Source organism: Mesorhizobium sp. LEGMi-168a (assembly GCF_058312955.1).
In genome coordinates this window covers 1-55,712 of the sequence record NZ_JBZEGV010000016.1, presented here as the reverse complement: position 1 = coordinate 55,712, position 55,712 = coordinate 1, and the positions used below count along the sequence as shown (strand labels likewise).

Genomic DNA, 55,712 nt, shown 5'->3' with positions numbered 1-55,712 from the left:
ACGTGGTACTGACCGTAAGGAACATGGCGCAGACCATAGATTTCTACCAGCGCGTTCTCGGCATGCGCCATGTGGTGTTCGACGGCAGCTACAACGCTCTCCATTTCGGCAACCAGAAGATCAACCTTCACCCATATCGCGCCGAATACACGCCTCATGCGGACATCCCTGCGCCGGGAACGGGCGATCTATGCTTCATCGCAGGGGGTGGCATCGACGACATCGTCCAGGAACTCGAGGCGCTCAACGTTCCGGTCGAGCTGGGCCCTGTCGGCCAGACTGGCGCATGCGGCGCGATGCGCTCCGTCTACTTCCGCGATCCCGACAGAAACCTTATCGAAGTCGCATGCTACGCACCCTGACATTGCGCATAATGGTCAACAGATTCCCTCCAAGGCTCGCTTCATGGCCCGCCCGAAACTGAACCGCAAACCCGCTCCTCAAATGGAGGTGACCCGCCGCAGCCTCGATACGCAGGCTGCGGACAAACTACGCGATGCGATCCTGACGGGCGTGTTCGCGCCAGGCGAGAAACTGACTGAGGAAGTGATTGCCGAATCGTTTGGGCTCAGCCGCGGAACGATCCGAGCATCGCTGCGGGTTCTGGTGCATGAGGGGCTCATCATCCAGGAGCCTTATCGCGGCTATAGTGTCAGGTCGCTGACGTCGCGCAATGCCTGGGAGTTGTTTACGCTGCGCAACACGCTCGAGGCCTTCGCCGCGCGGCTGCTCGCCGAAACGATTACCGACGCCAAGCGGGATCGGCTCGACCAGGCCTACGACAAGGTCGTCAAGGCCGTCGCGTCCGGCGTAAGGGCGCGCGCCTTGGAGGCGGACTTCCAGCTTCATCAGGTGATCGCCGAACTGACGGAACACTCTGCCCTGCAGGCCCACTATGCGCTGATCGCCAGCCAGGTTCGACTCTATCAGTCACTGGTCAGCAAGTTCCTTTCGATGCAGGATTATATCGTCACGCACGAGCCGCTTATCGCGGCGATGCGGGAGGGCCGCTCCATCGACGCCGAGCGGCTGGCCGCAGAACACAACACCGCCGACGGCGAGCGCCTGGTCGAATGGCTCCGCGAGGCGGAAGACAGATCCACGGGTCGCGTCGACGGCCGGCCCATCGAACCCACAGCCGCTTAGACAACCATCGAAAGGAGGACACGTTTCGTAGTCGCATAAATTGCTAACAATAAACAATCAATCAAAACAAGGGGAAATTGTCATGACACTCAAATGGTGTCTTCTGATCACCGCGTCGCTTTGCGCGGCTATGGCCTCATCGGCCGCAAGTGCCGCAGACGACTCGCTCAGCCGCATCCAGGCGGCCAAGAAGGTCGTTGTCTGCTCATCCAACGACGTTCCATACGCCTACAAGAATCCGTCCAGCGGCAAGGTGGAAGGGACCGACATCGATATGGTCCGGGCCATCTTCGAGCCGCTGGGCGTGACCGAAATCGAGCTTTACGAAGTTCCGATCTCCGGCATCATTTCAGCGCTGAACACCAGTCGCTGCGACCTGATCTCGGACAACATCGCCATCACCGTCAAACGCTCCGAGCAGATTGCCTTTTCGGCGCCGATGTATCGCGCGGGGCAGGCGCTCGTGGTGCCCAAGGGCAATCCCGCCAAGATCAACAGCGAGGGCGACTTTCCGCATCATACGGTCGGTTCTTATCTCGGAACCATCCAGCTCGACTGGCTGAACAAGATGGCGGCCGCCGACTCCTCGATAACGGTCAAGGCCTACAAGAACATTCCGCAGATCCTTGCCGAGCTGCGGGCTGGGCGGTTGGACGCCGGCGCATTTGACGACATGGTCGCCTCCGACGCTTTGAAGAACGATCCGACGCTGCCCATCGAGATTCTCAACTACAAGATGCCCATCGGCGATTATGCCGTCGGGGCAGGCTTCCGCAAGGGAGACGTCGCGCTCAGGCAGGCTTTCGACGAGCAGAACCGGCAGCTCCAGCTTTCAGGGGGACTGCGCAAAATTCTCGAAAAATGGGGACTTCTGCCAGTCGAGCGGTATTTTCCGTTCCCGAACTGTTGCGGCTGATATTGACGGGAGATCGCCATGAACGATGTGCTTGGGTTCCTGCCGGCGCTGACCAGGGGTGCCATATTGACGGTCGGGATCACGGTCGCGTCGATGGCGATTGCCCTTGTGCTGGGCCTTCTCATCGCGCTGGCACGCATGTCGCCCATCGGAGCCATCCGATGGGCGATGGCAGTCTATGTCGACTTCATCAGGGGAACGCCGCTGCTGCTCCAGCTATTCTACATCTACTATGTGCTTCCTTATGTCGGCATCTACATACCGGCTCTGATCGCCGGGATCCTGGGCCTGTCGCTCAACTACGCGGCCTATCTCTCCGAAGTCTATCGCAGCGCCATATCTGCGATCGGCAAGGGACAGGTCGAGGCGGCGCGCTCGCTCGGCATGCGCCCGGCGCCCATCTTCCTGCTGGTCGTGCTGCCGCAGGCGATGCGGATCGCCATTCCGCCGATTGGAAACTACCTCATCGCCATGTTCAAGGACACCGCGCTGGTGGCGGTGATCTCGGTGAACGAGCTGATGTTTACCGCCGACCAGATAGCGTCGACCACATACAAATATCTAGAGGTCTACACAGCGGCCTTCGTCATCTACTTCCTCGTCAGCTATCCGGCTTCGATGGTCGTCCTCAGGATCGAAGACCGTATGAAACGTGCCCCCACAGGCTGAGACGCTTCGAAGCGTCGCCGTCGGCGTCCCCGCACCCCATGCGACCGTCATGAAAGAGATATGAAATGAACAGGTCACTCAACTTGCATCCCGAGGGCATCGCCTTCCTCGATGATCGCTACGTTCCGATCGCGGAAGCCTCGATCCCCTTGATGGATTGGGGCTTCACCCGCGGCGACGCCTGCCAGGACACGGTTTCCGTTCGCAAGGGCGCCTTCTTCAGACTGCAGGACCATTTGGACCGTTTCGAGGAATCCTGCGCCCGGCTCCGCTACAGAATGCCCTTTGCGCGCAAGGAAATCGGAAAGATCTTGAAGTCCTGCGTGGAGATGACGGGGCTGACCGATGCGACCGTCCAGATGATCATGACACGCGGAACGGGCCCCTCCGGATCGCGGGATCCGCGCCTGTGCAAGAACAGGTTCATGGCCTTTTGCGTGCCCTTCGTCGTGGTGGCCAACGAAGAGCAGCGCAAGCGCGGGCTCTCCGTCAGGATCTCCAGCCGCTGGCGCTTACCTCCGGATTCGGTTCCCTCGCATATCAAGAACTACAACTGGATCGATTTCGTGCTCAGCCTCTTCGACGCTTACGATGCTGGATGTGAAACTTCGCTGTTGAGGAACCATCTGGGCACCATCAGCGAAGGTCCAGGTTTCAATGTCTTCGCTCTGACGGGGGACGTGCTTGCAACCCCGGGATACAATGTCCTCGACGGCATAACCCGCCGATGCATCATCGAAATCTGCCGCGAGATCGGACAACCCGTCGAGGTGAAATCGATCTCCGAAAGCGACCTGACTGGCGCGAACGAGGTGTTCGCCACGAGCACCGCCGGTGGGATCATCCCGATCACCAGCGTCAACGGCAAACTGATAGGCGGTGGGAAGCCGGGAGCCCTTACCATGCGGCTGGAGCAAATCTACTGGACCAAACGGGACCAAGGCTGGCACGCGACGTCGCTCGACGAGCTCTGATTCCTATGTGACAAAGCAGCTTAAGGCTGTCATACCACTGCCCAGCCGCCTCAACGGCTTGCGCCCTTGCCCGGCTTCCGCTATAGAGCCGCCACCCGCGTAGACACCCTTGGAGGCAACGCGGAGGAAGGCCGGCCAGGCCTGTATGATCCCCAAAGCGTTTGGACAGCCAAAAGCATTGGATCGACCATGCAAGCTGCGACGGCTTTCGACGTTTACGGATGGGCTTGCCCGCCGCGAACGCTCCACAACACGCGAAAGGAAATGCCATGAGCCACGACGCTTACGAGCTCAAGGCCGAAGCGCGCGAACAGGTCGGTAAGGGGTCCGCCCGTGCAGTTCGCCGCAACGGTAAAGTGCCTGCAGTTATTTACGGCGACAAGCAGCCCCCCCTGGCGATTGCGCTCAACTACAAGGACCTCTTCTACAAGATCCACGGCGGCGGGTTCCTGACCACGATCGCCACGATCGATGTCGACGGCAAGAAGATCCAGGTCCTGCCGAAGGATTTTCAGCTCGATCCGGTCAAGGACTTCCCGGTGCATGTCGACTTCCTGCGCATCGGCAAGGACACCGAGGTCAATGTTGACGTGCCCGTCCACTTCATCAACGAGGAGAAGTCGCCCGGCATCAAGCGCGGCGGCGTGCTCAACATCGTTCGCCACGAAGTCGAGTTCCACTGCCCGGCCAACGCGATCCCGGAATTCATCACCGTCGATCTCACCGGCACCGAAATCGGCGACTCGATCCACATTTCGGCGGTTGTCCTGCCGGCCGGCGTCAAGCCGGTGATCTCCGATCGCGACTTCACCATCGCGACCATTGCCGGTTCCGCGGCGATGAAGCCGGAGACGGAAGAAACCACCGAGGCGGAGGCGCCGGAAGCGGCGGCCCCTGCCGAGGAAGAGAAGTAATCTCTTCCGCGCCCGGAGGCGACGATGCTTGTCTTTGCAGGCCTCGGCAATCCGGGCGCGAAATATCAGAACAACCGGCACAATGTCGGCTTCATGGCGGCGGACGCGATTGCCCGCCGCCATTCCTTTTCGCCCTGGTCGAAGAAGTTCCAGGGGCTGATTTCCGAAGGCACGCTCGGCGGCGAGAAGGTCCTGCTGATCAAGCCGCAGACCTTCATGAACCTGTCTGGACAGTCGGTCGGCGAAGCGCTGCGCTTCTACAAGCTCGACGCCGCCGCTCTCACCGTCTTCTACGACGAGATCGACCTTGCCGCCGGCAAGGTCCGGGTCAAGCTTGGCGGCGGTTCAGGCGGCCACAATGGCATCCGTTCGCTCGACCAGCATGTCGGCAATGCCTATCGTCGCGTGCGCATCGGCGTCGGCCATCCGGGCGTCAAGGAGATGGTGCACGGCCATGTGCTCGGCGACTTCGCCAAGGCCGACCGCGAATGGCTTGAGGTCTTGCTCGACGCGATCGCCGATGATGCAGGCTTGCTGGCCAAGGGCGACGACAGTTCCTTCATGAACCGCATCACGCTGGCGCTCCGCGACAAGCTCGTGCCGACCGGCGATGACGACCGGCCGCCACCCAAGGCGCCCAAGGCAAAAAGCCACATCCGCCAGGCGCGCCCGCAGCAGCCGGCTGTAAAGGCTCCCGAGAGCGGGCCGATGGCCGCGATGCTGAAGAAGCTGTTCGGCGGCAAGGACTGAGCGTCGAAACGATCGCGCCTGGGGCTTGACGTTCGTCACCCCTATCGCCCATAGCCCTCACCAAATCTCGAATTCCCGATAGGACCGGACGAACATGGGTTTCAAATGTGGCATCGTTGGCTTGCCCAACGTCGGCAAGTCGACGCTGTTCAATGCGTTGACCAGGACGGCCGCCGCGCAGGCCGCCAACTATCCTTTCTGCACCATCGAGCCGAACACCGGCGAGGTGGCGGTGCCGGACCCGCGCCTGCAGAAGATCGCTGCCATCGGCAAGTCGAAGGAGATCATCCCGACCCGCATCTCCTTCGTCGACATCGCCGGCCTCGTGCGCGGCGCCTCCAAGGGCGAAGGGCTTGGCAACCAGTTCCTCGCCAACATCCGCGAGGTCGACGCCATCGTCCATGTGCTGCGCTGCTTCGAGGATGACGACATCACCCATGTCGAGGGTCGCATCGATCCGGTCGCCGACGCCGAGACCGTCGAGACCGAGCTGATGCTTGCGGACCTCGAAAGCCTGGAGCGCCGCATCGTCCAGTTCCGCAAGCGCGCCGCCGGCAAGGACAAGGAAGCAATGGCTGTGCTGCCGATGATGGAGGCAGCGCTCGAACTGCTGCAGGCCGGCAAGCCGACGCGCTTCCTGCTCAACGGCATCGCCGCGGAGGATCTGCGCATCCTGCAGGGGCTGAACCTGCTCACCTCGCATCCCGTTCTCTATGTCTGCAACGTCGCCGAGGCGGACGCCGCCACCGGCAACGAGCATACCAAGGCGGTGGAGAAGATGGCGTCCGCGCAGGGCGCCGGCACGGTGGTGATCTCGGCGGCGATAGAGGCGGAAGTCGCCCAGCTTTCCGACGAGGAGGAAATGGAGTTCCTCGCCTCGATCGGTCTCGATGAACCGGGCCTCAACAAGGTGATCCGAGCCGGCTACGCGCTCTTGCACCTGATCACCTATTTCACCGTCGGGCCGAAGGAGACGCGCGCCTGGACGATCCACAAAGGCGATAAGGCGCCGCAAGCGGCCGGCGTCATCCACACCGACTTCGAACGCGGCTTCATCCGCGCCCAGACGATTTCGTACAACGACTTCATCACGCTGGGCGGCGAAATGGCCGCCAAGGAAGCGGGCAAGGCGCGCGACGAAGGCAAGGAGTATGTCGTCCAGGACGGCGACATCATGCTGTTCAAGTTCAACACCTGATCTTGGCGACCGCATAGGGAGAGGAGCGCCGACTGGTCTTGATATGAAAAAATTCCTAAGGTAAACTTGTTAGGGTGTTTGCGATCTTAATGCGATCTCGGAACCGTCGAAGAGAAGCGCGAAAATGGCCGAAACATCCATCGAATGGACTGACGCAACGTGGAATCCGGTCGCAGGATGCACAATCCTTACGGCAGGGTGCACAAATTGCTACGCCATGCGCATGGCCTCCCGCCTCGAAGCGATGGGGCTGAGAAATATGCAGGGCTAACTCGGAAAAGCGGTGGAAGGGCGAAATGGACAGGCAGGATCAAGCTTGACCATTCATCTCTCGGCATTCCGGCCTCATGGAAGAAACCACGACGCGTTTTCGTCAATTCGATGTCGGACCTTTTCCATCCAGATGTGCCTGTAGACTTCATCCGTGAGGTTTGGCGCGTCATGGAGACAACTCCGCACCACACCTATCAGGTACTTACCAAGCGGCCAGATAGGATGGCTGAAATCCTCTCGACAGACAGTTTCAAAGTGCTGCCAAACGTCTGGCTCGGAACAAGTGTAGAGGATAGTCGCGTGCTTTACAGGTTAGATGAACTTCGATCTGTTCCGGCGGTGATCAGATTTGTCTCCTATGAGCCGTTGATAGGCTCCGTAGCGGGTGGAAGCCTAACAGGTATTCATTGGGCGATTGTTGGTGGAGAGAGCGGCCCCAACGCCCGCCCAATGGACCCAATCTGGATCGATGAGATTTTCGATCAATGTACTGATGCCGACGCCGCCTTCTTTTTCAAACAATGGGGCGGGAAGAATAAGAAAGCGACGGGGCGAACCTATCGCGAGCGCTTGTGGGATGATCTACCAGAACTGAGAATGTGAGATGCCATTCTGGTCGCCAGCTTCACAGCTGCCGGACTAGTGTTCGAGACGGCAAAGAAAAGCGACGCAAGCGGCGCACCGTTTTTGTGATGAAGCCGCACCGGATCAAGGACAGCACCTTTGAAAGCGGTTTCGAGGCGTTCTTTCACATAAGCCTCAATTGCGTTTACGTCGGCTCGACGCACCGCCTGCCCTTGCGTTTCGAAAATGTCTTCAGGCGCAATTTCGTGATTGTACCAACGAGAGCGCCAATCACTGGCACCCAGGACCCGATCTAGACTGGCTTGCTTGCCAAGATCGAGTTTTGCCGGATCGTGCGGAGCGTTCCTATACAGGCCGGACAGCGGGAAGAAATACCAGCAATCCAGTGCCTCGGTCTTGGCAATTGCTTCCACCGTCTGCCAAGAGACCTCCATGCCGTATGGATCAAGAAAAACAACACCACGTATTCCACGGCCAACAATTTCAGAACCTCGCCAAGGGGTATTCGTACACAAACGCTGCACGAGTTTATTAGCGTCACCGTTTCGCGCGATGATTTTGCGATCTGGATACTCATCAATCAGAGTTTGAAGTTCTGAAAACCGAGACGCGTCTTGCTCAATGAGGACAATTGAGTGCATTGGTGGATCGATCTCGATCGCGATCCGCGCCGATCCTGGCGTCGTTATTTCCTCCGGCTCTGCAAAATCCGGTCCGAACAGCGGCAAGCCGGGACGTACTTCCGTGCGAGTACCAGAACTGGCAAATGCATCGATGTAGATGCAAGCGAACTGCTGATTTTGAAGCGCGATCGAAAACGCCCTCAAATACTCTTGCAGGCATCTAAGCTTTCTCGACGTATCAGGTCCGCCAAAGACATGCTTTGCCAATTTGAACATCCCCACCCGAGAACATTATCCAATCCGGAAAATAAACAGGTGTCTAGATGCTTTAGCATACACGGGAGCAAATAACGCCAAGGCTGGGAAACGCCCTTCACCTCTATCGCAAAATTATCCAGAAAAAGCGTTGGCGCACTCGGCGCAGGCAGCTATTCGCCTGCCTTGACCTTGTCAGACTAGGGGTCTAATCGGCTGCAGGACGCGGTCGGAGCTCTCATCGAAAGTGCTCTCTCCGTGTAATCCGAAATAACGCGCCTGTCCTGAACACACCTTTGACTCCAGCAAGGGAGACCCGGCGATGATCAAGGCCTTCGTCGTGGACAATGATCGCCTGCGCGTCACCGACGATCTTGCGCGAGACGGCGACCGGGTCGTCTGGGCCGACCTGTTCAATCCGACCAAGGAGGAAGAGGCCATCATCGAGGGCTGGCTGGGCATTGCCATCCCAACCCGAGAGGAGATGGAAGAGATCGAGATCTCGAGCCGCCTCTATGTCGAGGACGGCGGCTACTTCATGACCGCCGTGCTGCCTGCGCAGACCGAGGTCGACGATCCGTTGATGTCGCCGGTGACCTTTGCGCTCGCCGGCAATCGGCTGATCACCATCCGCTACCACGAGCCCAAGGCCTTCAAGACTTTCCCGCTGCGCGCCGAAAAAGTGGCGACCGGCTGCACCAGCGGCGACACCATCCTGATCGGCCTCTTGGAAGCGATCGTCGATCGGCTCGCCGACATCCTCGAGCGCGCCGGCCGCGACGTGGAAGTGATCTCGCGCGACATCTTCGAGGCGCGCTCGACCAAGGCTTCGAAGCGCAACCGCGATTTCCAGGAGCTCTTGAAAGGCATCGGCCGCAAGGAGGATCTCGCCTCTTCCGTTCGCGACAGCCTGATCTCGCTGCAGCGCCTGGCCGGCTTTCTCGCCCATGTCGCGGCCCAGACAAAGATGAGCAAGGATGTGCGGGCCCGCATCAAGACCCTGTCGCGCGACGTGCTGTCGCTTGCCGACCACGCCACCTTCCTGTCGCAGAAGATCTCCTTCCTGCTCGACGCCACGCTCGGCATGATCTCGATCGAGCAGAACGCCATCATCAAGATCTTCTCGGTTGCCGCGGTCATCTTCCTGCCGCCGACGCTGGTCGCCTCGATCTACGGCATGAACTTCGACATCATCCCCGAGCTCAAATGGGAGTTCGGCTATCCCTTCGCCATTGGCCTGATGGTGATCTCGGCGATCCTGCCTTTCTGGTATTTCCGCCGCCGCGGCTGGCTCTGACCGCGCGGCGCGTCGCCGACAGCCCTTTGGCTGGCTCACCAGAAAGGACTTGACCAAATCCCCTTCGGCCGTCATCCGGGATGCCGACCTTGGGGATCACGCATTCGTCAACTGGATTGCCGACATGACCGGAAAGACCTGGGCCTATGAGGACTTCGTCGAGGGCGTCTCGCTCGATCTCGGCAGCAAGAATGTCAGCGCGGCCGAGATCATCGAGTTCGCCAGCGAATTCGATGCTCAGCCGATGCATCTCGACGAGGAGGCCGGCAAGGCCAGCATCCTGGGCGGCCTTTCGGCTTCGGGCTGGCATACCTGCGCGATGTTCATGCGCATGCTTTGCGACGCCTTCCTGCTCGATTCGACCTCGCAAGGCTCGCCGGGCATCGAGCATGTCAAATGGAAGAAGCCGGTTCTGGCCGGTGATCGCCTTACCGGCAAGGTCACCGTGCTTGCCAAGCGCCAGTCCAAATCCAGGCCTCAGTTCGGACTCGTCAGCATGCGCAGCGAGTTGTTCAACCAGCGCGGCGAATGCGTCTTCGAGCTCGAGAACACGGGCATGTTCCTGACCCGAGAGGCCATCGCGTGACCCTGGACGAGTATTTCCTGATCGGTGAAACCGTCACCCTCGGCTCGCATAAGTTCGGCGCCGAAGAGATCAAGGCCTTCGCCAAGAAATACGATCCGCAGGTCTTCCATGTCGACGAGGAGGCGGCGAAGAAGAGCGTGCTCGGCGGACTCTGCGCCTCTGGCTGGCACACCGCCGCCACCTGGATGAAATACAACCTCGAAAAGCGCATGGAGACCGAGGGCGTGCGCTGGACAGGTCCCGGCCCGCAGCCCGAATTTGGCCCGTCGCCTGGCTTTCGCAATCTCAAATGGCTGAAGCCGGTCTATGCCGGCGAGACCGTGACCTTCACGCGCACCGCGCTTGCCCATCGTCCCCTTGCCGGGCGCCCTGGCTGGAGCCTGCTCACGCTGCGCTCGGAAGGCTTTGACTCGACCGGCGACAAGGTCATCGAGTTCGACAGCGCGGTGCTGGTGAAGGTGGAATAATTTCCTTCTCCCGTTCACGGGGAGAAGGTGCCCGAAGGGCGGATGAGGGGCGGCGCCAGCGATGGCGTCTCAAACTCGACCGTCGCGCTTACCCCTCACCCTGCTCCGCTCGCGATGCTCGCTCCGCTTCCCTCTCCCCGTAAACGGGGCGAGGGAGAAGTGCTAATGCCCCTCGAATCCGATCAGCGTCCTTACCGGCACGCCGAGCGCTTCCAGCTTCTGGCGTCCGCCGAGATCCGGCAGGTCGACGACGAAGCAGGCGGCGACGATGTCGGCGCCGATCTGGCGCAGGAGCTTCACTGCCGCTTCCGCCGTGCCGCCGGTGGCGATCAGGTCGTCGACCACGATCACCTTCTCGCCGGGCGAAACGCCGTCCTTGTGCATCTCCATCTCGTCCAGCCCGTATTCGAGGCTGTAGGCGACGCGAACCGTCTCGTAAGGCAGCTTGCCCTTCTTGCGGATCGGCACGAAGCCAGCCGAAAGCTGGTGCGCCACGGCGCCGCCAAGGATGAAGCCGCGCGCCTCGATGCCGGCGATCTTGTCGATCTTCAGTCCGGCATAAGGATGCACCAACTCGTCGATGGCCCGGCGGAAAGCGCGCGCATCGCCGAGCAGCGTGGTGATGTCGCGGAACAGGATGCCGGGTTTCGGATAGTCGGGGATGGTGCGGATCGCGGCAAGCAGCGTGTCTTCGAGCGAGGATTTCATGAGACGGGGCTCTCCGCGTGTCGGGCTGTCGGCTATGAACGGCGTCGGCGCATCTCGGCACGACGCAACCAACAACGGCTACCGCGATGCTGGGCCGGAGACAAGCGCATCCGGCAAAGGACTGATATCGCTTGGCTTGTCCCGGGCGTCATCTGCCAGCGGCTTCGCGCTTCATAGACAGCAGCACGCTCGCATAAAAAGCTCTCGACCAGCCTTACCTTCGACGCATGAAAAAGGGCGCCCAAGGCGCCCTTTCAAGCTCTGGCGAAGCCGGATCACATGCCGAGATCGGAACGCAGTTCGGAGCGCGCCACTTCGTACTCGGCCTTGAAATCGGGGCGGCTGAGCAGGACCGCGGCAATCACGCTGCCGGAAATCTTACCCATCTCGATATCGGACGGATAGTGGATGCCGCCGACTACGCGGTTGTGGGCATACTCTGCCGCGCGCGCCATGATCTCGGCTCGCTTTTCCGGAACCATGTCGGACAGGATGATGCCCATCATGGTCCCGACCGTCGCGTGGCCCGACGGCCATGAGCCGGAGTTCGACAGCTTCACGACGGGTTTGACCAGATCGCTGAGCTGATGCGGGCGCGGACGCTTCCAGACATCCTTGGCAGGGTCGACGACCGCGCCCTCGGTGGCCGCAACGCGATCGAAGAAGGCACTGAACTTCGGCAGCGTCTCCTTGTTGAATTTCGGCCCCATGACGTCGGCGAAACGCCAGACATTTTCCTCGGCATCGGCGATGGCGCGCTTTTCCATCTCGGGAGTACGCGTCACCTGCAGCGTCAGCACCTCGCCGAGTTCGGCCTTGGTTTCGGCCGAATCGTTGGCCGGAGGCGGCGGCAGGATCATCGTCAGGTCGATGTCCTTGCTCGTGACGAAAGGTTGCGCCTCTTCGGCGTGAGCGACGGTACCGGCGATAAGCAGCAGAAAGCCCGCCGCGAGCGATGCGTATCTTTTCATGGGTGCGATCCTTTGATGAGGCAATGCAGGATCGCCTCGGGCGGTGACGGCCGTGTGACAGGTCGGCCCCTTCGCGGTTGCGCTGCAATGAAAAAGGGCGCCCTGCGGCGCCCTTCAAAACTTATGGGGACCCTGGCTCAGTGCGCTACGTCGGCCCACACCTTGCGCTTGGTCATGTAGACCAGCGCGCCGAACAGCAACAGGAACACCAGCACGCGGAAGCCGGTCTTCTTGCGGTCCTCGAGGTGCGGCTCGGCGGCCCACATCAGGAATGCGGCGACGTCGCGCGAATACTGGTCTACCGTCTGCGGCGAGCCGTCGTCATAGGTCACCTGGCCGTCCGAGAGCGGCTTCGGCATCTTCAGCGACACGCCGGACAGGAAGTACGGATTGTAGTGCGTGCCTTCCGGGATCGCCATGCCGGCCGGCGGCGTCTGGTCGTAGCCGGTCAAGAGCGAGTGAATGTAATCCGGGCCGCCCTGGGCATACTGGGTGAAGATGTCGAAGACGAAGCGCGGGAAGCCGCGCTCGACGCCGCGCGCCTTGGCGAGCAGCGACATGTCGGGCGGCGCGGCGCCGCCATTGGCGGCCGCTGCGGCCTGCTCGTTCGGGAACGGCGCCGGGAAGTGGTCCGAAGGCTTGCCCGGGCGGTCGAACATGTCGCCGGCATCGTTCGGGCCGTCATGGATGGTGTATTCGGCGGCCAGCGTCTTGATCTGCGCTTCCGAATAGCCGAGGCCCTCCAGCGTGCGGAACGCCACCAGGTTCATCGAGTGGCAGGCCGAGCAGACTTCCTTGTAGACCTTCAGGCCGCGCTGCAGCTGTGCCTTGTCGTAGGTGCCGAACGGGCCGGCGAAGCTCCAGCTCATTTCCTTCGGCTCGTTGATCGGGAAATGCGTCGGGGCAGCCGCGTTGTGTTCCTCTTCGGCAGCGATGGCCGCGGTGCCCGCGACCACCAGGCCGAGCAGCGCCAGCGAGGTGAGAATCTTCTTCATGCCAAATCCCCTCAGATTCTCAGCCCTTGGTTTCCGGCGCGCGCACCGCGCCTGCCGGATGTCCGCCGGCCCCCTTGTTCTTCTTTTCCAGCACCGCCTCGGTGATCGAGTTCGGCAGGCGCCGCGGCGTCTCGATCAGGCCAAGCACCGGCATGACGACCAGGAAGAAGGCGAAGTAGAACAGCGTCGCCATCTGCGCCATGAACACGTAGCTGCCTTCCGCCGGCTGCGAGCCCAGCCATCCGAGCAGCATGGCATCGGCCACGAACAGCCAGAAGAACAGCTTGTACCAGGGCCGGTAGACCGCCGAGCGCACCTTCGAGGTGTCGAGCCACGGCACCAGGAACAGCATGGCGATGGCGCCGAACATGCACAGCACGCCGCCGAGCTTGGAGTTGATCGGCCCGATGTTGAAGGTGATGGCGCGCAGGATCGCGTAGAACGGCAGGAAGTACCATTCCGGAACGATGTGGGCCGGCGTCTTCAGCGGGTTGGCGACCGTGTAGTTGTCCGGGTGGCCGAGATAGTTCGGCAGGTAGAAGACGAAATAGGCGAAGACGAACAGGAACACGATCATGCCGAACGCGTCCTTGATGGTGGCGTAAGGCGTGAAGGCAACGGTGTCGGTCTTCGACTTGACCTCGATGCCGGTCGGGTTCGACTGGCCGACGACATGCAGCGCCCAGATGTGCAGCACGACGACGCCGGCGATCATGAACGGCAACAGGTAATGCAGCGCGAAGAAGCGGTTCAGCGTCGGGTTGTCGACGGCGAAGCCGCCGAGCAGCAGCTCCTGGATCCAGTTGCCGACCAGCGGAATGGCGCTGAAGAAGCCGGTGATGACGGTGGCGCCCCAGAAGCTCATCTGTCCCCAGGGCAGCACGTAGCCCATGAAGCCTGTGGCCATCATCAGGAGGTAGATGATGCAGCCGAGGATCCAGAGCAGCTCGCGCGGCGCCTTGTAGGAGCCGTAGAAGAGCCCGCGGAAGATGTGGATGTAGACGGCGACGAAGAAGAACGAGGCGCCGTTGGAATGGAGATAGCGCAGGAGCCATCCCGAATTCACGTCGCGCATGATCTTCTCGACCGAATCGAAGGCGAGAGTGGTGTCGGATGTATAGTGCATGGCCAGCACGATGCCGGTCAGGATCTGCGCCGCCAGCATGATCGACAGGATGCCGCCGAACGTCCACATGTAGTTGAGGTTGCGCGGCACCGGATAGGCGACGAAGCTGTCATAGACCAGCCTGGGCAGCGGCATGCGGGCGTCGAACCAGCGTCCGATGCCGGTCTTCGGCGTGTAGGTGGAGTGTCCCTCGCTCATCGAAATATCCCCTGCCTCAGCCGATAAGGATCTTGGTATCGGAAATGAATTTGAATACCGGGATCGCCATGTTCTCGGGCGCCGGGCCTTTGCGGATGCGGCCGGCTGTGTCGTACTGCGAGCCGTGGCACGGGCAGAACCAGCCGCCGAAATCGCCTTCCTGGCCGAGCGGGATGCAGCCGAGATGGGTGCAGACCTGAACCATCACCATCCAGGCTTCCTTGCCGGGCGTGGTGCGGTTGGCGTCGGTCGCCGGCGCGTCGGCCGGTAGGTTGGCGTTGCGGGCGATCGGATCCTTGAGATCATTGAGGCTGACCGCCGCGCCGTCCTTCATTTCCTTTTCGGTGCGGTTACGTACCACGACCGGCTTGCCGCGCCACTTGACGATCAGCGAGCTGCCGGGCTGCAGCGAGGAGACATCGACCTCGACCGAAGCCAGCGCCAGCGTCGAGGCATCCGGCTGCATCTGGTCGATGAACGGCCAGGCGACGGCGCCCGCGCCGACCACACCGGCCATGCCGGTGGCGATATAGAGAAAATCGCGACGGTTGGGATCGTGGATGTCGGTTGCGCTCACGGGTGCCTGATCCTTTCGCCTCTTTCCGTGCCGGCGGCCGAGCCTTATCCCCGCTCCATCGCGCCGGCCCGACAGCGCATGGCGAACAGGCTAGCGAATTCCTCCGGCATTTGGAGTTCGGTTTATGCGTGCAGCCCGTTTTTGTCCAGACGGGTGAAGGCACAAGGGCAGATTGTCGCGGGTCCATGTCGCGGCCTGCGCCGGGGCGTTCTCGCCAGACCGCTGGACGCCTTGAAACTCCTGGAAATCGGGGACGAAATCGAGTTCTTGTTCGCCTCGACAGTGGCTGCTGGCCCGGTCTATTCTCAAGCCATGGCGCATGTCATTAAACGGGACGGATGGGCGGAGGCGCCCGACCGCTGGCAAGGCGAGCTGCAATGCGGCGCCTTTGGCTCCAGAAGCTGCCTGATCTTCAATTATCTGCCCGGCATCGGCGGCGGCCCGCGCCTGCACAAGCACCCCTACGCGGAGATCTTCATCATCCGCGCCGGCACCGCCCTGTTCACGGTCGGCGACCAGCAGATCGGGGCTTCGGCCGGCCAGATCCTCATCGTCCCGCCCGACACGCCGCACAAATTCACCAATCTCGGCCCTGGCCCGCTCGAGACCACCGACATCCACGAGAACGGCAGCTTCATCACCGAATGGCTGGAGTAGACCATGATCCCGAACCGAAGGTTAGCGTAGCAAAAAGTGGGAACCGGTTTTCGGGAAAGATCATGGTCAAACTAAAGAGTGCTAGCTGGCGCCCAGCCTGACCAGCACCGCCCTCGGGATGCTGTATTCGCGGATCACGGCGTCGTGCTTGCGCAATCCGCAGAGCTCGCGCTGGATGAAATAGCCGTGGACGGCTGCCGCCGCTTCCTTCAGCAGCCGGTTGCGATCCCCGCTCTCGCCGTTTTCTCGCAGCTTCGCCAGCGTCTCCTCGACGCGCTGGCCGGCGCGGCCAAGGGCGGCCGCCTTTTCGGCCAGGATTTCGTGGCCGAGCAGGTCGAGCGCGCTTTCCTGCGCGCCGCTTCGTCCGAAATTGCTGGGCATCCGAACCGACATGGTTGCGTTCTACTCCGCTGGCCGCGTCTCTTCCAGCACGCTTTCCTCATTGAACAGGAAGCCGCCGGACTGCCGCTTCCACAGCCGCGCATAGAGGCCGTCGAGCACCACCAGCTCGTCATGCGTGCCCTGCTCGACGATGCGGCCGCCGTCGAGCACCACCAGCCGGTCAAGCGCGGCGATGGTGGACAGCCGATGCGCGATGGCGATGACGGTCTTGTCCTCCATCAGCCTTACCAGGTTTTCCTGGATCGCCGCCTCGATGTCGGAATCGAGCGCCGAGGTCGCCTCGTCGAGGATGAGGATCGGCGCATCCTTGAGGAAGAGGCGGGCGATCGCCACGCGCTGACGCTGCCCGCCCGAGAGCTTGACGCCGCGCTCGCCGACGTAAGCCTCGTAACCGGCTCGACCGCGGTTGTCGCGCAGGCCCATGATGAAATCATGCGCCTCGGCCTTGCGCGCCGCCGCGATCACCTCTCTGTCGGTCGCGTCCGGCATGCCGAGCTTGATGTTGTCGCGCAGCGAGCGGTGGAACAGCGCGGTATCCTGGCTGACCACGCCGATATTGGCGCGCAGCGAATTCTGCGTTACGCCCGCGATGTCCTGGCCGTCGATCAGGATCTTGCCGCCCTCGAGGTCGTAGAGGCGCAGGATGAGATTGGCCAGCGTCGTCTTGCCGGCGCCCGACGGGCCGACCAGCCCGACCTTCTCGCCGGGACGCACGACGAGGTCGATGCCGTCCAGAACGCCTGCCCCCTTGCCGTAGTGGAAGGTGACGTTCCTGAGGTCGATGCGGCCGCCGGCAACCACCAGTTCCTTGGCGTCAGGGGCGTCGGTCAGGCCGAGCGGCTGCGAGATCAGCGCCTTGGAATTCTCGAGCACGCCGAGGTTCCTCAGGATGCTGTTGAGCTGCATCATCACCCGTCCCAGCAGCATGTTGAGCCGCAAGACAAGAGAAAGCGTGAAGGCCACGGCGCCGACGGTGATCGAACCTTCCACCCAGAGATAGACGGCAAAGGCGGCGATCGTCGTGATCATGATGCCGGAAAGCGTCGTCAGGGCCAAGCGCACGCCGGTCAGCCGGCGCGTGAACGGGCGCAGTGCGTCGAGATAGATGTCGAAGCCGCTGCGGATATAGCGGTCATCGCCGTCGGCGGCGAACAGCTTCAGCGTCTGCACGTTGGAATAGGAATCAACGATTCGCCCGGTGATCATCGAGCCGGCCTCGGCGGTCGCCTCGGCATGCTTGCGGATCGCCGGCAAGTGGAGCCTGGCCAGCCAGCCGAAGGCGACGATCCAGATCACCACCAGCACCGCTAGCCGCAGATCGAGGCCGGCGACCAGCGCCAGCGTCGTCACCGTGTAGACGATCATGAACCAGATGACCTCGATGAAGCTCTCCATCAGGTCGCCGGTTGCCTGCCCAGCCTGCCAGACCTTGGTGGCGATGCGCCCGGCGAAATCGTTCTGGAAGAAGGCGTAGGATTGGCGCGAGACATGCCGGTGCGCCTGCCAGCGCACCAGGCTGTAGAAGCCCGGCGTGATCGTCTGCTCGTCAACCAGTGCCGAAAGGCCGACCACCAGCGTGCGGATGATCAACACCACCGCGCCCATGAACAGAAGCTCGGGACCGGCGGCGGCCCACAACGCGTGCCAGCTGCGTTCGCCGGGAAGCTGGTCGAGGATATCGACCAGCCGTCCGACGAAATAGAACAGCCCGGCCTCGACCAGCGGCGCGATGCCGCCGATGATCAGCATGGCGAAGAAGGCGAGCTTCGCCTGCCCGACATAGTGCCAAAGGAAGCCGCGGACGCTGGCGGGTGGCCGAAGATTCGCCGGCTCGCGGAACGGGTAGACCCAGCGTTCGAACCAGCGATAGACGGCCTTCATCATTCCGCGGCTTCACCTTTGGCACCAAAGTCATTGGCGACCGCGTCGTTGGCGGCCTCGGCCGGCATGTCGTCGAGCAGGAAGCCGCCGGACTGGCGCTGCCAGAGCTGGGCGTAGAGCCCGCTGTTGGCGACGAGTTCCTCATGCGAGCCTTCCTCGATGACGCGGCCCTTGTCCAGGACGACGAGCCTGTCCATCGCCGCGATGGTCGACAGCCGGTGCGCGATGGCGATGACGGTCTTGCCCTGCATCAGCTTGTAGAGGTTCTCCTGGATCGCCGCCTCGGCTTCCGAATCGAGCGCCGAGGTCGCCTCGTCGAGAATGAGGATCGGCGCGTCTTTCAGCATGACGCGGGCGATGGCGATGCGCTGCCGCTGGCCGCCGGACAATTTGACGCCGCGGTCGCCGACATGGGCATCGAAATTCTTGCGGCCGTCGGAATCGGAAAGCTCACTGATGAAGTCCAACGCCTCCGCACGCTTCGCTGCCTCGATCAGCATGTCGTTGCTGGCATCGGGCCGGCCGTAGAGGATGTTGTCGCGCACCGACCGGTGCAGCAGCGAGGTATCCTGTGTCACCATGCCGATTTGCGCGCGTAGCGAGTCCTGCGTCACCGCCGCGATCTCCTGGCCGTCGATCAGGATCCTGCCGCTTTCGAGGTCGTAGAAGCGCAACAGAAGGTTGACCAGCGTCGACTTGCCGGCGCCGGAGCGGCCGACAATGCCGACCTTCTCGCCGGGCTTCACAGCCAGCGACAGGTTTTCAATGACGCCCTTCTGCTTGCCATAGTGGAAGCGTATGTCCTCGAAGCGGATCTCGCCTTGACTGACGGCGATGTCCCTGGCGCCCGGCCTGTCCTCGACCAGCCGCGGCAGCGAGATCGACTGGATGCCGTCCTGCACCGTGCCGATGTTCTCGAACAGGCCCGACATCTCCCACATGATCCACTGCGACATGCCCCACATCCTGAGCACCAGGCCGATGACCACGGCCACGGCGCCGATCGTCACAGCCTGGCCAAGCCACAGCCAGAGCGAGATCGCCGTGACCGAGAACAGCAGCAGCGAATTCAGGATGTAGAGCAAGCCATAGAGCACGGTTACCAGCCGCATCGAGCGATAGACGGTGTCGAGGAAGCGTCCCATCCCTTCCTTGGCGAAAGCCGCCTCGCGCCGCGCATGCGAAAACAGCTTCACCGTCTGGATGTTGGTGTAGCTGTCGACGACGCGGCCGGTCATGGTCGAGCGCGCATTGGCCTGTTCCTCGCCGACCTTGCCCAGCTTGGGAATGAAATAGCGCAGCAGCCCTATATAGCCGACCAGCCAGACGACAAGCGGCGCCGCCAGCCGCCAGTCGGCCGAGCCGACGATGAACAGCATGCCGAGGAAGTAGACGATGACGTAGTTGAGGACGTCGATCAGTTTGATCACGCATTCGCGCACGGCGAGCGCGGTCTGCATCAGCTTGGTGGCGATGCGGCCGGCGAACTCGTCCTGATAGAAGGCCATCGACTGCTTGAGCAGGTAGCGATGCACCTGCCAGCGGATGCGCATGGGATAGTTGCCCATCAGCGTCTGCTGGTTGAGCAGCGAATGCAGCCAGACCGTGCCCGGCAGGGCGAACAGCACGACGAAGGCCATGCCGGCAAGCTTCCAGCTCTCGGTCTGCAGGAACGTCTCGCGATTCTGCGCCGACAGCCAGTCGACGATGCGGCCGAGGAAGCCGAACATCCATACTTCGGTGAAAGCGATCGTCGTCACCAGCAGTGCATCGAGAATGATGTATGGCCAGGCCCCGCGCGTATAATGCACGCAGAAGGCGACCAGCGTCTTCGGCGGCTCGACCGGCTCCGCGGCGGGAAACGGATCGAGCCTCTTTTCAAACCAGCGGAACATTCCGGGCACTCGACTGTCTATGCGCTCACGCGGCGCGGGATTGATGGGCAAGGCCTTTCGGCCGCGCGGCGCGACGGGCCGGCGATACGGAATCACTCGCATCGCCGGCCCTGCTTCGCGCAATATAGGGTGTCGCGGGCTTTTCGCCGACAGGCTCACCAGAGGATCCTGACGGACCTGAGATTCCTGACGGCACGTTGGAGCCAGCCCGCGCTTTCTCGCCCGGCCGGAACAGCCTTGCGATACGGCGCACCAGCGAAGGCCGGCCGGGATCGGGCACGGCGCGGGAAAAATCGACATCCGGCAGCATGCCGCGATGCGGACGCCGGCGCGTCTTGGCATGCACCGCCGACGAATAGGTCTCGCCGATCAGCAGCGCCCAGGTCGCCATCTTGCGCTCGTGCAGGCTTCTTGAACCCGGTATTTTGTAGGGATCGAACATCGGTCCGTCCTCCATGTGCAAATGCGTTAAAAAGGGTGACACGAACTCGACCTCCGGCATTCGGCCGGAGGCACGAAACGCGTCGGTCAGGACATGACGGCAAGCGTCAGCCCGGACACGACTAGAGGCGTCGGTCTCGACGGTCTTGACACGTTCAGCTGGGGCGCTCGGCCCCTTTGGCAGTTTGAAAAACATCGCAGGATTCCTTCGAAAGCCGAAACTGGGTTCGGCGGGAATCGGTGCGATGAGGTCTTAAAGTGTCAGAAGAATCGTCGTACCGAAACCGCCGTTGGGCATACATGAGCCCCGGAGAGGCGCTGCCCGGAGAGGAACTGGAAGTGCATGGTCATCATGTGGTCCCCCTCCTTCGGTTCGGGTTGACGATGGTGGGCATATACTCGACTTCGCAGAAAATGGCCACCCGCCAGTCCAGAAATCGCCAAAAGCGGGAGACGCCTGTGGCCGATCTGCCACTTATTAGAAAGATGCGGAAATGAACGACCGTCTCCGCATCGCGCTCTACCAGCCTGATATCGCCGGCAACACCGGGACGATCCTGCGCTTGGCCGCCTGCCTTGATCTCGGTGTCGACATCATCGAGCCGGCCGGCTTCCCGCTCTCCGACCGGGCGCTGAAACGGGCCGGCATGGATTACCTCGAAATGGCGGCGCTTTCCCGCCATGCCGACTGGCACGCCTTCGAGGAATGGCGCCGGACGAGCGCGCGCCGTCTGGTGCTGCTCACCACCAAGGCCGAGACGGCCTACACCGATTTTTCTTTTGCCGCCGGCGACATCCTTCTGTTCGGCCGCGAATCCGCCGGCGCGCCGGAAGAGGTCCATCAGGCGGCCGATGCGCGACTGACCATCCCGATGCGGCCGGGCGCGCGCAGCATCAATGTCGCGCTCTCCGTCGCCATGGTTGCGGGCGAAGCGCTCCGCCAGCTCGGCTAAAGCAATTCCAGGAAAAGCGTGAAGCGGTTGGGCGCGGCGCCTTCGCCATAGCCTTCCGTCCGGAATTGCGTCAAAACAACGAGCCAGTATTCTCAGCCCTCGTTCGCCGTCGCGAACCGCCTCCCCTTCGGCCGTCATTTTCACCCAGGCGCACATCGCCTTCTCCTGCATTTGCCTTGCCAGGATTTCCTCGCTACAAGCTCAACCTAACTTGAGGTCAAGGGGAAACTGCGTAGTGGCTCCGATAAGGGAATTGACGGTCGGCCAGGTGGCGATGCGCAGCGGTGTGGCGGTGTCGGCGCTGCATTTCTACGAGGCGCGCGGGCTGATCCGCAGCCATCGCACGGCGGGCAACCAGCGGCGCTACGGCCGCGACGTGCTGCGGCGGGTGGCGATCATCCGCATCGCCCAGGAGGTCGGCATCTCGCTCGCCGAAATCGCCGCGACATTCCGGTCCCTGCCCGAAGGCCGCACGCCGACGCGCGAGGACTGGAACCTGCTTTCAACGGCTTGGCGCGATGGGCTCGACCACAAGATCAGCCAGTTGAAGAAGCTGCGCGACGGCCTGACCGATTGCATCGGCTGCGGCTGCATGTCGATCGACAAATGCCCGCTCAGGAACAAGGACGACCGGTTGGCGAGGGAAGGCACCGGAGCGAGGCGGCTGGTTGCGCGTTGATGGTCAATCGGCAGCCGGCAGCCGCCGCATGGTGAATTCGATGACGTCGCCCGGCCGTTCGAACCAGCTTTCGATCTCGGTCCAGTAGGCCTGCTTGGGAAAGCGTTCGAACCACTCCTTGGCCTTGAGGCGTGCCGCAGGGCGCGGCAGAACGAAGGTCTCGCGCAGGAATCCGTCGCGCGGCTCTCTTTCGCGCTCGGCCCGCGAGCGCTCCAGCCTCTTCCTCAAGCCATCCAGCGGCGGTCTTGCCGGGGTGCGCACGAAGGAACTCCTTGCACCTTGGTCAGACAGGACTTGACCCTTGCCCTTAAGAGATTAGGGATCGCGCGCGGAAAAAACGAGTCATTTGTCGGGCAAGCAAGCCCGTGACTGGAGACCGAATTGGAACGACCTGACCTTCCCGTGGGGCTGCCGGCCGACATCGAGCAGAAGAAAATGAAGGCCCGCCTCTGGTTCGAGGCGCTGCGCGAGCGCATCTGCGCCACATTCGAGCAGATCGAGCAGGAACTCACCGGGCCGCTATCGTCCTGGTCGCCCGGGCGTTTCGAGAAGACGCCCTGGGAGCGCGACGACGGTAAAGGCGGCGGCGGCACCATGTCGATGATGCGCGGCCGCGTCTTTGAGAAGGTCGGCGTGCACACATCGACCGTATACGGCGAATTCTCGCCCGAATTCCGCAAGCAGATCCCCGGCGCCGAGGAGGATCCGCGCTTCTGGGCGAGCGGCATTTCGCTGATTGCGCACCCCTGGAATCCCAACGTGCCGGCCGTGCACATGAACACGCGCATGGTGGTGACCACGCGCCAGTGGTTCGGCGGCGGCGCCGACCTGACGCCTGTGCTCGACCGTCGCCGCACCCAGGACGACCCTGATACGCTGGCCTTCCACCGCGCCATGCAGTTCGCCTGTGAGAAGAACGCCGCCGTGGCCGACTACCCGAAATTCAAGGCCTGGTGCGACGAGTACTTCTTCCTGCCGCATCGCGACGAGCCGCGCGGCATCGGCGGCATCTTTTTCGACTGGCTGCATTCGGACGAGGACAAGGGCGGCTGGGACGCCGATTTCAATTTCGTCCAGGATGTCGGACGCTCTTTCCTCGTCGTCTATTCCCATCTGGTGCGGGGCAATTTCAACCAGAACTGGACCGATGGCGACCGCGACGAACAGCTCATCCGGCGCGGCCGTTACGTCGAATTCAATTTGCTTCACGATCGCGGCACCATCTTCGGCCTGAAGACCGGCGGCAATGTCGCCTCGATCCTGTCCAGCCTGCCACCGGAGGTAAAGTGGCCGTAAAAATCCGGTGATCGGAGCGAAGGCCGCATTGATGTCCCATTCGCCGAATCTGGGCGGGCAATGTGGCGGTTGCGATTTCTTTTTCGTCTAATATCCTTTTGAAAAATTTGAGCTATTTAACGTTGCCGGGTCGGGAAGCGCCGGCGGTTCGTCACTGCTGCGAACCGCGACCCGACGCGACCGGACGGCCCTGATCGACAGGGGTGCCTTCGATACGGTGCCCGCATTCCAGGAGAGCATGCCAATGCGCAAGCTTATTGTGACGGCAGCAGCCGCTGCCTTTCTCGCCTCCGGTGGCGCCGCGTTCGCCGCGGTCAAGCACACCACGGGCACGGTCAAGAGCTTTGATGGAACGGCCATGAGCCTTGTTCTGGACAACGGATCGACCTTCACCCTGTCCAAGGCCTTCAAGGATCCGGGCATCAAGCCGGGCGAGAAAGTCCGCGTTTCCTGGGATATGAGCGGCAAGAACAAGGTTGCCGAGGCCGTCAAGATCATGAAATGACGGCAAGAGAGCAATTCCAGGAAATGTGCGCAGCGGTCCGGAATTGCGTAAAAACAAATAGCTAAAGCAAGATCAGGCAGCAGAAAGGCGGGGCAGCGATGCTCCGCCTTTCATTTCGCGAAAGCCGCGAAAAACAATTGCTCTCCGGCGCCGATGCAACCGAAGCCGGCGACATGTGTTATGGTTGTCCACCCGAGCAATTCCAGGAAAAGTGCGCAGCGGTTTTCCGTGGGAGATTGCATAACAACAAATGGCCGCTCCAGAGCTAGGAAAGGAAAAACCATGAAGGAATTTCAATGCGGGACACTGGTCCCGGGCTGTGACTGGCACACGCGCGCCGAAGAAGAAGCAGAGGTGATGCGCCGCGCCGTCGAGCATATGCGCGAGACGCATGGCGAAACGATCATCCGCGAGACCATGATCGAGGCGATCCGCTCCCGCATCCAGAAGGTCCGCGACGCGGCCTGAGGCGTCAGCCAGGCTCCCGATCGCGGAGCTCGCACGATATTGGGACAGCGGGATGCAGCATGTGGATGCATCCTGCTTCCTTATGGCTATCTGCTCTCGTTCCGACAACTCCCTCTGCTCCCACAAATTCAAGCAAAAACTTATATTCGTACCGGCTTGGATAACTCTGCGGTAACGGTCTGCATGCGATCGTCGCGCGCATGATCCGGCCACAGTCGGTTGCCCTAAGGGGCGCTCGCCACAAGGCGCTGTCCGGATCGGGTGTGGCGAGGTGCTTCGCGCATGCGCGAAAAGTCCGGCAATCGAGGCGGTTCCCGCGCAGCGGCGTTGCTGTTGTGCGCGTTGCTCGGCGCGTCGCCGGCGGCAGCCCAGGAAATGACCACCTCGCTCGTCGATATCCATCAGGGCTCACCGCTTAGCGATCGCGCGAAAGACCTCGGCAATGGCGGCTATGAGCTGCAGGACGGAAGCCAGGTCTCGTTCAATCGCTGGTACCACACGAATTGGGTCGACATGCATGTCGACCTGCTCACCCAGTTGACTGAAAACAGCGGCATCCTGTGGGGGTTCGGCACCGGGGAGCAAGCCGAGAAATACCGTATCGCGCCAAGCCTCAAGCTTGGTTTTCTTACCCAGAGGCATCTCAATCCGAACAGCACCTTGTCCCTTTCGGTCACCTCGATCATCGGCGGCAACCTGACTGAAAAGCCCTGCGTGGCCGACTACGGGGATCTTGGCACCTACAGCGTCAACTGCCGGCTCGCGGCCGGCGAGATGGCGCCTGAGGACACGCTGAAATATCTGGTTAACGCTACACCCGAGAGGCTGCGCCTGTGGCTCAATTACCGTGTTACTTTCTGATCGGCGGGAGGCCGTGCATGAGAAATCTTCATGCTCCCGAAGTCCGCGATCGTCCGTCCTCGTTCCGTGTTTGACCGGGAGTAAGTCCATGTCTGGTAGTATCTGGAAGTTCGGTATCGCAGCGGCTCTCGTCCTTCTGCCGGCATCCATCGCATCGGCGCAGGAAGCCCTCGATGCGGACGAGACGGCCGCGCTATGCCACGGCGGTCAATCGATATGCGTCAGCGCAAAGATTCCGGTCGCGCGGACGACCCAGACGCTACAGAACTGGATGAGCCCCGACGTCGGCGCGGCATGGGCGGCGGGCTACAAGGGCAAGGGCGTCACCATCACCATCGTCGACGACTTTAGCAGTTCATCGCGCTTCTCCGGCAATTTCGGCATCGGCGTGCAGACCCAACGGCACGGTGAATGGACGCGCGAGGAGGCGAGCATGATCGCTCCCGCTGCGACCATACGCTCCAAGGACTTCTCGACGGGCTCGGCAGTCCCGCTGGCAGGCGGCCGGAACGTGCTCAACCTCAGCTACGGCATGTACGCCAACGCCGGCTACAGCGTCAGCCAGATCGGGTGGGCTCCGGAGGAAGCCTCGATCATCTCCTATGCCACCAAGGGATCGGCCATAGTCTCGAAAGCTGCCGGCAACGACGCGGTCGCGGTCGGCGGGGTCACCGGCGGCCAGCAGGACTATCTCGACCTCGCTTTGATCGGCAAGCAAACGGCGATCTTCGTGGGTGCGCTGTCGACGAACGGCACGACAGCCAACAAGGCCGAGCTTGCCTGGTATTCCAACTACGCCGGTACCGATACCGCCGTGCAGAGCCACTTCCTGGTGGTCGGCGTCGAGGGCGACAAGACCGGCCTTTACGGCACGTCCTTCGCCGCACCGATCATCTCCGGATATGCCGCGATCATCGGCAGCAAATTCACCAAGGCGACGCCGGTTCAGATCACCAACGACCTGCTCAACACGGCTCGCACCGACACGCTGGTCAATTACGATCCCTCGGTCTACGGCAAGGGCGAAGCCAGCCTTTCGCGCGCCCTGGCTCCTGTGTCGATACGTTGACCGGCACCGATCGGTCCGGGCTGCCGCTCTAAAGCATGTCTCCCGAAAGTGGGGCCGGTTTCGGGACAAAGACATGCCTAAAATCAAAAACTTAAAGTAGGTCGCGTGAATCCTTTTTCACGCGACCTGCTTTAAGCCTCGAGCGCTTGGGCGGCGCGTTTGAGCAGCGCGCCGCGATCCATGGCGAATCCGGAATCCACCCATTCCTTCTCGAGGTTTTTCAGCGTCGCGCCGACCTTCGGGCCGGGCGACGCGCCGAGTTCGGTCAGGTCTGCGCCCTTGATCGGAAACACTGGCTTTTGCCATTTCAAGGCGAAGCCGAGCAGGCGCGAGAAACCGCCGGCCTCCATCATGGCCTGATTGTCTTCGACGGCACGTGTCCGCGCGCCAGCGAGCGCGAGCCGAAGCCGATCGAGGAACCCGTCGCGATCGCCGAAATAGAGCCTTTTCGCCAGCTCGGTCTCAGTCGTCTTGGAGTCAGGCGGCGCAGTCAGTGCCCAGTGCCGCAGGCGCACCCCTTCGCCGGTCGAAAATCTCAGCCTTTCGGCGAGCGTCTTCATGCGCGCGGCATCCGGCGGAACGACAGCCTCCAGCCTGAGCAGCGGATCGGCTGCCCAGGCGAGATCCTTTTCGGTCCTGACCAGCCCATGGATGGCGTCGATGCCCCACTTCTCGCTCTCCGGCAGCACGGCGGTAAGAACACCGGCCTGACGCATCCACAGCAGGGCGCGCGCAGGATCGGGCGCCGAAAGCAGCTTCTTCAGCTCGGACCAGACGCGCTCGGCCGAAAGCCTGCCGAGCCCGTCCTTCAGCCTGGCGCAGGCCTTCAGTCCTTCGGCATCGGGCCGGCCGTCGCCATACCAGGCAAAAAAGCGGAAGAAGCGCAGGATGCGCAGATAATCCTCGCGGATGCGCGCTTCCGGATCGCCGATGAAACGCAGCCGCCGCGCCTCGATGTCGGCGACGCCGCCGACAAGATCGACGACCGTCCCGTCGGCTTCGGCATAGAGCGCGTTGATGGTGAAGTCGCGGCGCTCGGCGTCAAGCTTCCAGTCGCGCCCGAAGATCACTTTCGCCCGCCGGCCGTCGGTCTCGATATCGGCCCTGAGCGTCGTGACCTCATACGCCTTGCCGCCGGCGATCGCCGTGATCGTGCCGTGCTCGATCCCGGTCGGCACCGTCTTGAAGCCGGCGGCCTCGGCGCGGCGGATCGTTTCCTCAGGCAGGGTCGTCGCCGCGATGTCGATGTCGGCGACCGGCTGGCCGATCAGCGCATTGCGCACCGCTCCGCCGGCGACGCGCGCCTCCTCGCCGCCCTTCTTCAGCGCGGCAAGCAGCTTCTGCAGGTGCTTTTCGCCAAGCCAGTCGGCCCTGCCAGACAGAAACACTCCCGCGCTCATGCATAGAGCCTTTCATAGAGCGTGCGGACGATGCCGGCTGTGACGCCCCAGATGCGCTGCCCGCCATAGGGCATCTCGTAGAAGAACCATTCGAGGTCGTTCCACATGCGGCTGTCGCGCGCGTGGTTGGCGGGATCCATCAGGAAACGCAGGGGCACTTCGAAAGCGGCGTCGACCTCGTCGGCATTGAGCGTCAGCGAAAAGCCCGGCCGCACCACGGAAAGCACCGGCACGATGCGGTAGCCGCTGCCTGAGATGTAGTCGGGCATCCGGCCGATGATTTCGATATGGTCACGGTCGAGGCCTATCTCCTCGAACGTCTCGCGCAACGCAGCGGCCTCGGGGCCGGGGTCCGTCGGATCGATGGTGCCGCCGGGAAAAGCCACCTGACCGGAATGGCTGCGCAGCTTCTCGGCGCGCTTGGTGAGCAGCACCGAAGCGCCATCGGTGTGATCGATGACCGGGATCAGCACCGCGGCATCTCGCAGCGGCTTAATATGCTTCAACCTCGGGTGGCCGGGATTGAAGCGATGATCGCCGAACTCGTCGTCGGGTTGCGCTTCGGCCTGCGCCGCGACGCGGGCGCGAAAATCCGCAACCGAGAACGGCACCGGCGCCACCTGGTCCATCACGCGCTTAGCCGCTCGAGCTTTTCGACCGGCATGATCGGATAGACCTCGCCGCCGGAGCGGACGGCGAACATCGCCTTGCCGTCGATGTCGATCTCCTCGCCATATTCGACCAGCTCGTACATCACCGGACGCGCCACCAAGGCCTCCAGCCGGCCGCGCACCAGCACATAGGGTTTCACGCCACCGGTCGCGTCCTCGTCGACGAAGCGCAACGGGTGGTCGGGCCCGGCGCTGACGACGTCGCCGACATTGGTGCGGAAGGTGATGACCTGCTCGTCGCCGGTCCCCGACACATTCATTTCGACGGCGATGAAGGGCGCGTCGGCGACGCGGATGCCCACGCGCTCCACCGGCGTTACCAGATAGGTTCTGCCATCGGCATCCTTGCGCAAGACGCTGGAAAACAGCTGCACCAGCGGCATGCGCCCGATCGGCGTGCCGAGATAGAACCAGGTGCCGTCGGCCTTGATCTCCATGTCGAGATCGCCGCAGAAGTCCGGATTCCAGCGCTCCACCGGGGCCGCTCCCTTGCCGGCCCGCGCCGCCCGCGAGATCAGCGCTTCCAGCCCGCGCGCTTCGGTGGCGCCAGTCAGGCTCTGTTCGCTCAGGCTCTGCTCGCGATGTCCGGAATCATCGGTCATGGTCACGAAATAGTCACTGTTGTTTCGCTTGTCAGCCTAAGTCTGTGATTTAAGTTCAATCACAGGCGCCAGGCGAGGCCGAATCGCGGCATTCTGGGACTTTGAGAGTGCAGGCCGGCATTTCCAACCACAAGGATCGAACGGCATGAGCGTGATGATCAAGGAAAGCCCGTTGAGCGACAAAGCGATGATCGAGGAGGCCGAGAAGGCGCTGGGCGACATCTCGAAGGTCCGCGACGCCGTAGGCCGGGTGATCTTCGGCCAGGAAGCCGTCGTCGAGCGCACGCTGGTGGCGCTGCTTGCCGGTGGCCACGCGCTGCTCGTCGGCGTGCCCGGCCTCGCCAAGACCAAGCTGGTCGAGACGCTCGGCATCGTGCTCGGCCTCGACTCCCGCCGTGTCCAGTTCACGCCCGACCTGATGCCGTCCGATATTCTCGGTTCGGAAGTGATGGAGCAGGACGAGCTCGGTAAGCGCTTCTTCCGCTTCATTTCGGGGCCGATCTTCACCCAGCTTCTGATGGCCGACGAGATCAATCGCGCCTCGCCGCGCACCCAGTCGGCGCTGCTGCAGGCGATGCAGGAATATCACGTCACCATCGCCGGCGTGCGCCACGACCTGCCCTCGCCTTTCCACGTGCTGGCGACGCAGAACCCGCTGGAGCAGGAAGGCACCTATCCGCTGCCCGAGGCGCAGCTCGACCGTTTCCTGATGCAGGTCGATATCCTTTATCCGGAGATCGAGGCCGAGCGCCGCATCCTGCTTGAAACCACCGGCGTCGAGGAGGCCAAGGCCGACAATGTGCTGCAGTCGGCCAGGCTGAAGGAAATCCAGACGCTGATCCGCCGCATGCCGGTGCCGGAAAGCGTCGTCGAGGCAATCCTCAAGCTGGTGCGCTCGGCCCGTCCCGGCCAGGGCAACGCCGACACCGACAAGCACGTCGCCTGGGGTCCGGGTCCCCGCGCCAGCCAGGCGCTGACCCTGTGCGCACGGGCGCGGGCGCTATATGATGGGAGATTGGCGCCGTCGGTCGACGACATCCGTGCCTTGGCCGAGCCGGTGCTGCAGCATCGCATGGCGCTGACGTTCGCTGCCCGCGCCGAAGGCACTTCCGTGCGCGACGTGGTGGCGAAACTGGCAAAAGGCATCTGATGGGTCGAATAGGCGAGGTCCAGGCACCGGTTGCGACGCGCGACGCGCTCGCCCGCGGCCGGTTGCGGGCCTCTCTGGTGCCGGACCTGCTGGTCGAGGCGCGCCGCATCGTCAACACGGTGATCGCCGGCTGGCACGGCCGCCGCAAGCGCGGCATCGGCGAGAATTTCTGGCAGTTCCGCCCCTACGTCGAAGGCGATTCCTCGCGCATCGACTGGCGCCGCTCGGCCCGCGACGACCATACCTATGTGCGCGATCGCGAATGGGAGGCGGCCCACACCGTTTGGCTCTGGTCCGACCCCTCCCCCTCCATGCTCTACAAGTCCGCGGGCGCCGGCGTTTCCAAGGAATCGCGCGCGCTGGTGCTGACGCTCGCCATGGCCGAGCTTCTGTCGCGCAGCGGCGAACGAATCGCCTGGCCGGGCCTCACCGACCCGTTCACCGCCCGCAACGGCGCCGAGCGCATCGCGGCCCAGCTCAGCCACGCCGGCGAGCTGCCGGCCAAGCCTGACCTGTCGGCCATCCGCCGCTTCTGCGACATCGTCATCGTCAGCGATTTCCTCGATCCGGTCGAGGAGACCATGGCCTGGCTCGACGTGCTCGCCCGTCACGGCGTGCGCGCGCATCTGATTGAGGTCGCCGACCCGGCCGAGGAGACCTTCCCCTATGCCGGCCGCACCGAATTCACCGATCCCGAAACCGGCGACAAGCTGACTGCCGGCCGCGCCGAAACGCTTAAAGAGGAATACCGCCTGCTCTACACCGCCCGCCGCGAGGAACTGGCCGGCTGGTGCAAGCGTCTGGGCTGGAGCTTCACCGTAAACCACACGGACCGCCTCGCCTCCGAGGCGCTGGTGCGCGTCCACATGGCGATGACCGCCGACAGCAGCCGTCCGGGGCTGACTGGCAGCGGCAGTCGTGCCGGGCTGACTGCCGGCGGCGGTGATCTCGGAAAGGCGGTCACATGAGCTGGCTGCCGCTTTCCTTCGGCGCGCCGATGGTGCTGTGGGGTCTCTTGGCCCTGCCGGTGATCTGGTGGCTGCTGAGGCTCACGCCGCCCAGGCCGCAGACGGAGGTCTTTCCGCCGCTCAGGATTCTCGCCCGCGTCTTGAGGCGCGAGGAGACGCCGCATCAAAGCCCTTGGTGGCTGACGCTGCTTCGCCTGCTGATGGCTGCTCTTGTCATCACCGCGCTCGCCGAACCGGTGTTCAATCCGCGCGAAAAACTGCCGGCGGAGGGCTCGGCCCTGGCGCTGGTCATCGATAATGATTGGGCCAGCGCCGCCGACTGGGGCAAGCGCGTCGCCACCGCCGAGCGGCTGATCGCCGATGCCGGCACGAACGGCGTGCCGGTCGTCATCGCTTTCACTGCCGAGAAGCCCAATGCCGAGATCGGCCCCTTCGATGCGTCGGCCGCGCTCGACCGCCTGCGCGCGGCGAAGCCGCGTCCGATCCCGACTGACCGCCCCGCCGTCTATGCCCGTGTCGCCGCCACATTGGAGCGCCTGCCGGGCGCCAGCGTCGCCGTGCTTGCCGACGGGCTGGCGGCCGACGGCGACGAAGCGGCTTTCAGGACGCTTCTCGAGAAAAATGCCTCGCGGCTGGTCTGGGCCGCTTCGGAGCGGGTCTCGCTCACCGGCCTGACCGGTGCCGACAATCAGGTCGACGGCTTCGCGCTGACCGCCATCCGCGCGCCGGGCGATCCGGCGCCGGCCCAGGTCACGGCCGGCGCCTTCGACGACAAGGGCCGCCGCATCGCCGACGCGACGCTGAGCTTCGCGCCGGGTCAGACCACCGCCACCGGGACGATGAAGGTGCCGTTCGAATTGCGCAACGACTTCGCCTCGGTCGCGCTCGACGGCGAGCATCAGGCCGGCGCCGTGCGCGTGCTCGACGAAAGCTCCAAGCGCCGCCGCGTCGGATTGCTTTCGCAGGCCGAGGCCGACCAGGCGCAACCGCTGCTGTCGCCGCTCTATTACATTCGCCGTGCCCTGCAGCCCTTCGCTGATCTGGTCGAGCCGTCGAGCGCCGATCTGGCCGACGCCATCCCGCAGCTTCTCGACCAGAAGCCGGCGATGATCATCATGGCCGATGTCGGCACCATCCCCGAGCAGGTCCGGCAACGGCTGGTCGATTGGGTCGACAAGGGCGGCACGCTGGTGCGCTTTGCCGGTTCAAGGCTGGCTGCCGCCGGCAATGACGACGACCTCCTGCCGGTCAGGCTGCGCAGCGGCGAGCGCGCGCTGGGCGGCGCTTTGTCGTGGACGACGCCGCAGCCGGTCACCGAATTCCCCAAGAACGGCCCGTTCGCCGATCTCGCGCCGCCGACCGAAGTGACCGTCAGCCGGCAGGTGCTGGCCGAACCGACGCCCGACATCGTCGAGCGCACTTGGGCCACACTTGCCGACGGCACGCCGCTGGTCACCGGCATGAAAAAGGACAAGGGCACGCTCGTGCTCTTCCACGTCACGCCGGAAGCGACCTGGTCGAACCTGCCGATCTCGGGCAGCTTCGTCGAGATGCTGAGGCGCATCGTGCAATTGTCGCGCAACCAGGGCGCCGCGGTCGCCAATGCCGAGGCCGCCGCCGCGTCATTGGCGCCTTATCGCATGATCGGCGCCGACGGCACGCTGGTGCCGCCGACGCCCGATGCGCGGCCGCTGGTGCCCGGCGCCGGCCCATTGCCGGTGACGCTGGAAAACCCGCCCGGCCTCTACGGCTCGGAGACCGGTGTCTTCGCTCACAACCTGCTCAGTGCCTCGAGCACGTTCACGCCGCTCGCTCAGCCGCAGGTTTCGCTGCCGGTGACCGCCATTCCCTACGCGTTCGATGAATCGGAGAACCTGAAGGGCCCGCTGGTTACCGCGGCGCTACTGCTGATGGTCCTCGACACGCTGGCCGTCTTGTGGATGGGCGGGCTGTTTTCGCGCCGGCCACGCCGCGCCACGGCGACCGCCGCTGCCGTGCTGATCGTGCTCGGCGGGCTCTTCGGCCACGCCGATCTTGCCCGCGCGGACGATTCGAAGCCCGGCGATTCGCAGGCGATCGAGGATATTTCGAAAACCCGCATCGCTTATGTGATCACCGGCGAGCCCGGCGTCGACGCGATCAGCCGCGCCGGCCTCGAGGGTCTGACCCGCTTCCTGATCGAGAAGACGGCGCTGGAGCCCGGCCCACCGGCGGGCGTCGACATCTCCAAGGACGAATTGACCTTCTATCCGCTGATCTATTGGCCGATCGACGCCACCGCGCCGATGCCCAGCGAAGCGGCGATCGCCCGCATCGATGCCTATATGCAGCAGGGCGGCACGGTTCTCTTCGACACGCGCGACCAGTTCTCCAACGGCATCGGCGCCGGCTCGGCAAGCCCGTCGACCGAGCGGCTGCGCGACATCCTCGGCAACCTCAACGTGCCGCCGCTGGAACCGGTGCCGTCGGACCATGTGCTGACGAAATCCTTCTTCATCCTTCCCGAGTTTCCCGGCCGCTTCAACGGCAGCCCGCTCTGGGTCGAGACCTCGCTCGACGCCAGCAACACCGAAAACCGTCCGGTGCGCACCGGCGACGGTGTGTCGCCGATCATGATCACCGCCAATGATTTCGCCGGCGCCTGGGCGATCGACGAGAACGGCGACCCGATGCTGCCGACCGTGCCGCCGGATCCGATGCAGCGCATCTACGCGCTGCGCGCCGGCGTCAACATCATGATGTACATGCTGACCGGCAACTACAAATCCGACCAGGTGCATGTGCCTGTCCTGCTCGAGCGGCTGGGGCAGTAGGTCATGAACTGGTCGATTTCCTTTGAGCCGCTCGTTTCCTGGCCGTTGTTCTGGGTCGCCATCGTGCCGCTCCTGCTGCTCGCGCTGGCAGGGCTGTGGTTCCGGCAGCGCGGCTCGGTCCTGCGCTTCATCGCCCTGCTTGCGCTTGGAGCCGCGCTCCTCAACCCCGTCTTCCTCGATGAGGAACGCGAGGCGCTGAAAAGCGTCGTTGCCGTCATCGTCGACCGCAGCCAGAGCCAGGACATCGGCGACCGCACCAAGCAGACCGACGAGGCGCTGGCCGGCCTTCAGCAGCGTCTCGGCCGTTTCAAGCAATTCGATGTCCGCGTCGTCGATGCCGGCAAATCCGAGGCCGCCGACGAGCGCACCGAAACCAGGCTGTTCGGCGCGCTGGAAAGCGCTTTCCGCGACGTGCCGCCCTCGCGCATCGGCGGCGCGATCATGATCACCGACGGCGAGGTGCACGACGCGCCGGCCGGCGCTCCGGACTTCAACGCGCCGCTGCATGCGCTGATCACCGGCAGCGAGCATGAGAAGGACCGCCGCATCCGCTTCGAGAACGCGCCGCGCTTCGGTCTCGTCGGCAAGCCGCTCGACATGAGCTACCGGGTCATTTCCACCGAAGGCCAGGGCAGCCCGGTCGACGTGCGAGTCTCGGTCAATGGCGAGCAGGTCTCGGTCGAGCATGCGACCATCGGCCAGCCGATGAAGCTTGAGGTCACCATCCCCAACGCCGGGCGCAACATCGTCCAGCTTTCAATCGATCACGAACCGGGCGAACTGACCGACGCCAACAACCGCGCCATCGCGCTGGTCGACGGCATCCGCGATCATCTGCGCGTGCTTCTGGTCTCCGGCGAGCCGCATGCCGGCGAGCGCACCTGGCGCAACCTTCTGAAGTCCGACGCGTCGGTCGATCTCGTTCACTTCACCATTCTGCGGCCGCCGGAAAAACAGGACGGCACGCCGATCAACGAACTGTCGCTGATCGCCTTCCCGACGCGCGAACTGTTCGTCGAGAAGATCAAGGATTTCGATCTGATCATCTTCGACCGCTATCAGCACCGCGACGTGCTGCCGATCCTCTATTACGACTACATCTCCGAATATGTCGAAAAGGGTGGCGCGCTGCTGATCGCCGCCGGCCCCGAATATGCCGGCGAGAGCTCGATTGCCCGCACGCCGCTGATGTCGGCCCTGCCGGCGATGCCCAGCGGCGAGGTGGTCGACAAGGCCTTCTATCCGCGTCTCACCGATCTCGGCCAGCGTCACCCGGTGACGCGCGGGCTCGACGGCTCGGCCACCGATCCGCCGCACTGGAGCCGCTGGTTCCGCACCATCGGTGTCAAGAATCCCGAGGGCGAGGTGGTGATGAAAGGGGCCGACGATCGCCCTCTGCTTGTGCTCGATCGCAAGGGCGAGGGCCGGGTCGGCATGCTGCTTTCCGACCAGGGCTGGCTGTGGGCGCGCGGCTTCGAAGGCGGCGGGCCGCATGTCCAGCTCTATCGCCGCATCGCCCACTGGCTGATGAAGGAACCCGAACTGGAAGAAGAACGGCTGACCGCCGACGGCCGCGGCATGGTGCTGGAGATCCGCCGCCAGACGATGAGCGACGATCCAGGCCCGGCCCAGGTGATCACGCCATCCGGCAAGGCGATGACGATCAAGCTCCAGAAAGCTGAGCCGGGCATTTTCACCGGCAGCCTGCAGACCAGCGAGATCGGCCTCTATCAGGTGGGCAATGGCGACCTCACCGCGCTTGCCCATGTCGGCCCGATCAACGCGCCGGAATTCTCCGATGTCATTTCCACCGAAGACAGGTTGAAGGCGCCGGCCGACGCGACCGGAGGCAGCGTGCGCAGGCTCGCGCCATCGTCCATGCTAGGCAGTCTTGCCGGCGGTGTGGCGCTTCCTTCCATCGTGCCGGTCCGCTCCTCGGGCGCCGCGTCGGGCGATGACTGGATTGGTCTGCGCACCACCAACGACAGCACTCTCAAGGCCGTTTCGCGCGTCCCGCTGTTCGGCGGCTTCCTCGGCCTCGGCCTGCTGCTCCTGGCTATCGGCGCGATGTGGTATCGCGAAGGGCGGTAGCGCCTTCTCACCTCTCCCCTTGTGGGAGAGGTCGGATTGCCCCGATTTGTCCTTCACAAATCGGTTGGCTATCCGGGTGATGGGTAACCAGCGCCAAGCTGGAACACCCCTCAAACGACCTCGCTTCGCGAGGCCACCTTCTCCCACAAGGGGAGAAGGAGAAGGACTCCTACTCTTCCGGCTCGGTCGTGAACAGCAGCGGGTAGCCCTTGGCCTTGCCGGCGTCGGTTGCCCGCGCGGCCTTGGTCTCGGCGACGTCGCGCGTGAAGACGGCGACCACGCAGACGCCGCGCGTATGCGCCGTGATCATCACGCGATGCGCCTGATCCTCGCTGAGCTTGAATTCACCTTTGAGCACCGTCACCACGAACTCGCGCGGGGTGAAGTCGTCATTGACCAGGATGACCTTGTAGAGCTTTGGCCGCTCGGTTTTCGGCTGCGTCCTGGTACGCGGTTTGAGGACAGTTTCAGGCATCGGAATCCGCCGGTTGGAAACTCAAGCAATTCCAGGAAAGTGCTTAGCGGTTTTCCGTCCGGAATTGCGTGAAGATAGGCTCGCTTCCACTTTAGTCATGCGGGGAAGCATTCGTCCATTTGCCCGCCGTAGCAGCGAGGGCAAGCATCCAACTCTATGTGGGAAAGCGCCGTTTGCGGTTCAACGGCCCTGACGGCCGATCGTACGGCGCATCGTTGTACCGGATCTGCCGGAGCCGCCATCGCCCAGATCGGAACCGCGCTCCAAGAACGCAGCGGCCATCCAGGCGGCGAAGCCGACCAGCGTTGCGACCGTCAGCACGATCAGGATCCAGCTCTGCGCCGGCGTGATGTAGTCGAAGCTCGACGAGATCACCGGCGCGAAAAGCTCCGGCTCGGTCCTGCCGCTGGCGGGGTCCGGCACTGGGCTGGCTGTGAAGATGATCAACGCTCTTGCCGCCGCGGTGGCGACCAGGCCGCCGAGGGTCAGCGAGCGCATCCGGGACGAAAGCCGCTTCTTCATGCGGATTGTCCTACAGCACCGGCATTGCGATCGGGTTAAGGATCGGGAGCAAGCGCGGCGGAAGCTGCCGGTGTCAGGCTATGGCCGCCGGAAACCGCCCCGGCCGAATCCGGCCGAGGCGGTCTGAAAGATCAGGACCGAAGCCTGGATTACGACTTCTTGGCGGCCTTCTTCGGCGCCTTCTTGACCGGGCACTTGTGCGTCTTGGTCACCTTGCAGACCTTCTTGGCGGCGACCTTCTTCGGAGCGGTCTTCGCCGGAGCGGCAGCAGCCGGAGCGGTCGTGGTCGAGGCAGCCGGAGCAGCGGTCGTCGTGGCAGCGGCGTTGCCGAGAGCCGGCATCGCGAAAGCCATAGCAACAGCGAGGCCGAGGGCGGAGAGGAGGGACTTTTTCATGACTTCATTTCCTTCTTCATGCAGGTCGAGGTGAGCGTCACTGGACCGGGTCGATCGGTGTCACTCCAAGCAGCTTCAAAGCATTTGCGAGCATCCGGATGCCCTGTGCCTGTTTCTTGGCGGCGCAGAACCGGTTTCCCTTTCTTTGAAGTGCCTTCGCCGCGGTGACCTGCGTTGCCGCGGCATGGGTTTCGAGGGCTTCGTCAACTTGACGGTTGAGATTGCTGCAGCGCTCGGTCCGGGTCAGCGGCGTTACCTTTGCGTTGGAAGCTGCGACCGCGGCGGTGATGAGCGACATGCTGAGCAAAGCACCCATCAGGCTGATCCAGAACCTCTGCATTGATCTTGCCCGTTACTCCGGAAACTAGCGTCGCAGCCGATGACCTGACCGCCACGACACCGGTTATGCCCTTGAAATTTTTCACGAGTTTTTCCCGACTGTAGAATTTTGTTTCTGAATTGTTTCTGGGGAAGCCAACCCTTCCCAAATCGTCGCCACTGGCCAAGATGTGGCCCGAATTCTATCGTGTGGGTGATCACCGAAGGACGGCTTGACCACAGCAATCGCGGGGTTCTCGTGAAATCCGACGCGCACATACTGATCGTCGATGACGACAAGGGCATACGGGACCTGCTTCAGGAATTCTTCCAGAAGCGGGGCCTGCACACGACGGTGGCCGCCGACGGCACCGAGATGGAGGCGATCCTGCGCCGCGCGCAGGTCGACCTCATCGTCCTCGACGTGATGCTGCCCGGCAAGAGCGGACTGGAGCTTTGCCGCGAGCTCCGCGCCAACTACACCACACCGATCATCATGCTGACGGCGGTGACCGAGACGACGGATCGCGTCGTCGGCCTCGAAATGGGCGCGGACGACTATGTGCCGAAACCCTTCGATCCGCGCGAGCTGCTCGCCCGCATCCGCGCGGTTCTGAGGCGCAACGGCACGGCCGAGCCGCGCCGGCCCGCCGCCAAGCAGATCTACCGCTTTGCCGGCTGGACCATGGACTGCTCGCGCCGCCGACTGACGGCGCCAGACGACGTGCGGGTGGAGCTGACGATGGCGGAGTTCAACCTCTTGCAGACCTTCGTCAAGAGCGCGCAGCGCGTGCTCACCCGCGAGCAGCTCATCGAGCTTTCGGGCGGCGACACCGGCTACAGCTTCGATCGCAGCGTCGACATCCTGGTCAGCCGCCTGCGCCGCAAGATGGAGGACGATCCGAAGACGCCGAAGCTGATCCTCACCGTGCGCAGCGGCGGCTATCAGTTTCTGCCCGAAACGACTTTCGAATGAGACGCTTCCTGCCGCAAACCCTGCCCGTCTGGGTGTTGCTCATCGTCATTGCCGGCCTGATGATCAGCCAGGTGGCGACGCTCTACATCGTGGCGCGCGACCGCGCCGCCGCCAACGACGTCGTCGATCTCTACCGGCTGAACGACCGCGCCTATTCGCTGGTGCAGCTGATGCATGACGCCACGCCTGAAGAACGCAAGGCGACCGCGTCCGGCCTGTTCAATGCCACCTATGCGCTGACCGTTTCGGACACACCCGCCGTCACCTCCTCGATCGCCGGCGATGACCAGCTTGCCGAGCTGGAGGACATCCTGGTCGGCCGCCTTTCCAAGTTCGGCATCACCGACGCGCGTGTGCGGCGCGACCCGGCGACGCAGGAAGCAGACGCCCCGGACGGCCAGGTGATGAACAAGGACGTCGGCCAGGTCGAGCGCGATCTTCTGGTGCTGGCCGCGGATTTTGCCCAGAGCGACAAGCTGACGGCGTCGCTGCGCTTTTCCGACGGCCAGTGGCTGAACTTCACCGAGCCGATCACGCCGGCGGGACCGATCCTGAGCTGGGACAGCCTGCCGCTCTATTCGCTGATAGCGGGACTGATCGTGGTGATGTCGATCTGGTCGCTGCGCCGGCTGACGGCGCCCTACCGCATGATGGAGACCGCGGTGAACCGCATCGGCAACGACCTGAAAAGCCCGCCGATCGCCGAAAGCGGCAGCCGCGAGATCCGCGCCGCGGCAAAGGCGGTCAACGCCATGCAGATGCGCCTGCGCGACTATGTCGAAGACCGCGAGCACCTGGCGGCCGCACTTGCCCATGACCTGCGCACGCCGCTGACCAGGATGCGGCTGCGTCTCGAGCTGCTGCGCAAATCAGCCGCTCGCGAAGCCCTTGCGCATGACCTTGCCGACATCGAAAGCATCGCGAGCTCGGTGATCGACTTCGCCAAATTCGAGGTCACGGAGGAGAAGGCCGAGCGGATCGACTTCTGGTCGCTGGTGGAATCGGTCGCCGACATGTTCGAGGATGCTTCATTCGACGAGGACGCCACGCCCACGCGCGGCCTGGTTTGCATCGCGCGGCCGGTGGCGCTGCGCCGCTGCATCACCAACCTCGTCCAGAACGCGGTCACCTACGGCAAGAAGGCGCATATCGGCGTGCGGCGCTCGGGCGACACGATCACGCTCACCATCCGCGACGAGGGCCCGGGCATTCCGCAGGCGAAGCTGGATCAGGTGTTCGGCTCCTTCGTGCGCCTCGAACAGTCGCGCAACCGCGAGACCGGCGGCCTGGGCCTCGGCCTCACCATCGCCCGCAACATCGCCCGCGGCGCCGGCGGCGAGATCAGCCTGTCCAACCATCCCGGCGGCGGGTTGCTGACGGAGCTGCGTTTGCCGCTGGCAGCTTGAGTCAGCAGGCGCTTTCTCGACGGCTGCCGGGACTGGATTAGCAACTTCATCCTTGTGATAGTGCGGCCCGCTCTACAGCGCTGCGCGTCCTCTTGAACGCGCAAAGGACGCTGTAGCACTTCAATTTGGTGCATGATCCTTTCCGAACCGAAGGTCAGCGAAGCAAAAATCGCTTCCGATTTTCGGGGTCATACACGAGGAACCGAACAATGTTCTATGCAATCCTCGCCTATCACGTCGAAGAGACCGTCCAGTCCTGGACATCCGAGGAGGATGCCACGCTGATGAAAGACCTGCTCGAGATCAACGACAGGCTGACCCGCGCCGGCAAACTGGGGCCGGCGGCAAGGCTGGGCGAGACCGCCGGCGCCGTCACGCTGCGCGGCCCCGGCGACGGCATGGTCATCGACGGTCCCTTCGCCGAGACCAAGGAGCAGTTGTTGGGTCTCTATGTCCTCGATTGCGCGAGCCAGGACGAGGCGGTTGCGGTGGCGCGCGACTTGAAGCGGGTCAATCCCACCGCTGTCTACGAGATAAGGCCGATTGCGCTTTATCTTCCGGGCGCACCGCTGGCCGTCAGCTGAGATACCATTTTCGGTCTGCTTCGCTTCAGACCGGTGGACTCCCAGCCGCGATTTCCTTTCCAATGCGCAGCGTCTCGCGCACCAGGACATCGAGATCGTCGCGCCGCGTGCGGTGGTTGGTGATCGCGACCCTTAGGCAGTGCCGGCCGCGCACGGTAGTATCGGACAAGGCGGCGATGCCTTCCTCCTGCAGCCGCAGCATGATCTCGGTGTTGAATGCCTTGAGCCGTTCCTCGGATGCCCCCTCGGATGCCCCATCCAGGCGGTGGCGGAAGCAGACGATGTTGATGGTGGTCGGCGCCGTCAGCTCGAGCGCCGGCTCCACCTCGATCAGGCTGGTGAGATGACGCGCCTGCGCGATGTTCTGGTCGATCAGGCGGCCGAACTTCTCGACGCCATGCTCCTTCAGCGCCATCCACACCTTAAGCGCGCGAAATCCGCGTGAGGTCTGCAGGCCGTAGTCGTGCAGCCATTGTCCGGAGGCGAGGCCGCGCGGCGTCGATTCCAGGTATTCCGGGGTGACGGCAAAAGTGTTGCGGTGGGCAGAAGCATCGCGAACCAGCGCGCAGCCTGCCTCGAACGGCGCGTGCAGCCATTTGTGCGGGTCGAGCGCGATGGAATGTGCTTGTTCGATGCCGGCGACGAGCGATCTGTTTTCAGGCGCGATCGCTATCAGCGCACCTATGCAGCCGTCGACATGGAACCAGAGGTCTTCTTCGGCCGCCACTACTGCCAACGCTCGCAGGTCGTCGATGGCGCCGGTGTTGACGGTGCCGGCGGTGCCGATCACGCAGGCCGGCTTGAAACCCGCCGCACGATCCTCAGCGATCGCCGTCTTGAGCGCATCGATATCGATGCGCAAATCGGCGTCGGTCGAGATGCGCCGCAGCGCCCGGTTACCGAGTCCGAGCGCCTCCATCGCCTTGCGATGGCAGGAATGGACCTGGTCCGAGGCGTAGAAGCGTAGGGGCCTCGGGATGGCGCCGACGCCCCTTTCGCGAACATCGACGCCCGCCTTTGCATTGCGCGCCACGGTCAGCCCGATGATGTTGGCCATCGAACCGCCACTGACCAGCGTGCCGCCGGCCGAGGCCGGGAAGCCCACCATCTCCTTGCACCAATTGACCACCTGGCTGTCCATCAGCCCGGCGGCGTGGTTACCGCCGCCGAGGTTCGAGCCCTGGATCGCCGCCAGGAAATCGCCGAGCGCGCCGGTGAAATTGCTTGAGCCCATATACCATGACCAGAAGCGCGGATGGATGTTGCCCATCGGGTAGGCCATCACGTTGCGCGCGACATCGTCATACACGTCGGCAATCGACGCCGGCTCATGCGGCAACGGCGCCGAAAAGAATGCGCGGACCTCGGCCGGCATCTCGCGCCACACCGGACGGTCCCGGACGTTCTTGAGATAGGCGACAGCGTCGTCGACGATCCTGTGCGACAGAGCCTGCACATCGCTCCAGTCCGGCGGATCGAGCGTTTCGTCCGCGACCACGGCTTCCTGCAGCGTGTCCATCATTGCTCCCTCGAGGCACCCACATGCGAAATCGGCCGCGGCACCGCCGACCCGATGGGACGGCAGTGCCGCGCGTTGTCTTCAGGCGTCGAACTGGCAGCTTGGCGTCGAGCGCGACAGCGCCATCTCCTCGGCATCCATCTCCGCCTCGATGCCGTCGAAGAGCGGCGTCGACATGTAGCGCTCGCCGGTATCGGGCAGCATGCACAGAATCACCGAGCCGGCCGGGGCCGTGCCCGCGATCTGGCGTGCCACGGCGAAAGTGGCGCCGCCCGAGATGCCGGTGAAGATGCCTTCCTGCTGCGCCAGCGCCTTTGCCCATTTGATGCCTTCCGGACCGGGGATCGGCACGACTTCGTCGTAGTAGTGCTGATCGATCGCCTCTTGCAGGACGTTGGGGATGAAATCGGGTGTCCAGCCCTGGATAGGATGCGGCTCGAAGGCCGGATGGCTGGCGGCCGGCGCACCGCCGGCGCCGCGCTCCTGCCCTTTGCCGCTACCGATAAGCTGTGCGTTCGCAGGCTCCGCAAGGACGATGCGGACATCAGGCCGCTCGCGGCGCAGCACCCGGCCGACGCCCGCGACCGTGCCGCCGGTGCCATAGCCGGTGACCAGCACGTCGAGCCTGGAACCCGCGAAATCGTTGACGATCTCGCGCGCCGTCGTCGCCTCGTGGATCGCGGCATTGGCTTCCGTCTCGAACTGGCGGGCCAGGAACCAGCCATTGGCCTCGGCGAGCTCCACCGCCTTCTTGTACATCCCGAAACCCTTCTGGGCGCGCGGCGTCAGCACCACCTTGGCGCCCAGCATGCGCATCAGCTTGCGGCGCTCGATGGAGAAGCTGTCGGCCATCGTCACCACCAGCGGATAGCCTTTCTGCGCGCAGACCATGGCTAAGCCGATGCCGGTGTTGCCGCTGGTCGCCTCGACGACGGTCTGGCCCGGCTTCAGCTTGCCGCTGCGCTCGCCTTCCTCGATGATGTTGAGCGCCAGCCGGTCCTTGACCGAGGCCGCCGGATTGAAGAACTCCGCCTTCACATAGATCGTCGCATGCGCCGGGCCGAGATTGTTGATACGGATGACCGGCGTGTCGCCGACCGTATCCAGAATGCTGTCGAACAGCCGGCCACGGCCGGCTGTGGTCCTGATTTTCAACTGCTGCAACATCGGCTTTCTCCTCGGTATCTCACGCGCCGGTTACAGACCGGCGACTTGGGCGGCGCGGTTTCGACACGTTGCCGCGTTAGCTTGCTTGACCAGCCGCGAATGCGGCAGCGGCGGCATTCCAGCATGGAACAGGGCTGCCGGATGCTTCCTGTCGTCTTTGGTGATAGAACATGGACCAGCTGGTCAGCGTTGGAGAGAGCGTGGAAACACACGTGGAATCCACCCGATCGAGCCTGAACGAAACCGCCGTCGGCTTGTCTGTGCGACTGCTTGGGCAACTGGCGATTGCCCGTGACGGCGAGCCGGTTAAGCTGCCCTCTTCGCGCAAGCTGCGCGCGCTGCTGGCCTATCTGGCGCTCGCGCCGCATCCCGTCAGCCGCAGCCGGCTCTGCGAGCTGCTGTGGGACGTGCCCAATGACCCACGCGGCGAACTTCGCTGGTGCCTGAGCAAGCTTCGCGGCGCGCTCGATGAACCGGGGCTCCACAGGATCGAGACCGAAGGCGACACCGTGGCGCTCCGCCTTGCCGACACGAGCGTCGATGCCGTGGAAGCCGCGGCCGCAGCGGCGGAAGGCATCGATACGCTCGGCCTCGAACGTCTGCGGACGCTGGCGCAGCTTTTCGCCGGCGATTTCCTTGACGGGCTGGAGCTTGATCGCAGCCCGCATTTCACCAGCTGGCTCACCGCGCAACGCCGCCGTTTCAGCTCATGCCATGTCGCCGTTCTGGAGCACATCATCGGCCTTCTCCCGCAGGGAGCCGATGAAGCCGGCGCCTATCTGGATAAATGGCTGGAGCTGGCGCCGTTCGACGGGCGCGCGCATGTCGCGCTGCTGGAAAACCTCGCGCGGCGCGGCCAGATCGGTGCCGGCGAAGAGCATCTGGCCACCGCGGCGGAGCTGTTTCGCTCCGAGGAGCTGGATGTCGCTCCCTTGCGGGAAGCATGGCAGGAGATAAAAGCCCGCCACTCCACGCCGACGCCATGCGCTCGGTCCGGGCCAGCTGTTCCGGCCCCGCAACCGCCGATCGTTGCCGTCGAATCCGAACCCGCCGCGTCGCGCCGCGCCTCGCTGGCGGTGATGCCGTTTGCGGAAAGCGCGGTCAATTTCCGCGGCGGGCTGGCCGATGGCCTGACCCACGACATCATCACGCGCCTCGCCAAGCTCCGCGATTTCTTCGTCATTGCCCGCGGCTCGGTATTCGCTCTGGCGGAGAAGGACATCGCGCCGGAGGATGCCGGGCGCCGGTTGAATGTCGACTATGTGGCGACAGGTTCGGTCCGCAGCCTTTCGGGCAGGGTCATCGTCTCGGTCGAGCTCGTCGAGGTCCGCACAGCCAGGATCGTCTGGGCCGAAACCTTTGAGCACAAGCCCGACGAAATCTTCGTAGTCCTTGACGACATCGGCAACAGCATCGTCTCCTCGATCGCGGCCGAGATCGCGATCGTCGAACGAAACCGGGCAATGCTGAAGGCGCCGAACTCGCTCAATGCCTGGGAGGCCTATCATCGCGGCCTCTGGCACATGTACCGCTTCACCCGCCAGGAGAACGACCTGGCGCAGCAGTTCTTCAACGACGCCCTGGAGCTCGACCCGACCTTCGCCCGCGCCTATGCCGGACTTTCCTTCACCCATTGGCAGAAAGCCTTCCAGCGTTGGGGCGATCGCGACCACGAGACGGCGCTGGCTTTCGAAACCGCCGGTCGCAGCCTTCTGGTCGACGACCGCAATCCGGCCGCACACTGGGCGATGGGACGCGCCTTGTGGCTGCGCGGCGATCAGGACGGCTCGCTCCTCGAACTGGCGAAGGCCGTCGACCTCAGCCCGAACTTCGCGCTCGGCCACTATGCGCTGTCCTTTGTCCATTCGCAGTCGGGTGATCCGCAATCGGCGATCGGCTCGTCCGATCACTCGCGTCATCTCAGCCCCTTCGATCCGCTGCTGTTCGGCATGATGGGCGCGCGCGCCATGGCGCACGCCCGGCTGGGGGAATACAACGAGGCTGCGGAATGGGCGCTGAAAGCAGCGGCCAGGCCCAACGCCCATGTCATCATCCTGGCGATCGCCGCACATTGCCTGGCGCTGGCCGGCCGGCAGGACGAGGCGCGGAATTTTGCTGCCGCGATCCGCACCACGCTGCCGGATTACCGCGCCGACGACTTCATCGCCACCTTCCGCTTCGACCGCGACGCAGAAGCCCTGTTCCGGAACGGCGCCAGGCTTATCGGATTGAATTGAGCCGCCGGCCGTTTGCAGGCCGGCATCACCTGAATACCAGCACGCCTTAGTGGACGAGCGGACCGCTGGCCTTCCGCCACGCATCGACGCCGCCCTGTATGTGGCGGGCGCTGGCGATCCCGACGTCCCGCGCCGCCTGCACGGCCATCGCCGAGCGCTCGCCGAAGGCGCAGTAGAACAGGATCTGCTTGGCTGTCGATTTCGCCAGTTCATGCAGCATGCCGCCGGCGGCGATATTTTCCTGCAGCCGCGTGTAAGGCAGGTGGATCGCGCCGGGGATGACGCCGTGGCGTTCCCGCTCCGACTGCTCGCGCAGGTCGATCAGCGCCACATCGGATCGGCCGACGAGTGCCAGCGCCTGCTCGGCGGTCACCGACCAGCCGCGGCTGGCGATATCGTCCTGGTGCAGCCCGACCCTCATATTGGCCGGCACGGCTACGTCCATCATCTTCGGATTGGACAGCTTCAGATTGTTCATGATCTCGACATACTCGTCGACCGACTTCACCTGCAGGCGCGGGTTGAAGGCCTTTTCCTCGCCGATCGTCGACACGGTCTCGCCCTTGTAGTCGTGCGCCGGGAAGATCATCGTCTCGTCGGGGAGCTTGAGCAGACGGCCGAAGATCGATTCATATTGCTGGCGCGGATCGCCGTTCTGGAAATCGGTGCGGCCGGTGCCGCGAATGAGCAGCGTATCGCCGGTAAAAACCCGGTCCGGCAGGATAAAGCTGTAGGAATCGTCGGTGTGGCCGGGCGTGTAGATGACGTCCAACGCCAGCCCCTCGATCGCGAGCTTGTCGCCGTCGGCAAGGCGCATCGACACGACGTCGGCCTTGGTCTGCTCGCCCATCACGGTCACGCAATGCGTCCTGTCGCGCAGCGCGCCGAGGCCGGTGATGTGATCGGCATGGAGATGGGTGTCGACCGCCTTGACCAGCCTGAGGTCGAGCTCGTTGACGAGCTGGAGATAGCGCTCGACCTTCTCCAGCACCGGATCGATGATCAGGGCCTCGCCGCCCCTGCGACTGGCGAGCAGATAGGAATAGGTGCCCGAAACGGAATCGAAGAGCTGACGGAAGATCATTTCTTGCCAATCTCCGCTGCGCCGCCGGCCTTCGCGAATGCGCGGCTGCGATAGAACTTCAGTATAGGATTCTAGTGCCTTTCGACCAAGCACCTATCATCCGCTGATGACAGCGATTTTCCACGCCAGCAGGGCAAGGATCGCGGCTGCGGCGAAGAGGCTCGCCCAACCGTGCCGGCCGAAGGCATGCAGGATAAGGACTGCCAGCCCGGCACAGACAGCGGCAAGCGCCCCTTCGATATAGAAGATTTCGGCGCCGGTCAGTTGGGCGCCTACCGCTCCGCCGATCCTGAAGAATTCCAGGATCGACCGCACCGCGATCACGAGCAGCAAGCCGAGCGCTATTTGCGCGGCTCGCGGCTTAGACACCCAATCCCAGAGCCGTTTCAAAGCCCTCTAACCGCCTTCGCACGGTTATCTATCGCCTGAGCACCGCGCTCAGCACGTCGCGGATGCCGATCGCGCCGACGAAGCGCGAGCCTTCGTCGAACAGCGCCACAGGCGCCGTCTGCGAACGGTGCATGGCGAGCATCACCGTCTTCAGCGGCGTGCCCGGATTGGCCCAGAACACCTGGGCCCCCTCCTCCGGCTGGCGCTCGACATCGGCGCAGGACACCCACACCGCGGGCTTGCCGTGGCGTTCGGCCGCCGTCACCAGGCCATGCTCGTCGATCTTGAAGCGCGTCGTCTTGCGCCGGTCGAGCCACACCCAGCCATTCTCGCCCTGTTCAAGATCGCGACGATCGCGCATCACGTTCCACGCCGTCAGCACCGACAGCGGATTCACATTGGCGATGAAATCGCGGACATAGTCGTTGGCGGGCCTGAGCACGATGTCTTCCGGCGCGCCGGTCTGGACGATGTGCCCGCCCTCCATGATCGTGATGCGGCTGCCGATCTTCAGCGCCTCCTCGAGGTCGTGGCTGACGAAGATGATGGTCTTCTTCAGCTCCGCCTGGAGCTGCAGGAGTTCGTCCTGCAGCTTGGTGCGGATCAGCGGATCGAGCGCCGAGAACGGCTCGTCCATCAACAGGATCGGCGCCTCGGTGGCGAAGGCGCGCGCCAAGCCGACGCGCTGCTGCATGCCGCCCGAAAGCTCATGCGCATATTTCTTCGACCATTGGTCGAGATGGACCAGTTGCAGCTGCTTCTGCACCCGCGCCTTGCGCTCGGCTTCCGGCACGCCGGCAAGCTCGAGGCCGAAACCGACATTCTCCTCGACCGTGCGCCAGGGCAGCAGGCCGAACTGCTGGAACACCATCGCCACCTGCTTTTGCCTGAGCCGCCGCAAGGTCGCTTCGTCGCAGGTGACGACATCGACCGTGCGGTTGCCATCCTTGACCAGCACCTGGCCGCGCGACACGACATTGAGCCGGTTGACGGCTCTGAGCAACGTCGACTTGCCGGAGCCCGACAAGCCCATCAGCACCGAGATCTCACCCTCATGCACGGTGAGGTTGGCGCCGGCGCAACCCAGCACATTGCCAGTCTTTTCGAGGATCTCAGCACGGGTTGCACCCTGGTCGATCATCGCCAGCGATCCGGCTTGGTCGGCGCCGAAGACGATATCGACATTCTTGAAATCGACGGCGACGGTCATTTATTGCCTCCAACGCCGATACGCGTCATCCGGTCGAGCACGATGGCCAGCACGACGATGCCAAGGCCAGCCTCGAGCCCGAGGTCGATCCGGCGCGAGCCGAGCGCGCGGTTGATTTCAGTGCCGAGGCCGCCGGCGCCGATCAGCGCCGCGAACACCACCATCGACAGTGACAGCATGATCGACTGCGTCAGGCCCGCCATGATGGTGGGCAAGGCTGAAGGTAGCTCGACCTTCCAGAGAAGTTGTCTTTTGGTGGCGCCGAACGCCTCACCTGCCTCGACGATCGACTTCGGCACTGAAGTGACGCCGAGATGCGTGAGACGGACCGGGGTCGGAATGACGAAGATGATGGTGACGATGAGGCCGGGAGCGTTGCCAAGCCCGAACAGTGTCAGCACCGGGATCAGGTAGACGAAGGTCGGCAGCGTCTGCATCAGGTCCAGCACCGGCAACATGAAGCGGTAGACCTTCGGCTTGTGCGCGGCCCAGATGCCGAGCGGAACGCCGATAGCCATCGAGGCGGCGGCGGCAGCAACCACCAGCACCAGCGTCTCCACGGTCTGCTTCCACAGGTTCTGGTTGATGATGAAGACGAGGCCGATGAAGACGCCGATGGCGAGCGGCCGCGAACGCTGCAGGAACCAGGCGATGGCGGCGACCACCAGCGCCAGCAGCACCGGCGGGACTATGAGCAGGAGGTCCACCGCGCCGTCGAGGATGAAGTTCAGGCCGTTCGAGAAGGCTCTGAAAACAGTGTCGAAATTGTCGGTGAGGAAACCGAAGAAGGCTTTGCCCCACGGTCCGATGGGTATCTTGTAGGCGACCAGGAATTTCGAGATCGGATCCATCTTTCCCCTCTTTGACCCGCCGCACTTGCCGTACGGTCATCCTCTCACAGCATATGAAAAAGGGCAGCCTTATCCAGATGGCTGCCCTTTTCCGGAGATCATACCGGGCTCAAGCCGGCTCAGCTCCCGAGCGCGGTCTTGATCGCCGCCGCCGCGTCGCCGCCGTCCAAGGTGGTCACGCCGGCGATCCAGGGCGCGATCGCATCCGGATGCTTCTTCAGCCAGTCGGTCGCTACCGTCTGAGCATCGCCGCCCTTGAGGATCGCGTCCATCATCTCGCCTTCCATGTCGAGATTGAACTTCAGGTTGGAGATGAACTTGCCGGCGTTCGGGCACTCGGTGGTGTAGCCCTTGCGCACGTTGGTGTAGACGGTGGCGGCGCCGAAGCCGCTGTCGCCCATGCCTTCGAGATAGGTGATCTTCATGGCACCCATCACCGGATGCGGCGTCCAGCCGAGGAAGGCGATCCACTCATTGTTCTTCATCGACTGCTCGGCCTGCGTCAGCATGCCGGCTTCCGACGACTCGACCAGCTCGAAGCCGGCGAGGTTGTCGGCCGGGTTCTTGATCATGTCGAGGATGATGCGGTTACCGTCATTGCCGGCTTCGATGCCGTAGATCTTGCCGTTGAACTTGTCCTTGAACTTGCCGAGATCGGTCAGCGTCTTGACGCCGGCATCCGCGACATAGGTCGGCACGACGATGCCGTAGCCCGCGCCGGTGAGGTTGGTGCTTATCGTCTCGACCGAGCCGTCGGCTTTATAGTCCTTGATGTCGTTGGTCATCGACGGCATCCAGTTGCCAAGGAAGACGTCGAGGTCTTTGTTCTTCAGCGAGGCATAGGTCACCGGCACCGAAAGCTGGATCACTTGCGGCTCGTAGCCGAGCGCAGTGAGCAGCACCGAGGCCAGGCCCGTGGTTGCCTGGATGTCCGTCCAGCCGACGTCGGACAGGCGCACGGCCTTGCAGCTCGCCGGATCGCCGGCATAGGCGGCGGTCGTGGACAGAAGCGCCGCCAGGCCGAGGCCGGCGACGAAGGATTTCATATGCGACATGTACTTTTCTCCCATTGCAATTCGAGGCGACGCAAAGTCACGGTTCTTATGCCCGCCTTGTTTCGTCAGCCAAACACCATTTTGATGTGGTTTCAAGCTGCGCCACATCACGATGAACGGCGCGCGCTGGCCATTCAGCGACATCGAGTGTCTTTCCGAAGGACCCCGCTTTTTTGGTGGACGGAGCCAGTGCCCCCTCCCCGCGTGGTGACATGTCGGCTTAAAAGGGCGCCATGGCCAAGCTCTATTTCAACTACGCGACGATGAACGCCGGCAAGACGACGATGCTCTTGCAGGCATCCTACAACTACCGCGAACGCGGCATGACGACGATGCTGTTCGTCGCCGGCCATTATCGCAAGGGCGACACCGGGTTGATCTCGTCGCGCATCGGCCTTGAGGCCGAGGCCGAGATGTTCCGCGACGGTGACGATCTCTACGCCCGCGTCGCCGAGCATCACGAGCACACCACGGTGCATTGCATCTTCGTCGACGAGGCGCAGTTCCTGGAGGAGGAGCAGGTCTGGCAGCTTGCCCGCATCGCCGACCGGCTGAACATCCCGGTCATGTGCTACGGCCTGCGCACCGACTTCCAGGGCAAGCTGTTTTCCGGCTCGCGCGCGCTGCTCGCGATCGCCAATGACCTGCGCGAGGTGCGCACCATCTGCCGCTGCGGCCGCAAGGCGACAATGGTCGTGCGCCTCGGCCCCGACGGCAAGGCGGCCAAGCAGGGCGAGCAGGTGGCGATCGGCAAGGACGTCTATGTCTCACTCTGCCGCCAGCACTGGGAAGAGGAAATGGGCAGGGCCGCGCCCGATGACTTCATCGGTTTCGCCCGCAGTTGAAGCGGAGACCTGCCGACAGCCTTGCTTCGCAAAAACAACAGCTTAAGCATATCAGTTCAAGCTGCTTGAACACGATACGCATTACTCACGCCTTGAGCATGCTTGCCTTGTCTTTCAAGGGCCTAGCCAATTCTTTTGTTTTGGCGCTTCTCCTTGTCTTCCGTCTTTCAATCCCTTGAGGCCCCACATATATTTGCCGCCACGTGCGACACGAAACCGGATGCCGAAGCGGGAGGCCCCTATGGCGACATTGCAGAATTTCGATGCCGAAATTGCCAAGACCAAGCAGGTCGTTGAGGACATGCGCACCAAGATCGAGCAGTCCGGCACAGTGCTCGACACGCTCGCCCAGGCCGACAAGAAGATCGGCGACGCCAATTTCGACATCGAGAACGCCCGCATCGAGGACGTGCTCAAGCAGCAGAAAGTGATGGAAGGCAATATCGCCGACCTGATCATCGGGCTGGAAGACGCCACCAACGTCTTCGGCGCCGAGTTCGAGAGCATGAAGAATTACACTGGCTGGGAGAACTTCGTCGGTGTCTTCTCGGCGCAGCGCAAGCAGCGCATGCGCACCGACCGCGTGCGCAACATGTCGCTCGCCGGCAACCTGCAGGAGCTGCTCGCCAAATCCGACACCATCGTCGGCATCCTCAAAGCCCAGAAGCAGATCCTCGACCAGCGCTACAAGACCTCGGAGACCAGTCTGTCGCAGGTGATCGAGCGCCGCAAGACGACCATGGCCAATCTCGAGGCGGTGCAGAAGCGCATCGAGGAGCTCAACCCGATGCTGCTCGACATCGAGAACAAGATCGCCGCTTCGACCAGCCAGAAGGAGCGCACGCAGCTCGAGGGCGAGCGTTCGAAGATGGCGACCGAATACAACGAGAAGCAGGCCAAGGAGCAGGAACTGCTCGCCGAAAGCCAGACGCTGGAGCGCTACACCTCGATGTTCCAAACCTTCGTCGATTCGCTCAACAACCAGATCGCCGCGCAATCGACGCTGATCAACAAGCTGACCATCGACACCGAGCAGCGCATCGTGTTGTACAAGGCGCTGGAAGACTCACTGAAGACGGCAGCCCAGCAGGACGTCGCCCACAAGATCAACACGCTTGGCAGCCAGGTCGACAACACCGCCGAGGAAACCATGGCCGGCATCGGCGCCGCCTCGCAGAAGCACATCGGCGATCTGCTCGAAATGCACGAGAAGAACATGGTGGCGAGCGCCGATATCCAGCGCCGCAAGAAGCTCGCCGACGATGCCTTCGCCCGCCGCTTCGACGAGGTGATGAAGAAGCACAATTCCGCCAACTACGTGCAGCAGTAGGCGGCGTGCCGGCATTCTTTTCCAGGGCAGTGCCATGACCCCCGAAAACGAAGCGGCGGCCCGCTATTTTTCCGCCATCACGGCGGCGCTGAGCGGGCTGGAAATATTCATGCGCGACGACCGTTCGCCGCTCTACCGGCACGGTATCGTCGCCAAGATCGTCGCCGAATACATCGCCCGGCTGGACAAGTCCTTTTCCTGCTGGCGCAACCGGCTCGGCTTCATGGACACCTTCCGTATCTCGCGCGCCGACAGCGGCTATCCTGTCTTCCAGAACCTGCTCGAGCTGGAGAATGACCGCCGCCAGGCCGACGCGCGGCTCGCCAACATTCCGCAGGCCGGCGAGCTGCGCGAGGAAATGGCCGACTTCATCCTGCGCCACAAGGAATTCCCGGAAGCGCTGCAGAAGTCGATGGCCGAGCGGCTTTATCTGGAGGACGTCAAGAGCGAGGCGACCTTCGGTCCCTTCACCCTGGCGCAGACGGCGGAGGTCTCGGTCAACCCCAAGACCATGCGGCCCTATTACCTCGTCCACTGGGCCTCGTTCGACGGCAGCGCCAACCTGCCGCTGGTCTATATGGTGACGGTGGAGGACTCTTCGGAGAGCATGGTGCGCCAGCTTGTCGACGAGAACGGCAAGCTCAACGAGCGGGTCGACATTCCGCTTCCCGTCGACGGCCTGCTCAACCCAGAGCTCGCGCACCGCTTCGACGATTTCACCGAGAAGAACTCGGCCTATACGCTGTCGCCGGCGACCATCGCGGTCAATCTCGACAAGGATTTCGAGCCGCTGCATCCGAAGCAGCTCAGGCGCGTCGTGCTCGGTCCCTTCTATTCCGCCGGCATCACCGAGAACAATTCGACCGTGACCGAGGTGCTGGCCAAGGTGCGCAAACCGGAAAATGCCTGGCTGCTCACCTGGACCATCCAGGAAGTCTTTTCCAAGGCCGAGAAGCCCGGTCGCAAGGGCCTGTTCTCAAGCGAGAAGACGACGCAGGAATTCTTCATCAACACCGACGACCTCGAGGCGGCGCGCCAGGGCGTGTCGAGCTACGAGAACCATGCGCTGATCCCGCACGAGGCCTATCAGGCGCTCTACGCCGCCGGCGAGGCGCAGAAGATCTTTTCCGGCTACAAGGTCCACATCCTGTCGAACGGGCAGGTTATCAGCGACGTCTGATTTCAAACCGCGGAGCATCCTCGATGGACACCGGGCTGACCACGATCTCGGAAGCGGCAATCGAAAAGCACCGCGCCACCGCGCAGAGCTTCATCACCCGCATCGTCGTGCTGGAGGATCCGTCGCGGGAATCCGGCACACCGCTTGCCGGCACCAATCGACGTTTCGTCTCGACCGTGTCGACCGGTTCGGTGCGCCGCACGCGCGAGGTCGAGCTGTCGAAGACGGTCGCCGCCGTCCACCCCGACGACCAGTTGATGACCATCGCGCAGCACATGCTCCTCTTCCGCGCCCGGCGCGGCCTGGCGATCGCGCTTGCCGTATCGGATGTCTTTGCCGAAGGCTCCGACCTCGAAAGCCTGCAGGCCAAGAACGCCCGCGCGCCGCTCGAAGGCGATGAGGCCGCGGCCTTCAAGAAGCTTTTGTCGGCCTCGGCTTACATTTCCGCCTTCAGCCTCGCCTCCTACCTCTTCCAGCTGATCGACAGCGATGGCGAGGCGCCGAACGACATCCCCGAGCCCGACTTCCTATTCGATACGCCGCAGGACGCGGTCAAGTCGATCGTGGCCGGGCTCGACAAGGCGATTGCCGGCTCGAAGGACGATGCCGACCTGACGACGCGGGCGCGCGCCTTCGCCCGCGTCGCCATCGACGGACTCCTGGCGCGCAAGGGCCGCTTCGACGGCATCGGCCCGTTCGAGAACGCGCATATCCGCATCGACGTCGACGACTTCACCCTCGACGGCTTCGACGTCGCGCCCGGCAAGCGCTCCAAGCCGCTGGTGATGACCTTCAAGAAGCCGAAAGAGGTCGTCGGTAATCACATCGCCAAATTCCAGTCGGTCAGGCTGGCCAAGATGCTGATGGCCTACGACTTCGAGCGCGAGCTGAACCCCTTCGTCGAGCTCGGCGGCTTCCTGTTCACCTTCATCGGCGACGGCGCGCCCGGCACCGGCAAGACGACGCTGATCCAGATGATTGCCGGCCTCGTCAACGGCTACTGCCAGGTTGCCGGCTATCCCTTCGCCTACGAGAATTTCGGCGTCGACCAGATCTCGTCCTACCAGGGCAAGTCCGGCCAGAATTGCCGCCAGTTCATCAAGAATGTGCTCAACCCGCGCGCCATCGGTTTCGGCACCATCGACGACATCGACCAGGTGGCGGCGCGCCGCTCCGACGACCGCGCGTCCGCCGGCCAGCAGGAGATCACCGGCGTTTTGATGGATGCCTTTGCAGGTGCGGCCACCGTGGTGCGCGGCAACTGCTCCTTCGGCATGTTTTCCAACTATCCGGAAAATGTCGACGATGCGCTGCGCCAGCGCGCCGGCGCCCGCTGGCTGGTCGACGGACCGCAGACCCGCGACGACTACATCGACATCTTCGTGCTGCTTGCCGGCAAGAACCACAAGATCCCGCTTGGCGACCACGAACTCTATGCAGCGCAGGAGATCCAGCGCGCCGTGGCCGAGGCCTATGAGGAGCACGAGAAGCCGCAGGAAGACGGGCTGATGAAGGTCTATGAGCGCTACATGAAGGAGAATGGCGCGCCGAAGACCATGGCCGACGTCGGCACCTATCTGCACATGATCAAGGACGCCGAGCCGCGCTTCACCGGCCGCGCCATCAAGAACGTCACCGACGCCATCAAGATGCGCGCCATGGACATCGAGCTGCCTGACGACTGGTTCGAGAAGCCGGAAGTCTTCATGCACAAGAGCTACGACGACAAGAAGGCGATGATCGAGGAGCTGCGCGGGCCGTTCTCGATGGACATGGTCATGCAGGAGATCAACCGCTACGCCGATTCCGAATTCCGCTATTCCGACAAGTCCGACGACGCCGCGGTGGAGAAGCTCCTGCGCGACACGCGCCTGCGCGAACGCGCCGCGCGCGAGATGGAGGAGCTGAAGAAGAAGGGTTTGTGGAATGCGTAATTTGCACCGACGCCCCCTTCTCCCCTTGTGGGAGAAGGTGTCGCCGAAGGCGACGGATGAGGGGTGTTCTAGCTTGGCGACGACGGCACTCCGGCCAACACCCCTCATCCGTCTCGGCGCTGCGCGCCGATCCACCTTCTCCCACAAGGGGAGAAGGGAGGTCCGCGCCCCGCCGCCCCCCGGGGGGGCCCGTCTCCCCCGGGA

General features: G+C 63.4%; 56 protein-coding genes and 1 pseudogene (1 of these 57 running past the window's edge). 32 read left to right on the top strand and 25 right to left on the bottom strand.

Features of this window, described 5'->3' with window-relative positions; all coding sequences use genetic code 11:
• From AC4FWB_RS20575 to AC4FWB_RS20535, 9 genes and pseudogenes are all read left to right on the top strand, one after another.
• A protein-coding gene (locus tag AC4FWB_RS20575) for a VOC family protein (RefSeq protein WP_491028090.1) crosses the window boundary here: on the top strand, positions 1-362 show its 3' portion. 22 nt of this gene lie to the left of the window's left edge; 362 of the gene's 384 nt are visible here — the last part of the coding sequence; its start codon lies beyond the left edge, outside the window; its stop codon occupies positions 360-362.
• 43 nt (positions 363-405) lie between these two features.
• Positions 406-1,146, top strand: a complete 741-nt coding sequence (locus AC4FWB_RS20570) for a GntR family transcriptional regulator (protein ID WP_491028089.1) — start codon at positions 406-408, stop codon at positions 1,144-1,146.
• Positions 1,147-1,228: 82 nt separating this feature from the next.
• A complete protein-coding gene (locus tag AC4FWB_RS20565) occupies positions 1,229-2,062 on the top strand; it encodes a substrate-binding periplasmic protein (RefSeq protein ID WP_491028088.1) in 834 nt (277 codons plus the stop codon).
• Positions 2,063-2,080: 18 nt separating this feature from the next.
• Entirely contained in the window at positions 2,081-2,731 is a 651-nt protein-coding gene (gene ehuD / locus AC4FWB_RS20560) for an ectoine/hydroxyectoine ABC transporter permease subunit EhuD (RefSeq protein ID WP_491028087.1), read from the top strand.
• A gap of 152 nt (positions 2,732-2,883) precedes the next feature.
• The gene (locus AC4FWB_RS20555) at positions 2,884-3,705 is read left to right on the top strand and encodes an aminotransferase class IV (RefSeq protein WP_491028086.1); all 822 of its coding nucleotides are present in this window, start codon (positions 2,884-2,886) and stop codon (positions 3,703-3,705) included.
• A gap of 269 nt (positions 3,706-3,974) precedes the next feature.
• A complete protein-coding gene (locus AC4FWB_RS20550; RefSeq protein ID WP_491028085.1) occupies positions 3,975-4,619 on the top strand; it encodes a 50S ribosomal protein L25/general stress protein Ctc in 645 nt (214 codons plus the stop codon).
• 24 nt (positions 4,620-4,643) lie between these two features.
• Positions 4,644-5,369 (top strand): aminoacyl-tRNA hydrolase, encoded by a 726-nt coding sequence (gene pth, locus AC4FWB_RS20545; protein ID WP_491028084.1) that lies wholly within the window; start codon positions 4,644-4,646, stop codon positions 5,367-5,369.
• A gap of 94 nt (positions 5,370-5,463) precedes the next feature.
• Positions 5,464-6,567, top strand: coding sequence for a redox-regulated ATPase YchF (gene ychF, locus AC4FWB_RS20540; protein WP_491028083.1), 1,104 nt, complete (start codon positions 5,464-5,466; stop codon positions 6,565-6,567).
• Positions 6,568-6,691: 124 nt separating this feature from the next.
• A pseudogene (locus tag AC4FWB_RS20535) lies at positions 6,692-7,443 on the top strand (DUF5131 family protein).
• Here the strand turns inward: AC4FWB_RS20535 and AC4FWB_RS20530 are convergent.
• Positions 7,398-8,324, bottom strand: a complete 927-nt coding sequence (locus AC4FWB_RS20530; RefSeq protein ID WP_491028082.1) for a three-Cys-motif partner protein TcmP — start codon at positions 8,322-8,324, stop codon at positions 7,398-7,400. The pseudogene AC4FWB_RS20535 and the gene AC4FWB_RS20530 sit on opposite strands and share 46 nt — an antisense overlap.
• Before the next feature lie 301 nt (positions 8,325-8,625).
• Between AC4FWB_RS20530 and corA the strand changes: the two genes are divergently transcribed.
• The 3 genes from corA to AC4FWB_RS20515 all read left to right on the top strand — a co-directional run bounded on the left by corA (position 8,626) and on the right by AC4FWB_RS20515 (position 10,653).
• Entirely contained in the window at positions 8,626-9,600 is a 975-nt protein-coding gene (gene corA, locus AC4FWB_RS20525) for a magnesium/cobalt transporter CorA (protein ID WP_491028081.1), read from the top strand.
• Between the two features lie 124 nt (positions 9,601-9,724).
• Complete coding sequence (locus AC4FWB_RS20520) at positions 9,725-10,186, top strand: MaoC family dehydratase (RefSeq protein WP_491028187.1); 462 nt, start codon at positions 9,725-9,727, stop codon at positions 10,184-10,186.
• Complete coding sequence (locus AC4FWB_RS20515) at positions 10,183-10,653, top strand: MaoC family dehydratase (protein WP_126098759.1); 471 nt, start codon at positions 10,183-10,185, stop codon at positions 10,651-10,653. Before AC4FWB_RS20520 ends, AC4FWB_RS20515 begins: the two co-directional genes overlap by 4 nt.
• 162 nt (positions 10,654-10,815) lie before the next feature.
• Here the strand turns inward: AC4FWB_RS20515 and AC4FWB_RS20510 are convergent, their stop codons facing one another.
• The 5 genes from AC4FWB_RS20510 to petA all read right to left on the bottom strand — a co-directional run bounded on the left by AC4FWB_RS20510 (position 10,816) and on the right by petA (position 15,228).
• Positions 10,816-11,361, bottom strand: coding sequence for an adenine phosphoribosyltransferase (locus AC4FWB_RS20510; protein WP_491028080.1), 546 nt, complete (start codon positions 11,359-11,361; stop codon positions 10,816-10,818).
• A 275-nt stretch (positions 11,362-11,636) separates the two neighbouring features.
• Complete coding sequence (locus AC4FWB_RS20505; protein WP_491028079.1) at positions 11,637-12,332, bottom strand: acid phosphatase; 696 nt, start codon at positions 12,330-12,332, stop codon at positions 11,637-11,639.
• 137 nt (positions 12,333-12,469) lie between these two features.
• Entirely contained in the window at positions 12,470-13,327 is an 858-nt protein-coding gene (locus tag AC4FWB_RS20500; RefSeq protein WP_491028078.1) for a cytochrome c1, read from the bottom strand.
• Positions 13,328-13,346: 19 nt separating this feature from the next.
• Positions 13,347-14,651, bottom strand: a complete 1,305-nt coding sequence (locus AC4FWB_RS20495; protein ID WP_491028077.1) for a cytochrome b — start codon at positions 14,649-14,651, stop codon at positions 13,347-13,349.
• Positions 14,652-14,667: 16 nt separating this feature from the next.
• A complete protein-coding gene (petA, locus tag AC4FWB_RS20490) occupies positions 14,668-15,228 on the bottom strand; it encodes a ubiquinol-cytochrome c reductase iron-sulfur subunit (protein ID WP_491028076.1) in 561 nt (186 codons plus the stop codon).
• 312 nt (positions 15,229-15,540) lie between these two features.
• On the opposite strand from petA, the gene AC4FWB_RS20485 reads away from it, so the two are divergent.
• Complete coding sequence (locus AC4FWB_RS20485) at positions 15,541-15,885, top strand: cupin domain-containing protein (RefSeq protein WP_491028186.1); 345 nt, start codon at positions 15,541-15,543, stop codon at positions 15,883-15,885.
• Positions 15,886-15,966: 81 nt separating this feature from the next.
• On the opposite strand, the gene AC4FWB_RS20480 is transcribed toward AC4FWB_RS20485, so the two are convergent.
• From AC4FWB_RS20480 to AC4FWB_RS20465, 4 genes are read right to left on the bottom strand one after another with little or no spacing between them, the layout of a single operon-like run.
• The gene (locus AC4FWB_RS20480) at positions 15,967-16,278 is read right to left on the bottom strand and encodes a DUF6665 family protein (protein ID WP_491028075.1); all 312 of its coding nucleotides are present in this window, start codon (positions 16,276-16,278) and stop codon (positions 15,967-15,969) included.
• A gap of 9 nt (positions 16,279-16,287) precedes the next feature.
• Positions 16,288-18,171 (bottom strand): ABC transporter ATP-binding protein, encoded by a 1,884-nt coding sequence (locus AC4FWB_RS20475; RefSeq protein ID WP_491028074.1) that lies wholly within the window; start codon positions 18,169-18,171, stop codon positions 16,288-16,290.
• Positions 18,168-20,063, bottom strand: coding sequence for an ABC transporter ATP-binding protein (locus AC4FWB_RS20470; protein WP_491028073.1), 1,896 nt, complete (start codon positions 20,061-20,063; stop codon positions 18,168-18,170). Before AC4FWB_RS20470 ends, AC4FWB_RS20475 begins: the two co-directional genes overlap by 4 nt.
• Before the next feature lie 25 nt (positions 20,064-20,088).
• The gene (locus AC4FWB_RS20465) at positions 20,089-20,505 is read right to left on the bottom strand and encodes a hypothetical protein (RefSeq protein ID WP_491028072.1); all 417 of its coding nucleotides are present in this window, start codon (positions 20,503-20,505) and stop codon (positions 20,089-20,091) included.
• A 493-nt stretch (positions 20,506-20,998) separates the two neighbouring features.
• On the opposite strand from AC4FWB_RS20465, the gene AC4FWB_RS20460 reads away from it, so the two are divergent.
• Together AC4FWB_RS20460 and soxR are read left to right on the top strand one after the other, a co-directional pair.
• Positions 20,999-21,457: a tRNA (cytidine(34)-2'-O)-methyltransferase gene (locus tag AC4FWB_RS20460; RefSeq protein ID WP_491028071.1), complete on the top strand. Its 459-nt coding sequence runs from the start codon at positions 20,999-21,001 to the stop codon at positions 21,455-21,457.
• Between the two features lie 235 nt (positions 21,458-21,692).
• Positions 21,693-22,136 (top strand): redox-sensitive transcriptional activator SoxR, encoded by a 444-nt coding sequence (gene soxR, locus AC4FWB_RS20455; RefSeq protein WP_491028070.1) that lies wholly within the window; start codon positions 21,693-21,695, stop codon positions 22,134-22,136.
• 3 nt (positions 22,137-22,139) lie between these two features.
• On the opposite strand, the gene AC4FWB_RS20450 is transcribed toward soxR, so the two are convergent.
• Positions 22,140-22,397, bottom strand: coding sequence for a hypothetical protein (locus AC4FWB_RS20450; protein ID WP_320318025.1), 258 nt, complete (start codon positions 22,395-22,397; stop codon positions 22,140-22,142).
• A 120-nt stretch (positions 22,398-22,517) separates the two neighbouring features.
• On the opposite strand from AC4FWB_RS20450, the gene hemF reads away from it, so the two are divergent.
• From hemF to AC4FWB_RS20425, 5 genes are all read left to right on the top strand, one after another.
• Positions 22,518-23,432: an oxygen-dependent coproporphyrinogen oxidase gene (gene hemF / locus AC4FWB_RS20445; protein ID WP_491028069.1), complete on the top strand. Its 915-nt coding sequence runs from the start codon at positions 22,518-22,520 to the stop codon at positions 23,430-23,432.
• 244 nt (positions 23,433-23,676) lie between these two features.
• Complete coding sequence (locus AC4FWB_RS20440) at positions 23,677-23,937, top strand: DUF1344 domain-containing protein (RefSeq protein ID WP_292434304.1); 261 nt, start codon at positions 23,677-23,679, stop codon at positions 23,935-23,937.
• 282 nt (positions 23,938-24,219) lie between these two features.
• Complete coding sequence (locus AC4FWB_RS20435; RefSeq protein WP_059188453.1) at positions 24,220-24,405, top strand: DUF1059 domain-containing protein; 186 nt, start codon at positions 24,220-24,222, stop codon at positions 24,403-24,405.
• Positions 24,406-24,687: 282 nt separating this feature from the next.
• Complete coding sequence (locus AC4FWB_RS20430; RefSeq protein ID WP_491028068.1) at positions 24,688-25,266, top strand: hypothetical protein; 579 nt, start codon at positions 24,688-24,690, stop codon at positions 25,264-25,266.
• Positions 25,267-25,354: 88 nt separating this feature from the next.
• Positions 25,355-26,335, top strand: a complete 981-nt coding sequence (locus AC4FWB_RS20425) for a S8 family serine peptidase (protein ID WP_491028067.1) — start codon at positions 25,355-25,357, stop codon at positions 26,333-26,335.
• Between the two features lie 131 nt (positions 26,336-26,466).
• On the opposite strand, the gene AC4FWB_RS20420 is transcribed toward AC4FWB_RS20425, so the two are convergent.
• The 3 genes from AC4FWB_RS20420 to AC4FWB_RS20410 are packed head-to-tail and all read right to left on the bottom strand — an operon-like array spanning position 26,467 to position 29,008.
• The gene (locus AC4FWB_RS20420; RefSeq protein ID WP_491028066.1) at positions 26,467-27,735 is read right to left on the bottom strand and encodes a CCA tRNA nucleotidyltransferase; all 1,269 of its coding nucleotides are present in this window, start codon (positions 27,733-27,735) and stop codon (positions 26,467-26,469) included.
• Positions 27,732-28,364, bottom strand: a complete 633-nt coding sequence (locus tag AC4FWB_RS20415) for a CoA pyrophosphatase (protein WP_491028185.1) — start codon at positions 28,362-28,364, stop codon at positions 27,732-27,734. Before AC4FWB_RS20415 ends, AC4FWB_RS20420 begins: the two co-directional genes overlap by 4 nt.
• A complete protein-coding gene (locus tag AC4FWB_RS20410; protein ID WP_491028184.1) occupies positions 28,364-29,008 on the bottom strand; it encodes a DUF1285 domain-containing protein in 645 nt (214 codons plus the stop codon). The genes AC4FWB_RS20415 and AC4FWB_RS20410 overlap by 1 nt, the downstream gene beginning before the upstream one ends.
• Before the next feature lie 145 nt (positions 29,009-29,153).
• Here AC4FWB_RS20410 and AC4FWB_RS20405 point away from each other — a divergent pair, with 145 nt between their 5' ends.
• The 4 genes from AC4FWB_RS20405 to AC4FWB_RS20390 are packed head-to-tail and all read left to right on the top strand — an operon-like array spanning position 29,154 to position 36,030.
• On the top strand, positions 29,154-30,158 hold the full coding sequence (locus AC4FWB_RS20405) for an AAA family ATPase (protein WP_491028065.1): 1,005 nt from the start codon (positions 29,154-29,156) through the stop codon (positions 30,156-30,158).
• On the top strand, positions 30,158-31,126 hold the full coding sequence (locus AC4FWB_RS20400; RefSeq protein WP_491028064.1) for a DUF58 domain-containing protein: 969 nt from the start codon (positions 30,158-30,160) through the stop codon (positions 31,124-31,126). The genes AC4FWB_RS20405 and AC4FWB_RS20400 overlap by 1 nt, the downstream gene beginning before the upstream one ends.
• Positions 31,123-33,939, top strand: coding sequence for a DUF4159 domain-containing protein (locus AC4FWB_RS20395; RefSeq protein WP_491028063.1), 2,817 nt, complete (start codon positions 31,123-31,125; stop codon positions 33,937-33,939). The genes AC4FWB_RS20400 and AC4FWB_RS20395 overlap by 4 nt, the downstream gene beginning before the upstream one ends.
• A gap of 3 nt (positions 33,940-33,942) precedes the next feature.
• Positions 33,943-36,030, top strand: a complete 2,088-nt coding sequence (locus AC4FWB_RS20390) for a hypothetical protein (RefSeq protein ID WP_491028062.1) — start codon at positions 33,943-33,945, stop codon at positions 36,028-36,030.
• A gap of 169 nt (positions 36,031-36,199) precedes the next feature.
• Here AC4FWB_RS20390 and clpS read toward each other — a convergent pair whose 3' ends face one another.
• The 4 genes from clpS to AC4FWB_RS20370 form a co-directional block, all read right to left on the bottom strand.
• Positions 36,200-36,505 (bottom strand): ATP-dependent Clp protease adapter ClpS, encoded by a 306-nt coding sequence (gene clpS, locus AC4FWB_RS20385; protein WP_126088006.1) that lies wholly within the window; start codon positions 36,503-36,505, stop codon positions 36,200-36,202.
• Positions 36,506-36,685: 180 nt separating this feature from the next.
• Entirely contained in the window at positions 36,686-37,027 is a 342-nt protein-coding gene (locus tag AC4FWB_RS20380) for a hypothetical protein (protein ID WP_491028061.1), read from the bottom strand.
• Positions 37,028-37,176: 149 nt separating this feature from the next.
• Positions 37,177-37,422, bottom strand: coding sequence for a hypothetical protein (locus AC4FWB_RS20375; protein ID WP_491028060.1), 246 nt, complete (start codon positions 37,420-37,422; stop codon positions 37,177-37,179).
• 37 nt (positions 37,423-37,459) lie between these two features.
• Positions 37,460-37,762, bottom strand: a complete 303-nt coding sequence (locus AC4FWB_RS20370) for a hypothetical protein (RefSeq protein ID WP_491028059.1) — start codon at positions 37,760-37,762, stop codon at positions 37,460-37,462.
• 237 nt (positions 37,763-37,999) lie between these two features.
• On the opposite strand from AC4FWB_RS20370, the gene AC4FWB_RS20365 reads away from it, so the two are divergent.
• The 3 genes from AC4FWB_RS20365 (at position 38,000) to AC4FWB_RS20355 (ending at position 40,706) form a co-directional block, all read left to right on the top strand.
• Positions 38,000-38,716 carry a response regulator gene (locus tag AC4FWB_RS20365; protein ID WP_491028058.1) on the top strand — a complete coding sequence of 239 codons (717 nt, stop codon included), beginning with the start codon at positions 38,000-38,002 and terminating at the stop codon, positions 38,714-38,716.
• On the top strand, positions 38,713-40,122 hold the full coding sequence (locus AC4FWB_RS20360) for an ATP-binding protein (protein ID WP_491028057.1): 1,410 nt from the start codon (positions 38,713-38,715) through the stop codon (positions 40,120-40,122). The genes AC4FWB_RS20365 and AC4FWB_RS20360 overlap by 4 nt, the downstream gene beginning before the upstream one ends.
• Before the next feature lie 209 nt (positions 40,123-40,331).
• The gene (locus AC4FWB_RS20355) at positions 40,332-40,706 is read left to right on the top strand and encodes a YciI family protein (protein ID WP_491028056.1); all 375 of its coding nucleotides are present in this window, start codon (positions 40,332-40,334) and stop codon (positions 40,704-40,706) included.
• A gap of 25 nt (positions 40,707-40,731) precedes the next feature.
• On the opposite strand, the gene AC4FWB_RS20350 is transcribed toward AC4FWB_RS20355, so the two are convergent.
• Complete coding sequence (locus AC4FWB_RS20350; protein WP_491028183.1) at positions 40,732-42,225, bottom strand: pyridoxal phosphate-dependent decarboxylase family protein; 1,494 nt, start codon at positions 42,223-42,225, stop codon at positions 40,732-40,734.
• 81 nt (positions 42,226-42,306) lie between these two features.
• Positions 42,307-43,392, bottom strand: coding sequence for a PLP-dependent cysteine synthase family protein (locus tag AC4FWB_RS20345; RefSeq protein WP_491028055.1), 1,086 nt, complete (start codon positions 43,390-43,392; stop codon positions 42,307-42,309).
• Positions 43,393-43,562: 170 nt separating this feature from the next.
• Between AC4FWB_RS20345 and AC4FWB_RS20340 the strand changes: the two genes are divergently transcribed.
• Entirely contained in the window at positions 43,563-45,629 is a 2,067-nt protein-coding gene (locus AC4FWB_RS20340) for a transcriptional regulator (RefSeq protein ID WP_491028054.1), read from the top strand.
• 46 nt (positions 45,630-45,675) lie between these two features.
• On the opposite strand, the gene AC4FWB_RS20335 is transcribed toward AC4FWB_RS20340, so the two are convergent.
• From AC4FWB_RS20335 to AC4FWB_RS20315, 5 genes are all read right to left on the bottom strand, one after another.
• Positions 45,676-46,713, bottom strand: a complete 1,038-nt coding sequence (locus tag AC4FWB_RS20335; protein WP_491028053.1) for an MBL fold metallo-hydrolase — start codon at positions 46,711-46,713, stop codon at positions 45,676-45,678.
• Positions 46,714-46,809: 96 nt separating this feature from the next.
• Positions 46,810-47,082: a hypothetical protein gene (locus tag AC4FWB_RS20330; protein ID WP_491028052.1), complete on the bottom strand. Its 273-nt coding sequence runs from the start codon at positions 47,080-47,082 to the stop codon at positions 46,810-46,812.
• Between the two features lie 49 nt (positions 47,083-47,131).
• Positions 47,132-48,313, bottom strand: coding sequence for a choline ABC transporter ATP-binding protein (gene choV, locus AC4FWB_RS20325; RefSeq protein WP_491028051.1), 1,182 nt, complete (start codon positions 48,311-48,313; stop codon positions 47,132-47,134).
• Positions 48,310-49,164 carry a choline ABC transporter permease subunit gene (choW, locus tag AC4FWB_RS20320; RefSeq protein ID WP_491028050.1) on the bottom strand — a complete coding sequence of 285 codons (855 nt, stop codon included), beginning with the start codon at positions 49,162-49,164 and terminating at the stop codon, positions 48,310-48,312. The genes choV and choW overlap by 4 nt, the downstream gene beginning before the upstream one ends.
• Positions 49,165-49,283: 119 nt before the next feature.
• Positions 49,284-50,219 (bottom strand): choline ABC transporter substrate-binding protein, encoded by a 936-nt coding sequence (locus tag AC4FWB_RS20315; RefSeq protein ID WP_491028049.1) that lies wholly within the window; start codon positions 50,217-50,219, stop codon positions 49,284-49,286.
• 233 nt (positions 50,220-50,452) lie between these two features.
• Here AC4FWB_RS20315 and AC4FWB_RS20310 point away from each other — a divergent pair, with 233 nt between their 5' ends.
• The 4 genes from AC4FWB_RS20310 (at position 50,453) to AC4FWB_RS20295 (ending at position 55,508) form a co-directional block, all read left to right on the top strand.
• Positions 50,453-51,064, top strand: a complete 612-nt coding sequence (locus tag AC4FWB_RS20310) for a thymidine kinase (protein ID WP_491028048.1) — start codon at positions 50,453-50,455, stop codon at positions 51,062-51,064.
• Positions 51,065-51,305: 241 nt separating this feature from the next.
• On the top strand, positions 51,306-52,394 hold the full coding sequence (locus AC4FWB_RS20305; protein WP_491028047.1) for a hypothetical protein: 1,089 nt from the start codon (positions 51,306-51,308) through the stop codon (positions 52,392-52,394).
• 34 nt (positions 52,395-52,428) lie between these two features.
• Positions 52,429-53,574: a hypothetical protein gene (locus AC4FWB_RS20300; RefSeq protein WP_491028046.1), complete on the top strand. Its 1,146-nt coding sequence runs from the start codon at positions 52,429-52,431 to the stop codon at positions 53,572-53,574.
• Between the two features lie 23 nt (positions 53,575-53,597).
• Positions 53,598-55,508 (top strand): AAA family ATPase, encoded by a 1,911-nt coding sequence (locus AC4FWB_RS20295; protein ID WP_491028045.1) that lies wholly within the window; start codon positions 53,598-53,600, stop codon positions 55,506-55,508.
• Positions 55,509-55,712 lie beyond the last annotated feature (204 nt).

Coding starts and splice junctions, on each gene's coding strand:
- AC4FWB_RS20520 (WP_491028187.1), top strand. CDS start 9,725: ATGACCGGAAAGACCTGGGCCTATGAGGACTTCGTCGAGGGCGTCTCG.
- AC4FWB_RS20350 (WP_491028183.1), bottom strand. CDS start 42,225: ATGGACACGCTGCAGGAAGCCGTGGTCGCGGACGAAACGCTCGATCCG.
- AC4FWB_RS20505 (WP_491028079.1), bottom strand. CDS start 12,332: ATGAAAAGATACGCATCGCTCGCGGCGGGCTTTCTGCTGCTTATCGCC.
- AC4FWB_RS20295 (WP_491028045.1), top strand. CDS start 53,598: ATGGACACCGGGCTGACCACGATCTCGGAAGCGGCAATCGAAAAGCAC.
- AC4FWB_RS20355 (WP_491028056.1), top strand. CDS start 40,332: ATGTTCTATGCAATCCTCGCCTATCACGTCGAAGAGACCGTCCAGTCC.
- AC4FWB_RS20440 (WP_292434304.1), top strand. CDS start 23,677: ATGCGCAAGCTTATTGTGACGGCAGCAGCCGCTGCCTTTCTCGCCTCC.
- AC4FWB_RS20410 (WP_491028184.1), bottom strand. CDS start 29,008: ATGACCGATGATTCCGGACATCGCGAGCAGAGCCTGAGCGAACAGAGC.
- AC4FWB_RS20335 (WP_491028053.1), bottom strand. CDS start 46,713: ATGATCTTCCGTCAGCTCTTCGATTCCGTTTCGGGCACCTATTCCTAT.
- AC4FWB_RS20480 (WP_491028075.1), bottom strand. CDS start 16,278: ATGTCGGTTCGGATGCCCAGCAATTTCGGACGAAGCGGCGCGCAGGAA.
- AC4FWB_RS20465 (WP_491028072.1), bottom strand. CDS start 20,505: ATGTTCGATCCCTACAAAATACCGGGTTCAAGAAGCCTGCACGAGCGC.
- AC4FWB_RS20375 (WP_491028060.1), bottom strand. CDS start 37,422: ATGAAAAAGTCCCTCCTCTCCGCCCTCGGCCTCGCTGTTGCTATGGCT.
- AC4FWB_RS20415 (WP_491028185.1), bottom strand. CDS start 28,364: ATGGACCAGGTGGCGCCGGTGCCGTTCTCGGTTGCGGATTTTCGCGCC.
- pth (WP_491028084.1), top strand. CDS start 4,644: ATGCTTGTCTTTGCAGGCCTCGGCAATCCGGGCGCGAAATATCAGAAC.
- AC4FWB_RS20390 (WP_491028062.1), top strand. CDS start 33,943: ATGAACTGGTCGATTTCCTTTGAGCCGCTCGTTTCCTGGCCGTTGTTC.
- ehuD (WP_491028087.1), top strand. CDS start 2,081: ATGAACGATGTGCTTGGGTTCCTGCCGGCGCTGACCAGGGGTGCCATA.
- AC4FWB_RS20400 (WP_491028064.1), top strand. CDS start 30,158: ATGGGTCGAATAGGCGAGGTCCAGGCACCGGTTGCGACGCGCGACGCG.
- AC4FWB_RS20500 (WP_491028078.1), bottom strand. CDS start 13,327: ATGAAGAAGATTCTCACCTCGCTGGCGCTGCTCGGCCTGGTGGTCGCG.
- AC4FWB_RS20485 (WP_491028186.1), top strand. CDS start 15,541: ATGGCGCATGTCATTAAACGGGACGGATGGGCGGAGGCGCCCGACCGC.
- corA (WP_491028081.1), top strand. CDS start 8,626: ATGATCAAGGCCTTCGTCGTGGACAATGATCGCCTGCGCGTCACCGAC.
- AC4FWB_RS20430 (WP_491028068.1), top strand. CDS start 24,688: ATGCGCGAAAAGTCCGGCAATCGAGGCGGTTCCCGCGCAGCGGCGTTG.
- AC4FWB_RS20370 (WP_491028059.1), bottom strand. CDS start 37,762: ATGCAGAGGTTCTGGATCAGCCTGATGGGTGCTTTGCTCAGCATGTCG.
- AC4FWB_RS20530 (WP_491028082.1), bottom strand. CDS start 8,324: ATGTTCAAATTGGCAAAGCATGTCTTTGGCGGACCTGATACGTCGAGA.
- AC4FWB_RS20570 (WP_491028089.1), top strand. CDS start 406: ATGGCCCGCCCGAAACTGAACCGCAAACCCGCTCCTCAAATGGAGGTG.
- AC4FWB_RS20555 (WP_491028086.1), top strand. CDS start 2,884: ATGGATTGGGGCTTCACCCGCGGCGACGCCTGCCAGGACACGGTTTCC.
- AC4FWB_RS20405 (WP_491028065.1), top strand. CDS start 29,154: ATGAGCGTGATGATCAAGGAAAGCCCGTTGAGCGACAAAGCGATGATC.
- AC4FWB_RS20565 (WP_491028088.1), top strand. CDS start 1,229: ATGACACTCAAATGGTGTCTTCTGATCACCGCGTCGCTTTGCGCGGCT.
- AC4FWB_RS20305 (WP_491028047.1), top strand. CDS start 51,306: ATGGCGACATTGCAGAATTTCGATGCCGAAATTGCCAAGACCAAGCAG.
- choV (WP_491028051.1), bottom strand. CDS start 48,313: ATGACCGTCGCCGTCGATTTCAAGAATGTCGATATCGTCTTCGGCGCC.
- AC4FWB_RS20345 (WP_491028055.1), bottom strand. CDS start 43,392: ATGTTGCAGCAGTTGAAAATCAGGACCACAGCCGGCCGTGGCCGGCTG.
- AC4FWB_RS20420 (WP_491028066.1), bottom strand. CDS start 27,735: ATGAGCGCGGGAGTGTTTCTGTCTGGCAGGGCCGACTGGCTTGGCGAA.
- AC4FWB_RS20550 (WP_491028085.1), top strand. CDS start 3,975: ATGAGCCACGACGCTTACGAGCTCAAGGCCGAAGCGCGCGAACAGGTC.
- AC4FWB_RS20435 (WP_059188453.1), top strand. CDS start 24,220: ATGAAGGAATTTCAATGCGGGACACTGGTCCCGGGCTGTGACTGGCAC.
- AC4FWB_RS20470 (WP_491028073.1), bottom strand. CDS start 20,063: ATGTTCCGCTGGTTTGAAAAGAGGCTCGATCCGTTTCCCGCCGCGGAG.
- AC4FWB_RS20460 (WP_491028071.1), top strand. CDS start 20,999: ATGAACGACCGTCTCCGCATCGCGCTCTACCAGCCTGATATCGCCGGC.
- AC4FWB_RS20340 (WP_491028054.1), top strand. CDS start 43,563: ATGGACCAGCTGGTCAGCGTTGGAGAGAGCGTGGAAACACACGTGGAA.
- AC4FWB_RS20380 (WP_491028061.1), bottom strand. CDS start 37,027: ATGAAGAAGCGGCTTTCGTCCCGGATGCGCTCGCTGACCCTCGGCGGC.
- AC4FWB_RS20395 (WP_491028063.1), top strand. CDS start 31,123: ATGAGCTGGCTGCCGCTTTCCTTCGGCGCGCCGATGGTGCTGTGGGGT.
- choW (WP_491028050.1), bottom strand. CDS start 49,164: ATGGATCCGATCTCGAAATTCCTGGTCGCCTACAAGATACCCATCGGA.
- AC4FWB_RS20360 (WP_491028057.1), top strand. CDS start 38,713: ATGAGACGCTTCCTGCCGCAAACCCTGCCCGTCTGGGTGTTGCTCATC.
- AC4FWB_RS20425 (WP_491028067.1), top strand. CDS start 25,355: ATGTCTGGTAGTATCTGGAAGTTCGGTATCGCAGCGGCTCTCGTCCTT.
- ychF (WP_491028083.1), top strand. CDS start 5,464: ATGGGTTTCAAATGTGGCATCGTTGGCTTGCCCAACGTCGGCAAGTCG.
- AC4FWB_RS20300 (WP_491028046.1), top strand. CDS start 52,429: ATGACCCCCGAAAACGAAGCGGCGGCCCGCTATTTTTCCGCCATCACG.
- AC4FWB_RS20495 (WP_491028077.1), bottom strand. CDS start 14,651: ATGAGCGAGGGACACTCCACCTACACGCCGAAGACCGGCATCGGACGC.
- AC4FWB_RS20310 (WP_491028048.1), top strand. CDS start 50,453: ATGGCCAAGCTCTATTTCAACTACGCGACGATGAACGCCGGCAAGACG.
- AC4FWB_RS20315 (WP_491028049.1), bottom strand. CDS start 50,219: ATGTCGCATATGAAATCCTTCGTCGCCGGCCTCGGCCTGGCGGCGCTT.
- AC4FWB_RS20475 (WP_491028074.1), bottom strand. CDS start 18,171: ATGATGAAGGCCGTCTATCGCTGGTTCGAACGCTGGGTCTACCCGTTC.
- AC4FWB_RS20510 (WP_491028080.1), bottom strand. CDS start 11,361: ATGAAATCCTCGCTCGAAGACACGCTGCTTGCCGCGATCCGCACCATC.
- clpS (WP_126088006.1), bottom strand. CDS start 36,505: ATGCCTGAAACTGTCCTCAAACCGCGTACCAGGACGCAGCCGAAAACC.